Raw genomic sequence first — 57671 nt, 5'->3', positions numbered from 1 at the left:
GTGAACGTGACCGTCGCGCTCGTGGCCCGCCGCGGCAGCGTGACCCGCCTGCTCCCGGGCGTGAGCGACACTGTGTCCGTCCGCTTGACGAGGACGAGCCGGCGCATCGTCGTCCCGCCGTCGGAACTGCGTCCCGACGAGGATCGCCTCGCGTTGCTCGGCGCACCGCCGTCCCCGGTCGTCGCAACGGTACGCCCGTCGAGCGCCACCTCGACAGCGTAGTCGCCCGTCGCCGGTATCTCTCCCCGGAGCGCGGCCCCGTCGAAGTCGTTCACCCGCGAACCGTTCAGCACGTTGGCCCGGTCGGTGAGCCCGCCGTCCGCGGCGACCAGTTGCGCGGCCGTGGCGGCGGCCACTCTGCGCTCGTCCGGCGTCCGGTCGGCCCCTGCGATGGCTGTATCGGCCAGTCCGAGCGCCAGCGCCGTCACCAGCGTCAGCAGGACGAGCGCGACGCCGACGGCGGGCAGCGTCGTCTGTGCTCGCTGGCCCGCTGTCGGTGCCATTTTGGTCACCCCGCTCGGTGCTCCCTCTATGTGGTCGCTCGACTCGCTCGACCTGCTGTTCGTCGGGGGGTTCGTCGCGGCGGTCTGTCTGGGTATCGCCGGATTGGTGACCGTCGCGGCACCGCCCGGCGTCCCCGGATTCGTCGGCGCGCTCGCCGGCGTCTTCCTGCTGTTCGGGCTGGTCTTTCTCCTGCTCGGCGTCGTCGGCGCGCTCCTCGTGGCTCTCTTCGATGAGTGACTCATCCGCGTTCCTCCAGTCTGACCGTCAGATTCCCGCGCGTGCCGGTCACGCTGACCACCGTCTCGGCGCCGCTCTCCCACGTCCCCGTGACGTGTTTGAACGACGGCTACGACACTGCACTTACGCTAATCCACTGGAAGCGACCATTTCTCCCGACCAGTACGGTACTGTAGTCCTCAACGGTCAGTTGGTACCGGTCTCTTGGACCCCACTCCCAATCAGTGTGTTTCGTGGAATCGAAGCCGTCGTTGGTTCGCCCAGTGTAGATTTGCCACATCTCTCCACGTCGACCATAGCGTGGCTTGATACCGAGCTCTAGACAGAGACAGAGGACATCCCCAGCAAGTTCTGAACTCGTCGTATAGTACACGCCGTAGTCGTTCCCATCGCCCCAGAAGAGAACTTCCAGTAAGAGCCTTTTCTGAGCGAGATTAAGCGTCCAGACGAATGCTGGGAGTCGCATCTCTCGGCACGTCCTCCCACATAGTTTCTCTATGAGGTCTGCATACACTGGTGCCCCAACTGAAAACGACTTATCACTGACACTCACTGTGATTCCGAGGCAGTCGAATAACTCGCGGATTGTCTGTCTGTGCTCTGGCGTTTGCTGTGCAATCTGGACGATGACAGATTTCTCCGTCTCTGTGAGACTGCCCTCAGTGACAAACCAACCAATCAATTCGACGAAATCGTTCCCATCGAATTTGTACGGCCGGCGTCGCTGATTGGAGCCACCTCGAATCGTGACCTCGTCTGCAAGCGCTTCGATGTCTCCTTGATACTGTTTGAACATCTCTGGTTTGAACTGGAATCCCGTGTAGCCGTTCTGGTGAAATGGCTCACATCTCTCCGGGAGCTGACTTCTGAAGCTCAAACCGTGCTCCTCGGTGGTTACACAGATTTCGTAGTCCTCTAGGATATCGGTGATATCGACCTGTCTGAGGGGCGTTCCATGCAGGCTGTTCCAGTCGTTGATGAACTGATAGAAGCGTTTCTCACGCAAGTCACCGGCACGCTGGAATCGGATTTCACCAAGCCCCTTTGTTGTGTAGGGCACCAGTTGGTCAGGATGTAAGAACAGGTCTGCCCGTCGCGTTTGAATCGTTCTGAACCTGCCTTCGAAATCCAGCCGCTGGATATCCGTGACTGGCTTCGTTTTGATAAGTCCAGTTGTGGGATTGAGAGTGTAGAGCATCTGCCCAATATTGAGGCTGTCAATTCGGCGTGGCCCCCGGGTTGTAATCACCTCAGTATCACCAGTAAAGCCGCCATCTGCCAAACGGTGAATATCGCCGAATGTTCCAGCACTTTCAGTAGCTGTTGGTACGTCCATCAGGGTGTCTGGTCCCGTCTTGGTATATAAGTGGGCGTGGCGATATCCCCCGAAATCCAACCTTGGAAAAACGCACCGCTAGAAGAGTATGATATGAGAAACAGGGAGCCTAGGACGGGGTCGAAACAGGCGTGGCTTGCGCAGGTGCTACCTGTCGTGGTGAGGACGCTGTCTGTGGGTTTCTACGGCTCGTTTAGGAATTCTTCGCTCTCACCCACTCACGAACCTCACTGAAACCTGATCACTCCCAAGGATAGGAAAACCCATAGACGGCGCTATCCTTGGATACTCCCTGAGAACGAATACTATGGAATCTGTCTAGTTATTCAGCGATGGGAAAGCCAACCTGCGTGACGAAGACGTGGCTATTCCACGGGCTCTATCGCTCTCTGGGCGCTTTGCGCTTCTTCGCGTCGACGCCACGTGCACATCCCCACGGGAACGGCCCCGTCCTAGTCGCCATTTCTTGTCTCTTCACACTCCTTAGCGGGGCGATTTTCCAAGGTTGGCCATATTCCGCACGCATGAGTAATTGCCCATCGCTATGAGGTCGTGAAAAGTGTTCTTTTCATGCTTGGTGACTGTCTGTCTGGTTGTTCCCCCCAATCAACCGATAGAGAGAGTAAATTGATACGAGGTCCATGGTTGACGCATTTCTTTTGCAACAAGAGATTGATAAGGCCAGACATAATGACGTGTACTTATGTCTGAACAAAGTTCTTCTGAGACAGAATTAGGTCTTGTTTCTCAGGAACGCTGTGGACGATGTGCCGATATCCGGTCTCGCATAAAGGGAACGAGTATTAGATATCTTTCTCACACCCTCGGGAACGCCCAGCCGTATATTGTAGCAGTGCCCGAGGGTTACGAACCCAATTGTTTCCCACCGAAAATCGACCGTGAACCCGAAGCCAAGGGCCATGCCGAGGTAAACAAATTCCTTGACGAATTCTTGGGCTGATCTGCTCAGTTGTCTCTATCTGCCTCTATGGGCTCTTTATTCAGCGGAGAACTCACAGCACGTCTCAGAGTCGATTCAATGCAGGCGACGATGACTCCGAAGATCGCATCATCCAGATTAATTAACCAGTGTCTCAGCAGGACCCTTCACCCAGCCTCCTCGATCATATCTCGCACCTGCTCGACCGTGAACATCCCCGTACATCCCGCGGTATCGATTCGGAACTGACTCGCCGGCGTACTATCGGCATACGTCTTCTCTACACGCGGTTCTCCCTCCAAGGGGTCATTCAATGCGCCCAGCACACGATGGGCCTCAGAATGCGACATCGTGACCCAGATCGCCTCATCGGGGTCACACACAGCCATCTTATCGAAGTCCTCAGGCACTGCTCTGCGAAGATCGTGATTCACTCGTTCGGCTTCGAGCGTAATGCGAATATGACCATCCTCGTCCAGCCCAACCACGTCGATTCGATGGCGGTTGTACTCACTCATTTCCTCGGCTAACTCCTCGCTATCGCCGCCCATTGCACTCGCTGCAGAGACGACCGTACTTTCTTGCTCATCGAGCTCGAAATACGGGACGACGTCGACGACTGGTGACTCGTCATCTTCGACATAGTGCGTCTGGAGATACTGACGACCAACCTCCACAGCCAGAACATGCTGAGACGTCTCATCTAAATCGCCCTTGCCGTGGCCATAATCGACGCCCTTGCGATAGTGCTCGCCAATCAAGCTTCGCCCCGACGGCGTCACCGAATACAGGCGATGGGGCCGATCCGTATCGTGTTTGAGTATCTTTGCTTCGACCAGATCCGTCACAGCTTCGCTGTCGATATCGAGGTACTCCTGGAGTCGAATCATGCTGTCGTACAGCAAATCATACTCCAGTGGATCATAGCGCAGTTGCTGGGCATTGTAGACGGCCTGGACGAACATGAGCTGTCTATCGGAAAAGTCGGTCACCTCTCGTTCATCCGGCGTGAGCTTCAGGTTCACCTCACAGATGGGGACGTCATCCCGGTCCACTTCTTCTAGGATGGCACAGCACTCGATAGCCCGGGACATTCCCGACCCATCTGGGTCATAGCGACTCTCACACTCGGTACAGAAGAGCGCATGAACCTCGCCGTCGTAGCGGACCGTCTCAGGCAGTCGATTCGTATAGGGCAAGGCGCTGTCGACGCGTTCTGGGCCCGTCTCTTCGTCATCCGAATCCTCGACTGTACTGGGTTCGACCAAGCTCAGTCCCACAGTGCTCTGTATGCGCTCTGTGAGTGCCGTGGTGGCATCCTCGAACCCACTGCGACGTGGCCCCTCTCTTGCTGCGGGATGGCCTCTCGGAGGCGTGAGCGAGCGCACCAGAAACGGCTGGGGTTCGTCTTCATCGAAGGCCGCAGGCAGGGAGACCAACCACTCCCCACGACGGAGTGCACGGAGTCGATTCCCCACGTCACTGGGGGACATTTCGTCGGTGGCCAGTCGCTTCGCCAGCCGTTCGTCGACGGCGACGTTACCCGTCACGATAGTCGAGACGTTGTTCAGTACCTCCTGATAGGCTCGCTCGCTTCGCTCACGCAGCTGGGATGGAAATTGCATCGCGAGTGTGACCGAACACTCGAAACTCCGTGATTGAGAGAGGAGTTCCGAAAGCAAGGACGAATCTGCGATACTCGCAGCCTCTTCGAGATAGCAATTGACCAGCGGGAGGTCAGCTTTCTCCTGGTCGTCTTCACTGTCAGTCTGTTCTTTTGCGCGGCGTTTCAGTGCCGACCAGAGATTCGAGATAATCAACAGCGTGAGTGCTCGCTGGGACTCACTTCGCAGCCCGCCCGTATCGAAGATAATCACGACGTCCTCGTCCAGATACTCGAAGAGGTCGAAATGTGGGTCATCACTCTCTTCGCCCCGCTCAGGGACGTGATTGAAAATTCGCGCAAGTCGGGGATTGACCGGAATCTTCTCGATACGGTTTGCCACCCCCTGCATAATCTCATCGAAGGTCCGGGCTCGATTGGCCACGACGCCGGCGAGCATCCGCTCTAAGTCCCCATCCGAGACCGGAGGCGCACTGTTGCGGTCGTGCATCTCTTGGAGTGCGCCATGGAACTCTCGGTGGCTAAAGGCCTCCTCACCACTGACGGGGTCGAACATCGCTTTGACGATGTAGCGAATAATGTCCGGCGAGCGAACGGCCTGCTCGAAGCGGTCACGGCCCATGAGCGCCACGAGAATCTCGATATAGTGTTCGACGCGGTCTTCGACTGCAGCTGTCCGGGAAATCCCTGCGTCGAGTTCATCACGGATATCAAAAAACGAGAATGCCGGGAGGATGTCGGCACAATCGAAGTACAGGACGTTCTCCAAGCTCCCGTAGCGCTCGTAGTGCGCTTGCATGTACTCGACGGGCATTCCATCGCCTTTCGGATCAATCAGGATGTCAGCGCCGTCTGTGGCCTCGTGGTTATCCAGTAGTGCGTTGATGAGGCTCGTCGATTTCCCAGAGCCAGTCTTGCCGAACCACGCAAGATGCAGTGACTGCAGATCTGGCGGGAGTGAGATCGGGTCTGGTTCCGGCGTGCTATCCTGTGTGAGTGGATGGCCAATCGGGAGGCCCTGGGTTCGGTACTGTGTGAGTTGATGTACGGGCGGGTGGGCCATGGGCTGGCGCTCTCCCGGTGTGGCATTCAGCAGGCGACGTCCCGAGGCCGTGAGTGCAGCCCCATCGAGGAGACAGAAACTCCCCACTTCGCTTGCATCGGTGATGAGCACTGGCGAGGGTGGATTCGCCCAGGGAAACTTTCTGATGAGCCCCCCGTTTCGAGTGTTCTCTCGGAAGTCCGTGGCCTCGATATTGTCGACGACGTCCAGGGCGGACTCGCCAGTCAGAACCTGTCCATCCAGCTCGTAGGTCGTCTGATTGAGGTGGGTGAACGCTGTTTCGAGGTCGTGGGCGATGTCGGTCGATGACACGCCCTTAGTTTCATTTGCAGCTTTGGGGCCCACGGCTGCTCGGCAGTTGACATCGAAGGAGTGTCTCGGGTCTCGCTCGGTGAGCTCTCTGAGACGTTGTTCGTCTGCGGCGGTGAGATGCTCGACATCGTCTTCGGGTGCGCCAAAGATGGCGTTGGTGAGCGTCCCTCCGAGTGTATCTGTCCCATCTTCGAGAGCGAGTTGGCGTGTTTCGAGCTCGGTAGACCAATCCGGTTTCGCCCGTATGAGCGTCTGAAAGACCACGGGATAGGGACTGTTCGCAATCGTCTCTGTGACGCTCGTCAGTGGGAGGTGTGTCTGTTCGCTCTCGTAGAAGTGATCGACAGGTGTGAGGCGGGTTTGCCAGTCACGACGATGAGACGTGTGGCGTTCGTATTCGATGGCTGTGGGACTTGTGTTGGTCTCTGTCTCCGGTGTGACACCGGAAAGCAGGTGGGCTCTGGACAGTTGGACGCGTTCGAACGCATAGGCGTTCGGAAAGAGTCCTCTGAGGGTGCCTTCGAGTCCGTCGAGTGTTTCAGACGGGACGGTCCGGACGTAATAGGAGAGTTCATCTTCGTTTCCGATGAGCAGCCACTCGATAGTGGGTGGCTCCTCGTTCTGAAACAGTCCACCGAGAAAGCCAGTGGAATCGGTGTGACTGTCGAGGCGGTGGAGGCGACGCGTATGCGTCTCGATATTGTCCGGGTCGAGTGGGTCAGTGGCTGGTTGGATTCGAATGTAGGTGTCCGTCGAGTCTGCAGGGACAGGAAGTGTCTCCTCAGTTGGCGGGGCGTGGGCCATTATTGCTGGATACTCTCCAGTTGCTGGACGCTGAGATAACGCTTCTCGAATGATGATTTCGCCTAGCAGTTGCTATCCATTCACAGTGTCACTGTGTCTGTTTCCAAGGTTAGTGTGAGGGGCTGTACTGCCAACCTTTGGCGGGTAGAGCCATCCTTGGAAATCGTTGTCTGGTGGTATATTCCGTAGGAAGATGCACTTACAGCAACCTCGAAAGCCCTCGGACCGCTCGCGGTCGCTGGCCAACATCTCCTCGCTTCGCTCGGAGAGGGGGCACCCAGACGACCAGGTAAACGCGACCGGTCCTCGCCCTTTCAATCCACCAGGAGATGGTGTTCAGAACCCAGTCGAGAGCCGGGTGTCTCTACTGCTCTTCAACTCGAACCGTTGTGCCACCCGTCACGTCCTGTAGTGGTTCCGTGTCTGCAATCTCAGCAACCACTGTGACCGGGGCAGCTGCACGTGGTTCGTTCTCGTGACTTGCCGGCGTTTCTCCCCAGAAGAGACAGAGTGCGTTCCCGTCTGGCCAGTAGGCAACTGTGCCGACTGGTACTGCTGTTTGTGTCTCCTCTGGTGGCACATCGACGTCCGTACCGAAGTACAGTTCATCGCCCCAGCGAGTTGCCTCGCCTCCGAGTGGTAAGGCCTCAGCGAGTGCATCCTGAGTTGCCTGATTGTTGTCACTCCACGATGCGGTGAGTTCGTGCCCATCGACGAGGACTCGAAGGTCGCTCATGGGGTTGAGTGGGAAGCCAGCAGTCAAAAATGGAGTGTCAATTAGAGGCGCTACTTTCAGATATCTTTGTCTGAAATAGCCCCCCGATGAAGGCTGCAAACTGGGTACTGAAGTATTGATCAGGATTAGCCGATAACCAGTACGCCGTACTGAACAAAGAGTGGGTAGTTATGACTAGATAATGAAGATAATATAGATAATCACGCTTTTGAGACGGCCTGTTTCACCTTTTCCCATTTAGTGTTATTAATTCCCTCAGGTCTACTGTATGGGAGTTCACATCTTGAAAAATGTTTCGCGTATGCTCTCCAATCACCTCTTGGGAGAATAGAACTACAGGTTGGGCAAGCATACATTCTATCACTGCTATCGTTTTGGTTATCGCTTACCTGATTCCCATTATGAATAGAACCATGACAGCTTTTGCAAACTGTTATTAGGTTGCTCAGTTTATCACTTCCGCCTACACTTTTTGGAACAACATGGTGAGCGTGAAGTTCAGCATCCCCTCTCCTCCTACCTTTTTGGCCGCAATTTTGACATTCGTAGTTATCGCGCTTATATACCTGTCTCCTTCGTCTATCCCAGTCATCCGGATAATCAGGCATAGAACCTTAGTGATACTGCAACTTAGTTAATCTAGTGATTATACTTTCACGACTTAGACGATGTAGCGCCACATGGTGAGCGGGTGGTCGCCCGTTCCCATAGGGGCATCAATGAATGTACGCTCTGTATTGACCAAACTTGAGGCAAAACATCTTCCCTGAAGCGGATTCAATGACAGCAAAAACTTCGCCTCAAAAGCCGTAATCGCTTAGCTCTCGTTGAGTAGCAACCGGACTGAATCAGACATCCCACTGACCCGGGCTGCGTGTTCGTACGATTCCTCTCGGATGCCATTCGTCACGTACGCAAAGCCGACGTCCGATTTGGAGTCACCCCAGACGAAGACACTCCCGAGGCCAGCGTGACCAAACATCTCTTCGGTGCTGACCGACCCGAACATGTCGTTTGCGAGTCCCCCGGTCCAGAAGCCGAGCCCATAGCGTGCAGGCCGCGAAAGTGTCCCATCAGAGTCGGTTTCTGCGTGGGTTGTGGTCGCCTTCTCGACCGTGTCGGACTCGAGCAACCGTGTCCCGTCCAGTTCCCCACCGTTCGCCATACAGGCGTAGAATCGCGCGAGGTTTCTTGCGGTCCCGATGCCATTCGCGGCTGGGATGACGGCTCGATGGATATCCTCTCGATTGAAGACAGCCGCGGAGTCCGAAGCTGGGATACCCAGCCCCTCGCCTGGATCACGACACCGGTCGAACACCTCAAAACCCGCAAGTGTCGCGACGTCATCTGGTTCATCCTCATCGAGTCCAATCGAGGACTGTTCTAAGCCGAGTGGCTCGAATACGTTCTCTGCGACATACTCATCGACGGGGTGGCCACTGATTCGGTGAATCAACTCGCCAACGATCCAGCCGTAATTGAAGGTATGATAGGCTGGCTGCTCGCCGGGTTCGAACACCGGGTCGATGCCTTCCATTGCTTCGACGACGCTGTCCCAGTCACTCCACTCCTCGACGGCTTCATCGAAGTCGCCGTATGGCACCCCAGCCGTGTGGCTGAGAATCTGTTGAATCGTGATATCGGCTTTCTGGCTGTCTTCCTCGGCGAACTCCGGCCAATGCTTGACAATCGGGTCGTCGTATGCAGCCTTCCCGGTCTCGATTAACTGTTGGAGTCCAACCCCAGCGTAGGGCTTCGTACACGAGAAGATGAGGTGGCGTGTCTCCGGTGTTGTTGGTTCGCCATCGGGGCCATCAATACCACCGGCGAAATCAACCACGAGTTCGCCGTCGACGTAGACTGCTAACTGTGCACCGTGATGTAAGCCAACGTCGAGTTGGCGGTCGAACTCGGCTCGAAGCCGTTCTCTGTCATGTTCAGAAAAGCTTGACATATTTGGTTGTGTTACGGTGTCCCAATAAAACTAGTCTCCAGTAGATTTTGGACCCGTCTTGGCCGTCTGTCGGTGCCTGTGGGCGGACACAGACAGCTCTCGTAGCGCGCTGTTGAGTCAGCTATGCCTGCTCAAAGATTTCGCCCTCATCAGCATCGAGTTCAGCTTCGAGTTCGCTGAGTAGCTCTTTGCCCTCTTCGTGGAGTTCCTTTGCCTGTTCCAGTGAAACATCGCCGTTTTCGAGCTGGTCGATAATCGATTCGAGTCGGTCCGTCTTCTCGCCGATGGAGTCGGTGGTACTCATAGTGAGAGGATGATGCCTAGCGCCAGTGCCAAGACGAGGAGTGCCAGCACGACGAGTGCGATTTTGAGTCGTCGGTTCTCCCGGCGTTGTTCTTTCGTCTCTTGTTCGTACGCTCGTTGCTGTTCGTACTGCGTTCGTGCGCTTTCGAGGCGATTCTCGAGTTCGGTGAGTCGCTCCGTACTCACTCGCTCGAATGCGTGATCGAGGTCTTGTCGGAGGGTATCAACCTGGCTGGTCACACGCTGGGTGTACGCTCGGTCTAGCCGTTCGGTGTTCGTTTCCAAGGATGTCCTCACTGTCTTCGTATAGGCTGTCTCGAGTCTGGTTTCGAGCTCACCACAGCGTGCTTCGAGTTCAGCTTTCTCGGGAACAATCTCACCAACGTGGGTGGGCGTCATCACCCGCATGTCTGCAACCTCATCGGCCAAGGACCGATCATTCTCGTGACCAACGCCAACGACCACTGGGGTGTCCGTATTGTGGATGACTCGACAGAGTGGCGTCTCGTTGAACACGCGAAGGTGCTTATCAGAACCACCACCCCGAGTGAGGACAATGACGTCGATTGTGGCATCATCATCGAGCCGGCTGATAGCCTCCATCATCGAGGCCATCGCATCCATCCCCTGGACAGCCGTGTTGTGAATCGTGATATCGACCGCCGGGTCCCGGTCTTGGATACTCGTCACCGCGTCTTCGCGAGCATCACTGTCGGCGCTCGTTGCAATCCCGATATGACGCGGTCGCTCTGGGAGTTCCTGTTTTGTCTCAGGATCGAGTAAGCCGTCTTCAGCAAGGATTTCTCGATTTTCCTCGTAGGTCTGCTGGTAGATTCCGTCGCCGACGCGGACGATATCCTCGACGATGACCGAGATATTGCCCCCGTCCTCGTAATAGGAGAGGTCGCCCTTCACCGCGACCTGGATGCCATCTTCGAGGTCAACGTCGATTGTTGAATGTCGAAATGAGAAAATGACGCAGTGAATCGTCGAGTCCTCATGAACGAGGTCGAAATGTGTGTGATTGCTTGAGGAGACTCCATGGTCTGAGACATCGCCGACGAGATACTCGAAATGGAGCTCGTCGGTGGCCTCGATGAGCGAGCCAATGTCCCCGTTGAGCGTATTGACGAACGTGACTGCCTCTGAGTCAAGACGCTCTTTGAGCGGGTCGAGGTCCGTCGTTTCTGGCTCGGTGCCCATTCACCTTGTCTGTGATTTGTGTATGAGTAAAGCGCTGGTGGTCGACTCAGTGGGACGTGTTCATCTCGATAGGGGTGTGTCGTGTGAATCGGTCTTTTGGAAGACTATACAGAGACACCCCACTGCTTCCAGTGAAGTGCCGGTATGGTTCTGGAGTTCACAGAGATAGACACACCCCACTGTTGCAAGTGAAGCCAGTCTGCTTCTGGTCTACCTAGACAGACACACCCCACTACTTCTTGTGAAGGTCGACTGGCGTCACTACTGTTCTGACCAACAGACACACCCCACCATTTCCAGTGAACAGCGTCTTCAGAGGCTTCCTCTTAGCTACAGCACGTTGTTTCTCTTCGCGTATTTTCGGATCTGCTCAATCGTTTCCGCAAGGGGGAGCGCATCACCCATCGCTTCTAACGCACTCCGGAAGGGGACGTTGAGTTCGTAACTGTGGTAATTTCCCCGTGAGCCGCTTCGATTTTCTGTCGCTTTGAGGATGCCGAACATTCGAAGGTCTGCGAGGTGGTTGTTCACTGAGCGCTGGACCAGGGGGGACGTCGTTGCGCTATCACACACGCGTTGGTACTCTTCGTACACATCGCGGCCTCGGCATGGAGTTTTTTGCTGGGCTTCCTTCGAGACGACTGCGAGGAGTACTAGTTTCCCGTGGACGGTGAGTTCGCGCATTCCCTCCTCGACGCGTTCAGCATTGAGTTTGTGTCGAGCGTCCTCGACGTGGTGTTCCTCGATCGCCTCGGCATCGGCGCTCTCTGCTGTCTCACCGGCCAACCGAAGTAAGTCAAGTGCCTGACGGGCACTCCCACTGTCTCTGGCAGCCAGCGCTGCACAGAGGTTCAAGACACCGTCTGCACAGGCGTCGTCAGTGAGTGCAATCTTCGCTCTGGAAGCGAGAATATTCGCTAACTCTGGAGCTTCGTATGGTGGGAACTGGAGTTCTCGTTCACAAAGCGTATCCTGGACGCGTGGGTCGAGCTGGTCACGGAACTGCAGGTCGTTGCTGATGCCGATGACACCAACGCTCGTCTGTTCGAGATACCCATTCGCCCGTGCCCGTGGTAGTTCATAGAGGAGTTCATCACGGTCCCCAATCGAATCGATTTCATCGAGGACAACGAGGACGGTTCCACCCAACGCTTCGAGTTCGCTGTAGAGTTTAGTGAAGACCGTCTGTTGGGGATAGCCAGTGGCGCTGAGTTCGTCTCCAGGATCTCTGAGTGCGTTCACCATCGCAATGGCGACCTGATACGAGGAGGTGAGCGTGTTGCAGTTGAGCGTGAGCACTGAGAGCGCAACGTCGTCGTAGGCCTCGACGTCTGCTTCGAGCATCCGAAGCAGGTACTCTGTGACAGCCGTCTTTCCCACACCGGTGTTTCCGTAGAGAAAGATGTTGTTCGGTTCCCAGCCGTCGACGATTGGCTGGAGGGCGTCCATGTAGTCAGCAATCTCTTCGTCTCGTTCTTCGAGTTCGTCGGGTTGGTACGATTCACTCAATGCGTCCTTGTTCGCGAAGATACTCCGGTTACGCTCGAACCCAGTCATGGGGTGTCTGGTCCCGTCTTTGCTTATAAATGGGTGCTTGGGAGTGTTGCTGGGTACACCCCACTGTTTCCGCTAAAGCGCTGATATGTTCTGGACGTATTGGAGGGGTGGTTTTTTTCTGTGGGGGTAGATATAGGTGTTCAGTGTCGGTGGAGGCGTGTAATCGGTTGTTCACGAGAAATAGTGGGGTGTGTCTGTGTGGGGATAGGAGATGTGTCTGGCGCTCAGTAATATTCTCAATGGATGACGGGTTCGGGCAGTCGTGCTGAATACAGCATGCGTATCACACACGGAATAGTTCTGAATGTGATTCGAGACAACTGTATTTTTACTATGGTCTGCCTCGGAGTACTAGTCCAAGACCGTCTCGGTATAATGGAGGGATTTCAAATTTATCTGCATTTCTTCCCCTTCCATCTTTAGGCTTTAAAACACCTAACTCATACAATTTAGTAATTGCTTCGTCGCCATAGGGAGATAGATCCTCAAATAACTCTGAGAGTTCATCACGAGTGAACTCTTTTTGTCTCATGCCCTCAAAGCTATTCACGTGTTCTTCTATTTCACCAAATTCTCCAAGATAGGTATTAACCCGCTGCTCAGAGACAGTATAATATGCATCTTTTACTGAGTTCCCTTCAATTAATTTCTTGTTCGGATTTGGATTTTCCTTGATTTGATTCTCTTTAGCCACATTACAGAAGGAAATGAGTTCCCTAGGGTAGTGTCCATCTAGACCATCTTTAATCCGATCTCTAATCCAGTCAAAAAGGTCTGCTTCTTTTGGGCCGCTATAAACCTGATCGGCGAAAACTGCATAAAATATCCTCTTTTGAGTTTCTATATCGTACTGATCGACAATATCGGCGTCTAAATCCTTGCTAATTGTGTCAGACACATATTCCTTCACTTCTGGCGATGAGAGCATTCGTTTATTTATCAATTTAATAAGAATCCCACTGTTCCACCCTAAATTAATTTGCTTTCCTAAGAACTTATCCATGTTGACAAAGCTTAGATCCTTCCAAATATCAGACCGAATTAACACTTTCAAATGAATGTTAGAAAAGGGGTCTCTCATAAATGACAATTGTGTTCTAAATAATGCCTCTAGCATCTCTTTGCGCTTCTCTGGATGTTGGCTTTGGAGTTCATCGATTTGATCGAATAACAACCAGACTTGCTTGTTTCTCTCCTCTAAAAATTCCTGTTCTTGTAACAACAGCTGGCGAATATCGATATCGCTCTCATGTTCAAAATTAATGGTCAGGTCCTTGATTGATATATTTCCGTTCGTCGGAGGTGAACCAATAAAGGCTTGCCACATTCTTTTTCCAAATGGGAGTACTCGGTGGTCGGGTTGTTCTCCCAACTTTTGAAGAACAGTCCCAAGTTCATCGGTAGCGGAGTATCCTTCAGACCCGATCTGAGAGGCTATTTTCAGGCTTATATATAACCTCCAAAATTTATCGTAATCAAACCCATCCTCTTCAACAAGATTTTTCAAATCTTCTCCCAATACGGTTTTGAAGCTCTCCCCACCCGTCGCTTTGATTATCGACAAGTTTTCTGGAAACTTATTAGGAAGTTTTTCTCGGGCGTAGTCTTCGTGTTCAGTGAACAATTTAAAAATAGCGCTCTTTCCTGAGCCTTTTGCCCCCTTTATTAATTGGGTATCACTATCTGGAACTCTTTCAAATTCGCGGGTTTTAACGAATAAATCCGTAAGATTATTTTCAGATTCGGCATCAACCTGTCCAAAATCTAATGACTTGAGCAGGCGTTCTTTCTCCATGATAATATCAAATATGAGTTGCCCCCAAATAAAAAACATTGGGAACAGTAATTAAGCATCAATTTAAAATGAGACGTGTTCACAAACACGAACCAATCTTATACGCTGACAAGCTTGTTCGCAGAATCACATACTGCTACATCCTCTCTATTCAGCAGTCCTTTTGTATCACATGCGGGACGATTCTTTTCCTATGACAGTGGTGTGCCAATCAGTCCAGCACAACTTGAAAGCCCTCAATCGTTCGACTCCCGCGACTCGCTGCGCTCCAGTAGGTGCTTGCATCGTCGGAGTTCGTCGAATGACCTCGCCCTTTCAGTCCACCAGGGAGGCGGTTGGGTTGGTCTAGTATGGCCCGTCCCGCTCGCCCGGCCGGACGCCCGCACCACGAACAGCGAACCGGTTCGCTGTTCGTTCCTCGCTCGCCCTTTCGGGACGGCAGCATCAAGTGCGGTTTCGGTCCTCATCCTTCGGACCGGAAACCGACTTGAAGCTGGACACTCGGGCGGGCTGGCCGGTCGCGCGAGACTAGTTGTACCTTCTCGTAGGTGCGCGCTGCCCGCGCCCTGTCGGGCGCGTGAAGGCGCGGACAGCGCGCGAGGATGTAGTCGATATGTGATGAGAGCCACGGCTGGAGAGTCGTGAAAGTTGGAAGACGCTGAGTGGGCGCCTTCGGAGATTCTGCAATGAGTATAGAGAACTCGATCCGATATGAAGTTTCGCACGATGAATACCCGGTCGAAGATGAGGCGGTCGTCGAGGAAGAGCCGGAGCTGCAGCGGTCGGTCCAACAGGAGATACAGTCGAAGGTCGATACGAATCATTTCGAGGCGGCTGGACGAGGACTGACCTTAGAAGCGGAAGAACGGATGGAAGCCCGGGAGGCAGAGATCGAGCGAACCAGTAGCCGGTGGGATAAGCGCCAAGACTCAGACCGAGAGGCACGGACGAGGGGGATTGTGGAGCGAGGAAACGAAGCGCGACGTCGACGATTTGCGAAGCGTGCAGCGAGCGTGGACCGATGGGAAGATTCAGATAGGGTGGACCCACGGGCAGAAATGACTCGGGAAGAACTGGCGAGCGTGAATCGGCAGGCCAAGCGGATACAAGAGCGAGTCCGGACGGGAACGACGACGGCGGCACTCTCGAAGAAGGTAGCCAGGCGGATTGCAGATGGGGCGGATATCGTGGATGCGTCGGTCTCAGTGACTGAGGAAGAATGGCTTGCGCCAGGGACGGTTGTGCCAATCGAGAAGATTGGGGAGGCAAATCGAAGCGAGGTGGACATTGCGGGTCGAGTGAAGGTCCTTTGGGAGTCGAGTTGTCCAGCGATCTCTCAGGTGGGGCTGATAGAGGATGAGACATCGGTTACGAAATTCGTCTCATGGACGGCCAGCGATCAACCCTTAGTCAAAGAAGGCGAGCGTGTGCGGTTCCGGTCGGTGGCCAAGAGTTGGTACGAGGGGCGTGTTTCGGTTGCATTGACGGGCTGGAGTAGTATCGAGTTCCCAGAACGAACAGAGCGGCTGTAGGAGGCATAGGCGGCTCTTTTTATTGGACGCCAGCTCCTCCCCAACCGTCGTCCTCACTACGTTCGGACGCCCCTCGCGCGTTCTCGACGCTACCGAGCGTCGATTCATCACGCGCCAACTGCACTGTAGTTATTCTAAGTCTCGCTGAACGAGTTGCACAGAGGAATGAGAATGGGCACTCAAACAATACTCCTGTGAGGCTGTGTAATGATTAGACTGGAAACAGCTATTCAAATACGAACGGTGGTTTTCGCGCAGCAGCTGAATGTATAAATCACCCCAACTTCTGAGCACGCCGTAGGAAGCACTACCTTTCTGTGACAGGTCTAGTTACTCCTCAGATTGAATTAGCTAGCCAGAAAAGCACGGGTATGAAGCTAGTTACATGGAACTGCAATCAGGCGTTTCGAAAGAAACAACATCAACTCCTCAAGCTTGAGCCAGATATAGCAGCTGTGCCTGAGTGCGAAAATCCTGCCGAGAAGGGAGACTGGTCTGAATTCACGGATTGGTGGTGGACTGGTGATAACCCAAACAAGGGAATCGGGGTATTCACTCGAAATGGGATAGAGGTCACTAACACCACGGAGATCGTTGAAGCAGACCATTTTCTCCACGTCGAAACTGGTATCATGGACGTTCTCGCGGTGTGGACGGTGAACAACAAGGAACATCCACGACAGCGTTACATCAGTCAGGCCTACACTGCCCTCGAGAACAATCCCGAACTGGTCAACGAGAACACGGTCGTCGCCGGCGACTTCAACTGGAACGTAATGTGGGACGAATCACCTAACAGTCCGCTCTGCGGTAACCTCGGTGATGTGCAAAGGAAGTTGAACCAATACGGGCTGTACAGCGCATACCACGCAGTTTCTGGTAACGAATTTGGTGAGGAGACGGAGGCAACATTCTATATGCACAAGAAGGAGGAACGACCCTACCATATTGACTACGCGTTCGTCCCGCGAGAACTGATGGACTCGGATGTTGATTTGATGGTCGGTGAGTATCACAACTGGATCGAAGCAAGCGATCACGTACCGCTGTTGGTGACGTTCTGAAACAGCTCACCCCCCGTAGGGTTCGTCTGAAAACTCGTTATAGGTTCCAGCCGACGACGTGATAGACGCTTCAACCCCATACTGTTTCAATTCCGGTGTGGGTTTCTCCCTCGTCGTGACGGGCCAGTGAGGGTAGTGCAAGGTGCGACTGTGTTTCAATCCCGGTGTGGGTTTCTCCCTCGTCGCGACGTGTCGCTCGGCGTGGAGTTCGTGACGGTGACGTGTTTCAATCCCGGTGTGGGTTTCTCCCTCGTCGCGACACGCGAAGCGCCAGAGGGTAGTCATCGGACTGCGAGTTTCAATCCCGGTGTGGGTTTCTCCCTCGTCGCGACGCATTGAAGTTCCCAACAGTGTTGATATTTCCGTTCCGTTTCAATCCCGGTGTGGGTTTCTCCCTCGTCGCGACGAACCCGCTTACAGGTGAATAATGAGCACGCGCACGTTTCAATCCCGGTGTGGGTTTCTCCCTCGTCGCGACCCGGCTTGCACGGTACGCACGAAGCTACCGGGAGGTTTCAATCCCGGTGTGGGTTTCTCCCTCGTCGCGACAGTTCTGCAGGACACCAGCGGTGAACGTGATGTACTGTTTCAATCCCGGTGTGGGTTTCTCCCTCGTCGCGACGCGCGACCTGCCGGACCACCTCAGCACCAGCAAACGTTTCAATCCCGGTGTGGGTTTCTCCCTCGTCGCGACCCTTCGAGGATTACATCTTTGAGTTTGAGTTCATCAAGTTTCAATCCCGGTGTGGGTTTCTCCCTCGTCGCGACGATACAAGCATAGGAAGCGCAGGCACTCTCCCTGTCTGTTTCAATCCCGGTGTGGGTTTCTCCCTCGTCGCGACCCAGCCGACGCCGTCGATATTTGAGGTGCGACTACTGTTTCAATCCCGGTGTGGGTTTCTCCCTCGTCGCGACCAACGAGCGCGACGACGGCGGCCTCGACGACGACCGGTTTCAATCCCGGTGTGGGTTTCTCCCTCGTCGCGACCCAGCCAGTCACGTACACGGATAAATCGGCGTACGCGTTTCAATCCCGGTGTGGGTTTCTCCCTCGTCGCGACAGCCCGGCGTTTCAGGTAGAACGTCTCTGGTTGTTTCAATCCCGGTGTGGGTTTCTCCCTCGTCGCGACATGATATTCTTCCCAGTCCCCGCGCATCTTGCCAAGTTTCAATCCCGGTGTGGGTTTCTCCCTCGTCGCGACATTTCGGAAGTCGCGCAAGAAGTTCTCAACACTAACAGTTTCAATCCCGGTGTGGGTTTCTCCCTCGTCGCGACATCCCGATGGAAGCGCAAGCGGCAGCTCAGAAAGTTTCAATCCCGGTGTGGGTTTCTCCCTCGTCGCGACAGGGGGTAATATACGCTGCACAGGACCTATAGTTTGTGCTCTATCTCTAATTTACTAGCGCAGTTTCGTGGACCCCTGCTGTACACAGCATTCAAAAAGGTCCACGAAGTCGATGTCAGATTACGTTTGACTGCTCTTCAGGTGGGTCGGAACCAAGATCAGTAATATGGTCAAGGCAGGAATCACATTGACGGTATATTCGAACCCGATCACCGTCACTCTCGTCGATCTGATCTTCCAGCTCATCTTCAAGCTCAACCCGCTCAGCCTTCGAAACATCCACCTCAAAGACACTATACTGTCGCCACGCACCGTACCGTTCGAGTGTCCGATAGACTTGTCGACGATTCGCGTCATCACTCACATCGTAGGTAACAACGAGCCTCATCGAAAAACCTCCAGCGCGTGGTACTCGTCAAGTTCACTGGTAATCGCCTTCCGGAGTAGAATCGATTGCTGATGGATTGCCTTCCGTCGGCTCACCTCGTACTCGAAGTATGGGTGGGTAAGCGTCTCTTCCATGTACGCATCGAACTTCGAGAGGTACGTCTGGAAGGCATCGTCGCGAAGGCGATTATTGTCTCGAAAGTCATCGTGGTTGAATGTTCCTCGATTCACTACACGCGTGACAAAGGCATCACAGAATAGTGGTCGGAACTCCTCTTGTAGGTCTAGCGCTAACGATGGACGTCCATGCCGGTCCGCATGTAGGACGCCGAGGAACGGATCAAGATTGTAGCTCCGAAGACCAGTGAGAACCTCGTTTTTCATCATCACATAACTCAACGACAGCAGTGAGTTGATGTGATCTTCCGGCGGGCGCTTGCTCCGCGTTTCGAATGTCCAGCCGTCAACGAGCGCTTCATCGAGTCTGCTGAAGTACCGCTCTGCAGCCTCTCCCTCGGTCCCACGAAGGTCGTCTTTCGAGGTAGCACGGTCGACACGCTCACCCAAGTCCCGAAGTAGGTCCGTTCCAGTGACGCCTTTCCGTGAGAGTAGTGTCCGTGCGTTTCGTATCTTCGCCCGAATCATCGCTTTGGCGATGGCCAACTCTGTTGTGTCATCCAACGCGTACTGCGCACGGCGAACTTCCGCAATCGTATTCCGTTCGGGAACGAAGCTCCCGCGATAGTTCCCGTTTTGGGTGAAGTAGTTGAGGACGATTCCATGTTCATTCGCCTTAGCAACAAACGGTGTAGAGAAATTCACACCACCGAAGACGTTGATTGTCTCCAGTTTTTCCGTTGGGAACGTGGCGAGTTCCCCGTCGTCTCCATCGACATCGTGGACGATAATTTGGCCACCATCCGTCCGTACCTGTGTACCCTGTGTGGTGACGTACACAACCGAATCGAGGAACATCCCGTCACTGGCTTTCATGATGGTTCCTCCGGGTGGGCCCCCTCCCATTCAGTTCCCTCAGCCATGTCAGGAGCGAGCATCGCCGTTTCCGCAGGCATACAGTAGTTACGAGCGGAACATGCCTCACATTTCGACCGGGTATCAACCAGCGGTGGGACATCGCCGAAGGACAACTGTTCAATCCGTTTGACGACGCGCCGTACCGCCGTCCGATGGTCCTCTGTGATACGGATCGGGTGTCGGGTATCGGTCGAGTAGAGATAGATGTATCCGACGTTGACCGGTTCTCCGATAGCATGTTCAAGCAGCATACAGTATCCGGCAATCTGCAATTCGTCACTGGGGTAGTACTCACCACTCTCAGCGCGCTTGCGCTCGACTGGAGTCGGTGTTCCGCCCTCCGTCTCAACGAGGTCGATTTTTCCGTGCAGTCCGAGCTCTTCCGAGCGAAAGTATTGCTCTTGTACCCAACCGCCACGCTTCGCTGCGGAATCGTGTTTCGAACGGCCGTCAACTAGTTCGTATGGCTCGCCAATTTCGTCATGGAACCGCTGGTAGTAGTAGCGCCGTGGACAGTAGACAAATTCGTTGAGCGCACTCACGTACACCAGTTCGTCTTTGAAGCTCGACTCAGCGGTCATCAGATATCCACTCCGAACCGTTCGAGGTCAACCGACTCCGCTTCGTCTTGGATGGCACAGTGAAGATACAGTGCGTCAGTTCCGAGCGCAATCGAGCAAAGTCCGTCGTCAGTCACCAACCCGTAGAGGAAGAAGAACGGACCGAGATCGTATTGATTTTTCACTGCCCTCGGGTCGTCATCGACAACGTACGTGAGGATATCGAGGTCGACCATTTCTTCGCGGAGTTGGTCAATGCTCCCGCCAATTCGTCGGGAGCCGTCGTCGACATTAACCTGTACCGAGAGATTGTCAATGGTACGGGGAGTTCGTGCTGTGCGCTCCGTCTCGGTTTTTAGCCAGCGGTAGATCTCCGATGTTGCTTCCAAAGCAACCTCTCGTCCGTAGCCATCCTCATTGGGCGGAATCGTTCCACGATACGTGCAGAAGCCGGTCACGTATGGTGCTGTATTCGAAATCGTCGTATGATGAGTCTCAGGAACCACACGCTGGAACTCCTCACGCGAGTGGAACTCAACGTCGCCGTGGCGGAGCAGGTAGAATAGATCGTACGCTCGAACAACCTCGCGACCCTCTCCGTTCGGGTCGCATACGAGTACCTGCAGTGAGTCGCCTCGGTACCACTTGAGCGTATCCTCAACTGCACTTTCGATTGGATCGATGTAGCGTTCGAGATCCTCGCGTGTGAAATCTGACTCCGACGCGAAGTGAGCAGTGATACGGTTCCATCCTTCATTCCTTACCTGCTCAGCCAGCTCCGGATTCGCGTCGCGCGTTCGTCTCTGTAGGTGATGGTACGCCTCCGCAGCGGAGTAGCGCCAGTCAAATGACTCCCTGTCGTGAGGATTGTGGTAGGCGTCGTCAAGAATCCGGGTTAAGGCCTCACGCGTGACTGAGTCAGAACCTGTACGATTTTCGAGCATCGTCGCAACTGTCGATGGAATGTAACAGCGCGCGGACTGACGGATAGTTTCCGTCCGAAGTCGACCCAGTCGCTGGAGGAAGCTAGCGCGATCGTGTGCCGAGAACACCAGCCGGTCGACTGTGAAGTCGATACCAACTTCGACCGCTGAGTTGCTCACTAGTACGTCGAACTGATCCAGTTTCGCTTCGAGATCGCCACGGTGGAAGCCGTCAATACGGACAACCTCCTGTTCGTCGAGGGTGTCCACGAGGCGCGTGTACACGTCCTCTACCTCACGGATACCGTCGAGGATGAAGACAGTCTTCCCGGGCCGGGATGCGAACTCACGCGTCTCATCCCAGTCCTTGTTCAGTAGTTCGTCGGCTGAGCCAAAGGTCGACGCCGAGCGGATATCGAGGTCGACAGGGGGCATCACTGCCCCCCAATCCGATGACCCCGTATCGGTGAACGGCCGCTGTTCGACCGTCGTTCGCTGTTCGGTCACGCGATAGTAGGGCGCTTGTATCCCGTTTTCGAACCGGTCTTCGAGCCAGTCCGTCGGCGTGGCACTCAGCAGCACAATCTGCGAGAGTGCACACCGATACGACGGAAGTGCGTACATCTCGTCGAGAAGGAACAGCAGCGTGTTCTGCTCTTTCCGTCCGGCACGGTGGAACTCGTCGACAACAATCGTCTGAAACTCGTTAAGCGCACGGGTCCGTGCTCCGGGATTGCCAGGACGCCCGTAGAGACTTCGCCGCATCATCACGAAGATATCCGGATTCGTGAGTAGTATTACCTGACTGTCGCCGTGGTAAATATCTTCTCTGAGCAGTTGTCGAAGCCGGGCTCCATTGCTCGTCGCCGTCGGGAACCGTTCAGCGTGTTCCCCGCGTAGGGTGTCCGCAGTGACGGTGACGAGCTTCGTGTCCGTGCCCAGCTCTTTTTCCGGAAAGTTATCCGCAATCTCCGTTCTGAGGTTCCGCTCTTGATCGTGAATGAGCGCGTTCGTCGGGTAGATAGCGAGTGCGTGCTCACCGCGTTCAAGAATGGGAGCGAGCCACGACATCGTCTTCCCGCCGCCTGTCGGACTGTCATTCACTGCGAGAAACGACTCCTCAGTGTGGAACAGCTCACGAAGCTCCTGCTGGTGTGCGTACGGCTTGAACGCGGTGCCGGCGACTGGGTAGTCAGAATCAGTGTGTCGGCAAAGTTCAACCCCGGCTAGCGAAAGTGGCTGCGTCACCGTTTCCTCCGAAGGAACTGGACGTCAGCTGGAAGTTTTACAGAGCTATCGCTCGTATCGCGCTTCTCGGGCTCGGATGTCGGGTTGGAGAGGACAACGTGTGGGCCGTCGTAGGCCCCCTGTGCGATCAGCGGCGTTGGCCGCATCTGTTTGGTAATCAAATTTCCGACAGGAGTCTGGTCACTGTCGTATGCACCAATGGCGTGACCGAGTTCATACTCACCAGTTCCATGGTCGACCGCAAGCGGTGCAGTGTCGACGCGCGCCTTTCCTCGTTTCTTCCCGAGTCGAACATAACCTGGCAGTTCAGCGCGCAGTTCGTCAGTGTCGATGCCACGTCCGAAGACGTAACAGCGCAGCTCGTTACCGTGTCCGAGCACTCGCCGCCGACCGTAGGAAGGGAGGTTCCGCCCCTCGTTTGGATCGTCCTGTGCGGAGTAGTTGATTGTGGCGTAGTCGCCGGTACTGGTGTTGTACGTCGAGGTAATTCGGTTTGTGACTCCTTCTGTGGGCGTCGCAGGGGTGACATAGACTTTGTCAGCAACATCCGCGGTATCATCTAGGTACGTCGGCTCAAACAGCCGATCGACGTAGCGTCCCGACGCAAGGCCGAAAGCGTAGTACAGCGCCGTATTGAGGAAGTACGGCTCCGTGTCCGCGAGCCGACCAACCTCACGGCTGGCAAACCAGATTTCTCCTTGAGTTCGGAGCGTTACCTCCAGTGCCGACTGCATCGAGCTACTCCTCCTTAGACTGGTCGCGGAATGCCCGCGATGCCTCCCGCTGGGTTTTCAGCACGTCAGCCAAGTCATCGCCGGTCGCGGCCGCTGTGAGGTCGTTGACGGTCTCGGCGGGAACACGCTCGATGTCGAGACCACCACGGTCGGCATCGATACGCTCCTCAAACGCCTGCCTGAGATGGTCTCCGACGAGTTCCGGATCGTGAGCGGACTCGGTAATCACGTCTTGAATCGTCTCCGGTGTAGTCGCCTCGTCATCACGAAGCCGCCGTATCACATCTCGCGTCAAGCCGAGATTCGCCGGCCCCTCCTCGCTTCCAGTATACACCCCGAGGATGTGATTCTTCACCCGCCCGAGACGGCTGGTCGCAGCACCGTACCGTTTGTTCTTCGCGGTGATGCCCAGCACAAAGGCGAGTTCTGCCGGCGTCGCGTCCCGAAGCGTGATGACTGCAGGGAAGAGTGTCCCGGGCTCGAAGAAGTCCGGTTCACGGATTGTCGCCTCCGCTTCCTTCGCGTAATCATCACCGGGCGCGTTCTGGAACTTTTCGTCGATTGCGACAGTAGCGTCTCGAAGTGTGTACGCGGTATCGTACATCACTCGAGAGGTAATCGAGAGTGCTTGGTCGGCGTCGTCACTTGCGGCACTGCCAAAGAGAATACACTCTACGCAGTCTTGACACATGCCGTTGACCTGCATCGTGCATTCGATGTCGAGCAGGTCGCGCTGGAGCGACTTACCAAAGCGCCGGTCACTCCCGGTCTGCTTGCGCATGAACATCAGACCCGGAGAGTACGTTTCTCTGTCATCACCAGAGCCGACGGCGACACTCGCAAGGTCAGCACTCTGCCCGTCGGTCGTGAAAATCGCGTGGCTCTCAAGTTCCCGAAGAACGAGGATACTGGTAAAGTTGTTTTGCGGGGCGATAGTCATTTCATCAGGCGCAACGGTTCCATCTTCAAGGTCGGGATAGGTGTCGTAATCGAACATTGGTTACTGTTGTATGGATTCTTCGTCGGTCGTTTCGTCGCTATCGTCCTCACTCGATTGGTATTTCAACCGGAGTGTCGCTGCGTAGAAGCCGTCAGCGAAATTGTTTGCGCGCCGTTTCAGTAGCGATGGCTTTCCGTCGCAGCGGTCGACGAGCAAGCGCTGTGCGAACGCCTCGGCATAGCGTTCGATTCGCTCGTTGGGATGGCCGCCGTGGTTGCTGTCTTCGCCAGAAACACGGTACACCTGGTCGCTTCGGTCAGGGAGTTTTTGGAGTCTGCCGGCGACAAGCAGGGCTGCCTCGTCGGCGTTTATGCGAAACTCGTTCGATTCTTTCACTGCTTTCACCGATTCGCGGAACACGCGCTCTATCGCGTACGCTTTGTCGTTCCCGGAAGCGGGCCGGATTGCGTCGTAGGCGAGTTCCGCGAGGTAGGTGATGTCGTCTTTGGGTGTCGTTGCTGTTGTCATTATTCGGTTGTCGTCGAATGACGTGATGTTGTTGTTCGTGACTGCTGCGATGCGTGTCGGTCGAGAAAGTCGGCTTCCTCGAGCAGGTAGCTGGGCGCACTGCCGTCATCGGTATCTCTCGCAGCCTTTTTTAGGAGGTGTGATCCCGGCAATGGCTTGTTCCGTGTCACCCGGAGATACTTCGGGAACCGAGCGTCGTCCATCGCCAGTTCGTAGCCGAGTTGAACGAGTGCCGCCGCAGCCCCGAGCCGTTCTCGAAGCACCGACAGCGGGATTTCCTGTCCGTAGAAATCCGCAACTCTTGTGAATCCAGCGTCGAGCCTTGCCATCTCCCTGAAGTCCCGGCCGCGCAGATCGGGCATCGGGGACTGTGAGATGTACACACGCATCCCCATCGCAGCGGCGATTGACAGCCCGAGGAAGACACCGAAGAACTGGAACTCGGTTTCGTTGTCCTGAGGCTTATAGAATGAGAGTGTCCGTGTGCCGAACTGAGACTCGGAATCGAACTCCTGGCCCAACTGTTCGAGCATCGATCGGCCACCCTCCTCGTGCCACGCTGCTTCGCTGAGGATGTCCGCGAACGACGCGCCCAACGCCTCGTCTGGATTGCCGTCCGCAGTCGCGTCGAACACAGCTGACGCGAGTCGTCCGACTCGGGTCATCGCCTCGCCGGTGAAGCGCGTGAATATCTCGCCGTCGTACAGCGACCACATCGTCGGTGTGTAGAAATAGTCCGGAACGAGGTGGATGAACAGACGACCAGCCTCCCGTCGTGTGGAGCCGGTCTCCCGAAGCGAAAACTCCACTTGACACGGGATGCACGCAAGGAGTTCCTCTGGCTTGCCAGCGTTGGCCGGGATTCGATTGGAATACCCGGCCTGAAAAGTCGTAAGTGACTTCGGGGCCTTCATATCTCCCTTCCGGCCGCTCGTCGTCCCGCGGTTGCAGAACGTGCATGTCTTCCCACGCCGGGTAGCGTGGTGCTCGTCGAAGGGGTCGGTGAGAAGGTCCGTTCTCTTGGGAGACTCGGCTACGTGTCCATCGATGGTGAGCACGTCAGCGATGTACGCCGTGAGTTCCATCTCGAACTCACCGGCGTGTTCCGCCATGACTGTCTCGCGCCAGTCGGGCGCTCGATTTTCGAGACTTTCCAGCAGGAACTCCGCAAGATGCTCAGCTGCAGGCGACCACCCCTCCCGCTGGATCATCTCTGCAATGTGTTGCCCGATTGCATAGCCGTAGTCCCATTTCCCGCCAGCGGTCAAACTAACCTCATCGTCATCGCGGAGCGCTCGAAGCCCACTTGTGACTTCATGGTCAACCCCGAAGAGCCGACAGGTGGCTGTCAGTGCGTCATCGTCAAGCACACCCTCGTCGACGAGCGGGTCAACGAACGCACGCTTGACCGTGTACACCAACCGAGCGTATCCGGGAGCGACACGCGTTGTCGAGTCGATATCTATGGAAAGCCGTTCGTTCAGTAACTCCATCGTCTCTCGCATACTGTCCGTCGGATCGGAGTCGGGGTCGGCATCCTGTGTGGCTTTGACCGTAACTGCCAGAAGAATATTTGGCGCCCCCGCGTAGAAGAAATCCTGATCATTGATCGCATAGAAGCCCTGCGATCGGACGCCAAGATTCTGGGCGAGTCGCTGTCTGTCGTCGTATGCGGGATGTGACTCACCGATTTCCTCGGTGAGGCGGGTATAGAGTGCGTCAAGCATATCCTCATCTATCGATGGCTGAGGCGGTTCCTGATCCGTGACGTACACACAGCCGTCTTGGTAGATGAGGAGAAGTTCGTATCCCGCGCGGTCGTTTAGCTCTCGGGCGGCGATTCCGTTCAACAGATTCGTGAAAATTCCCTTGACATCGTCGAGAACGTGGTACCGGAGATCGAGATCGACGCCAGGATACGCTTCGTCGAGTGCGCGTTCATTCCGCTCGCTCGCCGCTGATTCCGGAGTTTCACAAGAGGCGAACGCGTCGGCGAGTCGGACGAACGGACGAAGTCGGTCGTACGTCCGCGTCGACTGTTCGGGATTTGACTTCCAACTATTCTCGTGGTCGACAGTACACGCGTGGAAGTCCTCAACCCGAAGCGACGGAGCGAACTCGTTGACGCCGACCGTTTCGACCAGACCTGCTACTTCGGCGCTATCAATATCGTATTCGGTCTTGGCCGTCGTCTCTTCGTCTCGATATTTGTGGAGGTCGTGAATCACGAACAGCGCGATAGCTTGCCGAAGTTCGCTATCATCGAGTTGGTAAGCCCCGAACGCGGGCACGATCTCGTTGAGGCGTGCTAACGCGAAGACACCGTTGCGGACGTGGTTTACCATCGACTGGTCGGTCTGGCCGTAGTGTGTCCCCTTCGCCACCTCGAATCCCCACCCTTCGTCGAGTAACTTCGGATCAACTTCAGTGAGGAACTCCGAGAGGACAGCACTCAGATCGCTGTGTCCAGAGCCGAAGACGCTGTCAGTCTGTATTGAATCCGTCATAATTATTTCGCCACCTCTGCGTGTCGTGAAATCGCGAAATCCACATCATCTTCTCTCCAGAGAGCGGCTCGTAATCGACGAAAACTCGACCCTCTGGAATAGAGTTTTGGTCCGACAAGAACCGGTGCTGTTCTCCGACTGTGTCGATGAGGATGCTCGCCTCCACTCCCATCCAAGTGGTGTCGGAATGAACTACTGTAACCGGGTTCATCAGCATGCGTCATATTTTTGTCTATAGTGTGAAAAGTGATTCTGGCATATACATACCGGTACCTTTGCCGTAGTTTTTCTACGTATTTGTGATTAGGCTCATAATAAACATATGAGCCCCGCTGGAATTCCTCTTCTGCGGCCAACCCCTGAAACTCATCAGAGATTGAAACAAGGTTCTGGTCGTATGTGATAGCGCTCATTTTTTCACTGCTACCTCCACAGTCCCGCACCCACGAGCGACTGAACTGCCCACACCAGAGTACTCACTGAACTGGGCCAGTGCCGTCGTAGCAGTGCGAACAGCCTCACTCGCATCCTTGAATTTGTACGTACAGGTGCCGGTGAATCCCTGTGCGAGAATCGGTGAACCGTTCTCGCCCCGGTTTACCAGTATGCTGTGGGTATCGTATGTCCGCGCGTCTGGTTTTTCGATGAGATTCGATTCGAAGGCCTCACGCGTCATCCCGAGCTCGCAGTGCTCAACAGCGTCCTCGGGAAGCGTCTTATTCCAGCGTCGGAGCAGCGACCGGAACACGGAGCCCCGATGTGGGAACATCGTCGTAATCTCATCGGCCTCTTCGATGCAGGTCGGAGTACGGAACCGCATCTCGATGTCAAACGTCTCCGGTCGGTCGTCGACAGCTGCGGCCGCTTCCTCCAACAGTTCTTCGTGCGTGACATTACTACTCGCGAAGTCACGAACACGTAATTCACCTTCCGAGAGTGAGAGGGTATCGCCACTGAACACGAACGCGTCCGCGAGCGCTTCGAAGACACGCTGGTCTGCGGGGTCGGTCACACCTAGCGCGAGACGATACGTCTCCGAGGGGTCGACCCGTTTGTGAAACTTGCGTTCACAACCACGGAACGAACCCAACAACCCGCTGTTGTGGAGGCTCCCCAACTGTGAGTCGTGTACCTGCTTGCTCACATCCGAGGCGACATCATCGAGCGCACTTAGCAGGGCACCGTACACTTGATAGCCGTCTGCACTCGGCAACGCGAACGAGTCGGTCGGCTCAACTGTCAACTCGACCTGTCGCATTCTCAGTCCCAGTCGCCGTATGTTGGTTGATATGTGGTCACGTACACCCCTGCACTGTGCTGGAACTTTAAATTTATTCACTCTATGATATGTATGCAAAGTTATGCAGTCCAGCGAGGTTATCTGCAGAAAACTGCGACGGAACCATTTATGTGCAGGCTCCCGTCCACGGGATATGCGCACCTACGTCTCAACGATTGGCTACTACGACACACGGGTAGTGCGGCCTGTACTGAACCACGGGTTGAACGCAGGGGACAGGGTCGTGTTACTTAGGCCCTACAATGACGATGATGACGGCGATAGCGCAGTCGCAGATGTAAAACAGATTTTCTCCGAGTTGGGGCCAAACATTGAGGTCGTTGTCGAAGAGATTACGTACGATGAGTTCCCCACCGCTGTGATGGAGTGTGCCAATATCCTCGCCGCGGCCAAAGGGGAAACAGTAGCGAACTTCGGAGGTGGCCCTCGAGAAATTTTTCTGGCGTTCACTGTCGCCGCACTGGTCACCAACGACCAGCTCGATACCGTCTTGCAGTTCACGGATATCGACGAAGATGTGCAAGAACTTCGCTTACCGGAGCTAATGGCGTCACTTCCCTCGAAGACGGACCAGACACTCCGGACGATTGCCCGGTTGGATGGCGAGACGACACTTCCGGTGATTGCCGAACGAAGCGGTCAATCCCGAAGTACTGTTGGTCGTCACCTCGACGATCTCGAGATGGCAGATGCGGTCGAAACCGACAAGCAAGGCAAGACCAGACACGTCGAGTTGACACTCGGGGGCCGTCTGCAGTTATTCCGACGCCGATGAGTCGTGGACCTTTTTGAATGCTGTGTATGGCTAGGGTCCACGAATAGCCCAGTCGCTCTCACAGAATATGCGTAATCTATAGGGCCTCTGGCGCAAATATCACCCCCTGTCGAGACGACGAAGAAACCCAGAACGGGATTGAAACGATTCAATCCCTCGCTCAAAACTGCCAGTGTTGGCAGTCGAGACGACGAAGAAACCCAGAACGGGATTGAAACGCGTCAATAACAGACTGTAAATTGGTTCCATCCCCGAGTCGAGACGACGAAGAAACCCAGAACGGGATTGAAACACGGTCGCTGCTCCCGGCACGGTGGGTGCAACAGCGGTCGAGACGACGAAGAAACCCAGAACGGGATTGAAACCTGGAGCCCGTCGACGGCGTGGCCGCGGTCAACCCGTCGAGACGACGAAGAAACCCAGAACGGGATTGAAACTACTCGTGAGCTGCCAGTCGATTGATGGTGCTGGCGTCGAGACGACGAAGAAACCCAGAACGGGATTGAAACGGCCCACTCCGTGTCCTGACTCATCGCCTGCCGGTAGGTCGAGACGACGAAGAAACCCAGAACGGGATTGAAACAATGACAGTACGTGCAGATTGTACTGATTGCCCCGTCGAGACGACGAAGAAACCCAGAACGGGATTGAAACATGACCTGGAAGACGCCAGCAAGCTCATGCAGGGTCGAGACGACGAAGAAACCCAGAACGGGATTGAAACACACCCACGTCTATATGCCAGATTGGGTCTGGTATGCGTCGAGACGACGAAGAAACCCAGAACGGGATTGAAACAGCGGGCCCCACACTGTCGCGCGGTTCGTCGTGTCTGGTCGAGACGACGAAGAAACCCAGAACGGGATTGAAACATTCCGGAAGGCATGGACACGAAGGTCCGAATCGTGCGTCGAGACGACGAAGAAACCCAGAACGGGATTGAAACCTATCCCCGGCCTCGAAAACGTGGACTTCTCGACGAGTCGAGACGACGAAGAAACCCAGAACGGGATTGAAACCCGTTGCGCTGCAGGTCTTCGAGCGTGAGCTCGCGTCGAGACGACGAAGAAACCCAGAACGGGATTGAAACAGAGAGACGGCCGCCGACGCCGTGGATGCTCTCGAGTCGAGACGACGAAGAAACCCAGAACGGGATTGAAACAGGCTGTGATTGAACTGGTCATTTGCGCGCCACCGTCGAGACGACGAAGAAACCCAGAACGGGATTGAAACTTTCGGGTCGGGCTCCAGTTCTTCCAGCGTCGTGTCGAGACGACGAAGAAACCCAGAACGGGATTGAAACTTTCGGGTCGGGCTCCAGTTCTTCCAGCGTCGTGTCGAGACGACGAAGAAACCCAGAACGGGATTGAAACCGTCTTGAGCCGCATCTATTGCGATCCGACACCCACACGTCATGACAAAAAGAAAACTAGGAGGAGTAAGACAGGTTGTCTTGAACTGGTCGTGATTATCGACACATGTTCAACCGAACAGGTCAACGGTCAGTACAGAGCAGAGACTTAGTACAAGAGTCCCGGCGTCTGACGGACTCTTATTGATGATGTGTTCGAACGTTCCCGATATGCAAGACATCGTCGGGGCAAATTGTGGGTGTGGATCTGAGACGACCGACAGCACTTCTGTTGACGGACCCGAAGAGAGCTGTAGCATCTGTGGAAAAGAATTAGTGGAGCTGACGTTCTATGGTAGCGCTACGATTTCAGTTTGCCACAATTGTAACTGAAATAGGGCCGCGCCGCTACGTTCACAAACTTATTGAGCACGTTCTTCAGGACACACAGGCCGGAATAATCGTCCTTGGGAACCATTGTGTGACGCCATGCATCAAGCCTGTGAAGAATGGATGGGTCCCGTAGTTCACCAATCGGCGATCCGTCAGCAGAAGTACGGGCACTCAGACAGAGTCATTAAGTCGAATCCAGTCAGATTGTCAAGTATGGAATCCCGTCTCGTTCGAACTGTCCGCGAACGAGTGACAGTTCGACATGTCCTCCTGATGGTCGTGTTTCTCGCCATAGTCTATGGATTCACTCGTTCCGTCGAGACGACTGTTGGAATCGCAGTTGGTTTTGCGCTGATAGAGACGATGCAGATCCTGCGCGAGGCATCAAGTATCGACGACCGCTGGGTCGGCATCGGCAACGGCGTGTTCATTACTGTGGTCAGTCTCGTGTGGCTGGTGTACGAACTCACTGTCGCAGCCAATACTGGTGGGCCAGCGTGGTTCCCTGGCCTGACTGCCCTCATTGGTGTCTGGTTCCTCTTCGATGCGCGGCGGGACTTCACTGAAGGACGTCACCCTCACCCGAACGACGACATGACCGCCAGCGAGATGATGCTGGTGATGAACCACGTCCATCTCGTCGCTGAGGAACTGAAACAGGGACCGAAGACTGTGGCGGAACTCGTCGACGCCTGTGATCTGACCGAATCACGTGTCCGTGAAGCGCTCAATGTCGCCACTGACGACGGCATGATTTACCGAGTCGATGGTAGTCCGAGCGACGACATCGAACGGTACGCACTTGACGAATCAAAGGTTGGCGGGGTCGCGTTCATTCGCTCGAATGGTAAACGTATTCTTCGACGGTTGGCACGGCCGTTCCGGCGCTGATAATCCAATACTCCGAAAGGACGGTCTGAAAACAGCCACGGCTCCCTGACTCCGTTCGCAGTTGCTGTGTAGGCTTCGAGAATGTTATAGAGCGGTTCACACACTCCTATCTCGGCCTATCAGAATCGCTCAGTACAGGGGTCTTATTCCTCACTATGATACAGATTAAAAAGCCAATAGGCGATGGCACTTGCAATTATGACACCCAAGATGCCAGCTAGCCAGTTTCCATCAGTAACCAACTCACGTATACCTCCAGTAGCGCCCCTAAAGGCTATTAACACGAGTAGAACAAGTGCTAACCGACGAAGAGAAAAGCCGAGTTCCGTTCCCGAGTTCGGCTGGTCTGTATCCACGTTAGGATTTTTCATCGCGAACTCAATGGTTCTTTCCCCGTTCAATTCCCAGGCTCACTGAGCAGCATATTTGCTCAACAGACGGTGAAACAAGGAGAAATTTCCAGTACCGTTTTGTTCGATGAGGATTATGGTCGTGCTTCTCGCCGCAATCAGGACCATACCTTGTGCTTCTCGCGGTTATCACAGTTCACACCAAACTCATTTGATCTTGAGGGACGACGCAGTCGCTGTGCAGGTCGCGAAAAATGAGACCACTGGAACCTGGCATCTCATTGGAACCCTGGGCTGTGGTGCCGATCCAGACGGCGATGCCATCGGGGACACCTGGGCAATGATTCGCGATTGTGTCGATAGAGACTCTGGCGATAGATGTTCGAACTGTAACTGGCCAAGCGATCGCTAAGCGCTAGGTCGCCAGTTTAGTAGAACGACCAATCGTCGAACGGCTCGAGTTCTCCACCAGTCTCCTCCCCGTCTGTCGCCTCGATATAGGCTGCCATCTCAGTCAGCTCCTCCGAGAGGTGGTTGTGCATATTTGCAATCCGTTCGCGTTCCGTCTCGGCGATTGGGTCACTGTTTGCTTCGACCTGTTCCAGTAGTTTCCGCGTCGAATGCAGAATACTCTGGACGAGCACGAGTGCCTGCGATGGCGGGTGGATGAACTGACACAGCTTGACATCCCCGGAATACACGTCATAGTCGAGGCGTGGGAGCTGCGTCTCCTCGGAGTAGCGAAAACCCCGTCGAAGTCCTGGCCGTGGATTCCGGAATTCGTTCATGCGCTCGGAGAGGACGAGTTCGAGATCATCGGCTAGTCGATCGAAGTCAGAGCCAATTGCCTGTAGCGTCTCTATAGGCGGGCTTTCGTCCTCGTATTGATCTTTCAGGTCAGTGTAGAAGGTCTCAACGTCGAGGACAGCCAAAGCCACCACTCGAAAGATTCCGTTTTCTGTCTGGGCAAAGGCCCGCAGCTTCTCCCGAACTGTCTCAGACTCACCGAGCACATGTGCTTCTCGCACATCATTGAGGACACCCCGGATTTCGACCTCACTGTCGAGGAAATCCTCCACCCACGCTCGCGGCGGTTCTACCGTCGACTCATCAGAAGTGGCCATGAGTACACCGTTGGTATGATATCACAAGTCGGTTGTCCCAGCGTGGGTTTCGATCACACAACAGAAGTCTCGAATGGCTTGGAATAGGCCGTCACAGGCCGTCGCCGACGGCCGTTCATGTCGTAGTACCGTTAGTCCTCCAACTCCCGCAATAGCTCCGATGCGATATCGGTGGTTACGTAGTAGGTGTGTTTCTTGTGGGTCTCGTCTTTGGGCTTTAGCTTCCGCTCGCTTCCCTTGATTGTACTCCCATCATACACCGTGACCAAGTCTACACGCTGGAGTGCCCGATAGAGATGGCGGACATACTCGAAGTCCATTGTCAGTTCGTTAGCCGTCATTCGAGGATAATCTGGTCCACCCCTATCGATCCGCCTGGCGATCGTCTGCCCATCAGGGAGGTGTCGGAGTACATTCAGTTTCCCCTCTCGCTCGGAGAGGAATCGCAGCAGGTGATCGCCCTCGCGGGAGAGTCGATAGTAGGTGTGGTGTTGGCGGACTTCGTCGGCCTGTTTGGCCTTGACGTTGCGCTGTTTGACGGTCCCTGACTCGACGCGTTCGATAATCCCAACAGTCTCCATGGTCGCACAGAGTTCCTCGACCTCCTCTCGGGTAGCATCTAGATGCCCAGCCATCGATCTGGGATAATTCCCCTCGACAGCATTGAGGTGATAGCAAATGAGGTATGCAACTGGATTGCGGGGCATCGGTGCGAGTTGCCCGACGACCGATTCCTGACGTTCGAGCTCTGCTTCGAGTTCTTTGGCTTCTTCATACCGTGTCTGTGCATTGCTCGCGGCATCTTCATCGAGATCCAGCGTCACGTCGATTGATTCTCCCTGTGGTGTCTCGAGTGTCAGCGTTAGTTCTCGCTCGTCCCAGTGCGACCCTGCCTCCGACCGGGCCTGCTCCAGTGCGGTATCCACACGCTGGATACGCGTCATAATGGTATTGGCCTCCGTGCGGAGCTGGTCAATTTCAGCCTGAGACACCATCTCGTCACAGGTGACTCACGCGACCTGCTTGAATCCACGGGCGGCAACTGAGTACGCGCGAACTCGTTATGCGTGTGCTCCACATAGACTCATACCGTGCCTGATTCACGCCGGTTGCTTATCGTCTGCTGTGTCGGCCTGTTCTTCTTAGCGGGTTGTTCAACGGCCCTCCCGGGCAATACCGCTGAGGATGGGACGTCGACTCCCACGTCGAATTTTGCCACTGCCAATGGGACACTGGAGGTTCATTACATCAACGTTGGCCAGTCCGTGAGCACACTCGTTGTTGGGCCGACGGGCGAGACCATGCTCATTGATACCGGTCATTTCACCGATGATGGAGAGTACGTCCTCCAGTATCTCCGGAATCAGGATATCGACCACATCGACTACATGGTCGTCTCACACAACGACGCCGACCATATCGGTGGGAACGCTGCCATCATCGATTACTACGAGACAGAAGCCGATGGTATCGGTGCAATCTATGACCCCGGAATTGCGGCCAGTACACAGACCTATAACGACTATCTCGATGCGGTCGAAGAACACGATGTCACACTCTACAGCACTCGCGAGGGTGATTCAATTCCCTTCGAAGATGTCGATGTCGACGTATTCGGTCCTCCGGAACCATACATCGAGAACGAGGGACGCAACGAGAACAGTCTTGTTCTCAAGCTCACCCACGGCAATGCTAGCTTCTTGTTGACTGGTGATGCTGAGGACGACCAAGAGGCATACCTTGTCGAAGAATACGGTTCACAACTCGACTCGACCGTGCTGAAGGCAGGCCATCACGGCTCCTCGAGTTCGACGAGCGAGGCCCTCATTGACGCATCCCAGCCAGAGGCCGTCGTCATCTCCAGTGCATACGACTCGCAGTATGGCCATCCCACCGAGGAGGTTCTCCAGCGACTTGCAGACCGCTCGCTCTCGACCTATTGGACGGCCACACACGGCAATATCGTCCTCGTCAGTAACGGGAGTGCAGTCTCTATCCAGACCCAAGCAGCTGCACCGACAGAGCCACTCGATATTCGCAGTGGTGAGCCCATTGCACCGGGCACCAGTGGGGACGTTGTCGAACGAGCGATTATCGCTGCCACGTCGGGGACCACAGAGACACCTACTGTCGCGACCGATGGTGGGACCCAAGTCGGTGGTGAGCTGGCCGTCGAGAGAATCCATGCCGATGCGGCGAGTGATGACCGAGACAATCTCAACGACGAGTACGTCGTCTTCGAGAATACGGGGACGGAACCACTGGATCTCTCGGGATGGACTGTTGAAGACGAAGTCGGGACAACGTACACGTTCCCCGATGGATTCACACTCGATGACGGTTCGAGTGTCACACTCTACACTGGGAGTGGCACTGACACCGAGACCGAGTTGTACTGGGGTAGTGGCTCCCCAATCTGGAACAATGGCGGTGACACCATCATCGTGCACAACAGTGAGGGCGAGTCCGTGTTAACGGAGACATACGAATGACTGGGATAGCGGACCTACCAAATGGCACCTATACAGCCGTCGTCGATTCGATTGAGGATGGTCTGGCTACCGTGTTCTTTGAGGAAGACGGCGAAGAGGTTGGGCATGACGTGTGTGATACCGCTGAGTTGCCCGAGGAGGGCACTCATGCTGATGCAATGCTGCTGGTCACCATCGTAAATGGCTCGGCACTACGGTGGACACACGACCCTGAGAGAGCGATGGAGCGAAAGGATGCTGCCCAGGAACGCTTCGATCAACTTTCTGAGCGACCCCCGTCGGATGAGGAGTCTTGAGATTCTTTGTCTTTGATTGGACCGAGCGATAGAAGTACCAATCAATAGAAGCGGGTGAGGATTTGCACTGACATCACAGCTATCTACAAGATTTACTCTTAATCCCGGTTTGCTCACCAGTCGTATCCACGATGGATTTCTCGGCCTTCCTCGTTCAACACCGGACCAATGACCTCTGTAGCCTCACCGAGTATTGCAGCCGAAGGGACTGCCGGGCTGGAACTAGTGAACTCGCCTATTTCATCGCTCCCGACACTGTAGACGACCCGACCGAACCCTGCTGTTGCCATCCCTCCAGCACACATCGGGCAAGGTTCGGTACTTGTATACATCACCATTTCCGCACGCTCTTCGGGGGTGTACTTATTGCAGGCCTCGTAAGCCAGATGCAACTCTGGATGTCGACGGATATCGTCGGCTGTGTTGATACGGTTCGAGTCACGCATGATGATGCTGTCATCGCGAATGAGCACGCTCCCGAAGGGTTCGTCACCCCGAGCTGCGGCTGCTCGTGCTAGTTCGAACGTCTCTCGCATGTGTGCCTCGTGGTCAAAACTGTCGAAAGCCGAGTTCATACTCCACTGAACGGCTAGAGCGCTGTTACCTTTGATGCACTAATATGATACCCCACTCAGGACTCCTATTTCGATGTTGGCCACGATTTCGACTCAACAAAGACGCTCAATAAACGTATTGATGTGGTGAATTTCGTCATCGTTGATCGCGTGCCCTCCCTCTTCGTAGAGCGTATATTCGACCTCGCCACCAATTCGCTCAAACATCTCTGCAGAATACGTCACGCGCTCGACGGGGACGTACGGGTCGTTCTCACTACAACCGAGAAACACGGGTGTCCCCTCTATAGATCCTTCAAATTTTCTTTGGGTTCCTGCTCCGAGCAGACTTCCTGAGAGTACAATCAACCCACCGTAGGGTTGGGGATGTTGAGCAACGAACTCACTTCCAAGACATCCTCCCTGGGAAAACCCAAATAGGAGCGTTCGTTCGGATGGTATTCCTGCATCTGCGGCTATCTTCAGCGCTTCTGAAACTTGGTCTAGCCCAGAGGAGAGCCACGGCTCGTTTGCTTCGAGTGGGCCATACCCCGAACGGGGATACCACGAACTGTGGGCTGCCTGGGGGGCGAGATACATTACCCCATGATGGAGAAACTCGTCGATGAGCGTGAGCATATAGTTCGCTGACGAACCACGCCCGTGTAACAACACCACAGCGGATTCGGCTGCCTGTGGTGGTGCGCCTGCCATCTCGATGGGCTGTCCCTCGTGTGGCCCGCCTCCGGACTCATCTGACTCTGTCTTTTCGTCCATCAGTTCGTCCCTGGAGACGAGAGGTCGAGTGGCTGTAGCTGACTTTCGATCATCTCACGGTCTTCTTCGAGCCATGGCGGGAGGAACAGTGACTCCCCGAGCGTTGCAAGATCTTCTGCAGCTGTGAGACCGGGTGTTTCGGTTGCGAGCTCGATAAGGATACCACCGGGTTCTCGGACATACAACGAGTGAAAGAAGTGTCTGTCTTTCACCCGTGAGACCTCATATCCTCGTTCACGAAAGAGGTCATGCCACTCGTAGAGTTCTGCTTCACTGTGAACACGCACCGCAACGTGATGTATTGACCCCGCACCTTCGCGGCCAAAGTCAGCATCTCTATCGAGAAAATCGATAACCGTTGCACGCGAACCCGGTGCTTGATACCGAACACGGTCACCTTCCTGGGCGATGAGTTCGAAGCCGAGTGTATCCAGGACACTTGCAGTCACATAGACGTTCGTCGAGAGAAGCGTCACCCCGTGGATGCCACGAACCGCGTGTTCAGTGGGAACAGGTCCGTCTGGCCACGGCTCTACATCTGACTCGCCTGTGATGAGTTCGAGTTGTGTACCGTCGGGGTCAGCAAAGCGCAACACTGTCTCTTCGAATCGCTCGGAGGGTCCCTCAACCTCGATATCATGCTCTTTGAGGCGTTCTTGCCAGTAGGAAATTGAATCTGAAGGAATCACCAGCGATACAGTGCTAATCTGGGGTTTGCCATCACGTCGGTCGTCTTCGGCAGGATACGGAAAGAACGTCAGAGCAGTGCCGGGTAACCCGGTTTCATCACCGTAAAATAGGTGACGCGTGAATTTCTCGTTGAAGTTCACCGTTTGCTTGACGAGGCGGAGGCCGAGGATATCCCTGTAGAAACGGACGTTCTCCTCAGCGCTCCGAACGATGCCCGTGATATGATGGATTCCGGGCGTATCCGTGACCATTACATTGTATTCTCGGTCTTGGAGCGTTAAGTCTGCCGTGGTGAGAGAGAATTTCCCGTCGTTCTCTTTTTCACACTGTTCGACGGTAAGGTATCTACAATAATTCTATCTCGCCCTCACGGGTGAGGGCGATTTCGCCCTTATTCCACCAATGAGCACAACTGAACTCCAACAACTCATCGAAACAGAACAGACTCTCGAACGTCTCCTTGTCACAAGCGCTACTGACGGTGTCCCTGAACTCGCTCTGATATCCCTCCTTCGAGACTACGCAGACCTCATCGAAGAGACGGGATACGTCCCGCGGACGTGGCGACAGTAGCGCTACGAACCCAGATTAAGCCGGTCGTCGCCCATCTGCTTTCCCCTGGAAACGATCTGGACGCCATACGCGCTCCGGGTTTGGTTACACGAGGTCAGTGCCTCCTCCAGTGACTCGTGTTGGGAGAGTGTCTCGGCCAAGGTGACCGCGTCGCCGACAGCCTTTGCAGTTCCCGCTGCCGTGTGTGGGCGAGCAACAAACGCACTATCGCCGAGCAAACAGACTCGATCAACGACCATCTCGGGGACCCTGAGGTCATAGATTGCCTGGACAAACATCTCCGGTGTCTCAGTCACCACTGTCTGGAAGACCGATGGCAATGTCTCCACAGCCCGTTCGAGTTGGTCGGTGCGGATAGGGTCACGGAGTTTGCCCGGTGGGACGGTAAAGCGTCGTTCTGTGCCCATTGTGTCGGTGAAGATGGCACTCCGGTCGACGCTATCGAGTCTATCGTACCACACCCAGTTGAGGCGACGCTCGCCCGGTGTTGTACTGCCTTCTGGACCCGGAATGAAATAGGCGAGAATGAGCTGGTCTGTTCCTTGATAGAAAACAAATCTGTCATCGAATTCGTCGCGGACGCTACTCGAAAGTTCGGACTCTGGGATGACACCACGCCAGGCAACGTAGTCAGCGAACGCTGGTGTTACGTCGGGAAACAGTTGCTTGCGAGTAGAAGATTGTCCGCCTTCGGCCGAAACAAGCACGTCTGCAGTCCTTTCGCTTCCATCCTCGAACGTGGCTGTTGCCGTTTCGGATGTGACCTCAACCACTTCTTCGCCCATATGATAGTCCTCTTCTGGGAAGGCGTTGCGAAGTGCTCGATAGAGGGCATCCCAGGAAGTGAACACCATTGCTTCGGGCCTTGAGTGTTCGATCTCGCCTGACTGAGCGAGATACTGACGTTCACTCGAACTCGTCGTAATCGACTCGGGTGAGACGTCCGTATGCTGGGTGAGAAACTGGCGAATGTTCTGCTGGGCAACGATGCCGCCCCCACGGCTCTTTAGCTCCCCTGTGGTACGCTCATAGATCGTCGGTGTGTGGCCCAAATCAGCGAGTGCAATTCCGGTAGCTAATCCACCCATCGATCCACCGGAAATGAGAACCTCAAGTTCAGTCGGTGACTGTTCAGCGCGTTCGTGTGACACACGTCTCTTTGGTGGGTGAGCGTTGAAAGGCCACGGGCTCACCAGTTGCCAGTGGCTGTAAACTCATCAACCAAAGGGAGTGGACGGAGCGTGTGACATGATCCATCCACGTGTTAGTAGGTTCGACATCGGCTATAACCTGCCGCGAATATCGAGCGCTGACACGGCCACGTAGCGCCCTCACGACTCTGAACTCAGCTGACCGGTGACGCTTCCCGCTCGTATTTTATCGCCCCCTGAGGGGTGCGGGGCGCTCTTCTGAGCGTCCTCAAAACAGATATGCAATCAACAAATCCAGCAACATCCTTCGACGACAAAGCAACTCGGAAAGACGAGATGCACCAGACTATCGAAGCGTGGTGTGAGGAACTCACTGACCTCGTCGCCGAAGCCGACGCCAGTGAGCACTTTCAGGAATGGTTGGACGTCCAGAGTCGTTTCCACGAGTATTCGTATCGAAATACGCTGCTCATCCAGCGTCAGTATCCTGAGGCAACGAAGGTTGCAGGCTACAAGACGTGGCAAACCGAGTTCAACAGGCAGGTCAAAGGGGGCGAGCAGGCTATCTGGATCTGGGCACCAATCATCGCCAACCAGTGTCCCGAGTGTGGCAATTCTCCGAGCTATCACGAGAGCGCTGATTGTTCCTACAGCGAAACGCCATCCTCGGAGTGGTCCAGAGGGCCTGTTGCCTTCCGACCTGTCTCGGTCTTCAATGTCTCCCAGACTGAGGGCGAACCACTCCCCGAACTAGAAACGGATGCAACTGGCGCAGTGGATGGGTGTTTTCAGGCACTCTGTGACACCAGTGAGGAACTGAACGTCCTGCTCGAAATCGTCTCACCAGCGGCGTGGGACCACGGCGGCGCAAAGGGCATTTGCGTGACAGACGTGTCTAAGTCGGAGTCAATCCCCATAGAGATCAAAGACATCGATAATAGAACTGCGATGGCTGGGACGTTGATTCACGAGTACGCCCACGCCTTGCTGCATAGTGGTCCCAAATCTGTGTCGACACCCGAACGAGCAAAACGAGAAGTCGAAGCAGAAGCAGTAGCCTACGTTGTCGGTCGATATCTTGGGTTGAATATGCGTGGTTCGGCGTTCTACCTTGCTGCGTGGCAAGACGACGAGCCAGACGAAATCACTGAACGACTTGGTCGGATCACGCGAACGGCACAGACGATAATTGGGGCTGTGAGTGCCAATCAATGAGTGTGGTGCTCTCTATTAACCAACAAGATTGCCCCAGCTGTTGGTTAAAATAACGCTGTTATAGCTCAGAATATCATTTAAGAAATCTGTCATCAGCTGCGTGCTGCATACAGAGCGTGAGTTCAGCAGTTGGCCATCGTTCACAGGATTCGGATGAATCAGCCTGTCAGTGTGAGTGCGAACTAATCAGTGTGGCAACTCGGATCATCAATTGGACACTCAGCGTTGTGTGCGTAAAATGATGTTCTCTGGTCACGTACTTTAGCTATGACACCTACACAGCCGTCTCTGTTTTCTGTATTGAAGCTATTCCACTCTCCATCTTGATGACGGGCCATTACTGTTAAGGGCTCATCTGGCCAGACACAATCGATGATAATCCAATCAGGGTCTACCGTCAGCTCACGAGTCTCCGTATGAACTACTTCACCGGTCTCAGAGCGTTCTATCCGTAACTCCACTGGGACTCCAGTAGATTCTGTATTAACGAAACTGAGTTCCTGCATCGTCGCATGCCCCTTACTGCCAGTAGAGGAACAGCCCGCTAGTAGGCTGATTCCCCCACCCACAGTAACACAAAGGAACTGCCGCCGCTTCATGACTAAACTCTCCGGTGGTACCGGTAAGTGCTTTTTCTGTATCGAACGATTCGCTCACCGCGATTTGAATAACTCCCTGTGCAAGATATCCGCCTTGTATTCAGCACACCTGTAGAAAGCTATCAAATATGGCTACTATAGACCTCCTCTCTGACCTCAACTGACCGGTGACGCCGTCCGCCCGTATTTTATGGCCCCCTGACGGGTGCGGGGCCTGAGAGATAGTCGGCCTCGCGTGAATTCGAATGCATACGAGAGACATCTACGACAGTGGATTCGACGAAGAATCCGGCCGAACATGCAACCAGACGTCCTGTCCCGAATGCGACGGGCGACTCGAAACTGGCGGCGGCGAGACGAGCTGCCTGACGTGTGGACTCATCGTCGATAGCTATTATCTTGATCACGCAGCTGAACCGAGGACGTTCGCCGATGACGACACCTCGAAAGAGCGCACCGGGGCACCACTGACCGAGGCCCGTCATGACCGCGGGCTCTCAACTGAAATCGGCTGGGGGAAAGACGCAAATGGGAACGCACTCTCGGGACGAAAGCGCAGACAGCTTGGACGCCTTCGACGCGAGCACACCAGAGGCCGGTGGCGCTCGAAAGCAGAGCGGAATCTTGCACACGGACTGGGTTCGATTACCAGACTCACTGGAGCATTGGATCTCCCGTATGCGATTCGAGAGCAGACCTGTGCGTTGTTCAAAGAGGCTCAAAAAGAGGACTTACTCAAAGGACGGTCTATCGAAGCCATTGCCGCGGGGTGTGTTTACGGCGTCTGTCGGGTCAACGGTATCACGCGCACTATTGAGGAAGTCACGGAACACGCCCGCATTGAGGAGTCCAGCATACTCAACGCCTATCGCACAATCAACGAGGTTCTTTCCTTACCTGCCCCACCTCGGTCGCCCCAGGAGTTCGTCCGAAAGCTCGCAAGCGATTTCGAGTTACCACCTGAGGTAATCCATCAGGCAGAGGAACTGGCCACATGCGCCCATGAACAGGGGGTGAGCGTGGGGAAACATCCGGGTGGCTTTGCAGCGACGTGTCTCCGGGTCGTTGCGGCCGACTTTGGACACAGGGTGATTCAACGAGAACTCGCCAATGCAGCTGGGGTGAGTGCCGTCACGGTTCGGAGTCATCGAGCGGCCGTCGAGACACTCCTGGAGGAGTCTCGATGATCCGTGACGTCTGGCCGTTTTGCCGTCTGTTCGGTCAGTCGACCATCTTGTACGAATGTCGTCACTGTGGAACAAACACCGAGTCGAATACACGTTCCTGCCCGCAGTGTGGCCACGACGGGATTGCGACCTACGACCTCTCTTAGCAACATCCTGACTCGCCTCTACGCAAGTTTTTCTCGCGCCCTAATCGGTCGGGCGCTCGTCCATCCCCACGCTGAGCATACCTAGGACTGGTGATGATGGCGACCAGTGGGCCGTCTATAGCCCGTACTGTTCTCGGACGGCGTCATCGAGACCACGCTCTTCTAAGACATCAAATGGCGCAAGCATATCCAGCTGGACAACACCAGGGAGTCGCCCAATCTGAACGCCCCCAGTAAAGGTACAGCGCGCTCGGACCTCGCCTTCACTCATATCGAGCAGTTTCGTTGTCCGGTCGAAGGCGTTCTGTGTGGCATCGTTAATCGTCGCACCGGACCCGACCACCTGAATCGGACCCATCTCTGTCTTTGCGTCGACGCCGTGTTCCTCACCGAGAGCACGACCGGCTTCGCGTTCTTCTTCACTGTAGGGCTGGCTGATGTGCGGGAGATCTTCCTCGTTAGGAAGCAGGATAGGTCCGTCGAGTTCGAGTCCTTCGATTACCTCGACATCCATCGTGACGGTTCCGCTCACGTCGGTGGTGTGCAACGAGAGCTCCCCGTCGCCCTGATTCGCGTGGAGGTCGCCGACATAGATGCCACCGCCATCGACGACAACTGGACAGATTAGCGTCGCGCCTGGGCGGACTTCTGGGATGTCCATGTGACCGTCAGTTCGCTGTTCGAGGTCAGCTTCGGTCTCAACGCCGTAGTCGTGCTCAGCCCCGATGAGGCTCTGTCCGAAGTCTCCCGCGTTGTGCGAATCTGGCATCGTAACCGGCGGTGTTGTGCCAATGTTCCCGATGAACGGCCGCAGTCGGCCGAGTGTGCCGGGCATCCCGTCGGGTTCGTACAGCAATATCGGATGCTGGCGAGCGTTCTCAGGAATATCCATCACTTCCTCTGCGTTCGTCGCTAGCTCGTGGGCACCCTCCTTATTGAGCGTAATCCCGACGGCGTTCTCGTGGTCGAAGGCCACGGTGTAGCCGTATTCAAAGCCGAAGGAGGAAGCGTTTGCACCACACTCAGCACACTTAATTGCATCTTCACCGGTGCCCTCGACGACTGAATCGGGCCAGGTTGTACCGCACTCGGGACACCGATGGTCAACGAACGGGTCGTCGTTGAAGGCCTTTTCGCGTTCGGCCATCGACCCCGTACTGGTTGCCATGCTCGTCACCTCGATGTCGCGGATGTGGATTGCCACCGCGTCGCCGACGCTTGCACCCTCAACACGGATCGGGCGCGTCACCTCGTGGCCACCGCGGAAAGAGGGCGTTACCATCGGTCCCCAACAGCCCGGTGGAGTGTATGTCGTGACTCGCCCACCGTCAGCGACCGTGCCAGCCCACTCCTGGTCGGGACCGACCAGTCCGAGTGTGTACTGATCCACGTACAGCTCCTCTTGTACACCTTGTTGTGCCATACCGTGCCATGATAAGGACTATATCAACATAACGATACCGTCGATGGATCACACAATCGAGTGACTGAACGCTTACGTCTCGCCTCACCGCGAGTTTTTTCTCGCGCCCTAACGGGTGCGGGCGCTCGTCTGTGGGTGCCCGAAAACCAATGCATCCATTAGCACAACTCGATTTCAGCAAGCGAGTGGCAAAGCGGGCTCAGTACGAAGCCCTCGACATCTCCATCTGTGGAACCGATATTCTCGTTCGAAACGAGAGCCACGCGACCCCCGAGGACCACGAGTACACCGTCTCCATCGACGATGGGATTCCAGTTTCGTGTACTTGCCCGGCAGATGCCCGATTTGAGGGGGCGTGCAAACACCGGGTGGCTGTAGCGATTCGACGGCCACTGCTTGATACGCTTGAGAGTATGAAACGAGGCGACCCACCTATTGCTGCTGATGGCGGTCTCTCGCCGTCACAGGCCGATGGAGGCCATACCTCAGACACCAGTGACGTATCGACCGATTCATCGGCCGACCTTCTTGAGCTGGATAGCGAGGAATGTCCAGAGTGCCTTACTGACTTCCCATGCTGGGAGTGCTATCGGACTGGGATAGCCGATTTCGATTGAGAATCTCTGGTAGTTGGTAAGTAACCAGTACGCAAATTTAGTTAATCTACAGTCTTCTGGTAACGTTAGCAAAACATACGCAAAACTTATTATTCGACCCCCAACTGAATTTGGTAGACGTAAGGGGTCATCCGCGCTTCGTGTGCGGGTTTAACAGTAACTTTCGATTCTTGCGTCGCTGACAGATATGTCTACAAACGCTCCGTCGGCTTCCGGGCCGACAGACGGACGACGTAGTCGCATCGCTCGATTCGCATCGACGGTTGGTCGCCTCGGACTCTCTGTAGGCCTCCTCTCGGTCATCGCGGTTGAGCCAGCCCTGGCCCAGTCTATCGGTGAGGACTTTTGCAACACGGATATGGCGACAACGATTCAGAACCTCTTCACTGTCATCCAGTTTGGCGGCCCGCTCATCGGTGGGACGCTTGCACTGGGTGCAGCAGTTGCCACGCCGGCTGTCCGACGAGCTGACGTGAAAAAGGAACTCAAGGAAATCCGGAACCAGGGTGTCATTTGGGGCATTATCGTTGCGCCGCTCGCAACGGCAATCGTCCAGTTCCTCCTGAACACGGTTGTCTCCGGAGGCAGCAGTTGCGCGTTCTAAAACCACTGGGAAGACCTGTGCTGCTGGCCGTTGCAGTCCTCTCACTGGCGGTCGGGTCGACCGCTCCGAGTGAAGCACACCCACCGAACGAAACAGACCACGGGGTCAACGAGAGTACGTTCTGGACGCTCTGGGCTGGTGACAACGACAGTCGCGATTTGAGCGAGACAAACACGATGGAGTCGCTCAAATTGCTCACCGACGGAACTGATGTCCCACTAGACCGGCCACCACGCGCCGTCGAAACGTGGAACACAGGCGAGCACAGTGAGGTACCACAGACAGGGACAGACGCCGCAACCCATCCACAGGATACGACGCTCTCGGACGGCGCATATCTCCAGGACGTTGGTATCTCGATGGTAGCGCTTCAACCATCGACGCGTGCCCATCTTTCAGAACGAGTACAACCATTGTACATCGCTCCAGAGGGGGAGGCCCACGGCGTAATCGATTATCGTATCGACGTCCCGGAGACACGTTCGTCTGGATCTCGGACGATTCAGTGGGACCTCCGATCACACGAAGTTGCATCTGTTAGATTGCGCCTCGACGGAGAGGTCCTCGATGAGACACGTAGAGATACAACCCCAACGCTTCGTTATACTGACCTCGAAGTGGGTAGTGACTCAGAGCGACAACTCACACTCGAAGCGACGGTGTCGACGACCCTTCGGCGGACGGTAATCACTGAGGAGGACACCTGTACAGACACACAGACAAACGGCACGGCCCAAAACACCACGGAAGACTGTCGCACCGTCCGAAGCAGTTCCAGTACGTTACACGACGACTCGGTTACTGTGCGCGATACCAGACAGGTCAGAATCTATGCGTTCGTCGTCTCCGGATTCAAAACGGAATATCCTGATGGCGACCTCGGCCTAGTGACGTACAAGAGTCACCCGTGGTATGGTGTTTCCCTTCCAAACGGTGAAGTCCGCGGTGTCTGGCGCTTTTACAGTGCTCGGAATCCAGCGTGGGACACCCTCACCACGTATCGTTCTGATGGGAGTACCACAGCTCACTCTCCTGTCCATCCGCTTCAGGTCCACGCCTATCCAATTGCGACGGGGCCGACACCGTGGCCGCGTGCAACCACATCGTTACTCGATGTGTATGGGGAAACACAGCAAGCACCCTCACTCCCTGCGCAAGTCGAATTAGACGCTATCGAGGGTCGATACACCGGGAGTTTCGGTATCGCTACGCGAGCCGAGACGACGAATCATAATCTGAGCCAGATGGAGATCATTGGACTCGTCCGGGGTACCAACAGGTCACTTGACCCTGAAAAATTCTCATCGGTTCCGCTCTCTGAGAGTAATCTCACGCTGGAAATCGCTGACCGGACTGATGAGCGACTCAGTGTCCGTGCTCGTCTCAGCGCAAACGACACTGGGGAACCAATCGAGACAGCTTCGCGAGAAGGCTATCTGGTCGTCGCTGGTGAGACCGTCGAGACGAACGAAAGCGGTATCGCTTCTGTCACTTTCTCGCGGTCCGAGGACGCTGTCTCGGCCCGGTATGTGCCCGGCTACTGGTGGCGGAATGTCCCGGGCTACACGGGTGATACAGCGGTGATTCACACCGGTGGAACGGTGCTTCAGTACGTCGATGCGCTGTTCCGTGGTTTCGTCCCTGTGGCGGCACTCCTGCTTGGCGGATATATCATTAGTCGACTGACCAGCTGGCACTTCTGGCCACCCTGGAGGGGACTCTAATGTCCCATCGCTATAATCGGCGTGCGTTTCTTGTCGGTCTCACGGGGAGTTCACTCGGTTTAGCCGGCTGTGCCTCGCGTGGTGAGGCTGGCGGACTCACGGGCCCGACCTTTGACTCGCTGGTCTCAGATGTCTCCATTGGCTCACGGGATGTGGTCGTTGAACTAGCCAGCAGCGACGTTACTGAAGTCGTGCTAATCGCCCCGGACGGGACGGTATTCGACAGTCAGCAAGTCCAAACCGGAACCAGTATTGTCCGGTTCCAAATTATTGAGTTCGATTCGGGGTCGAATATCACATCGCATTATCTCCCGGGAACGTATGATCTCGTGGTTGTGGCCGACGATTCAGAGTTCAGACAGGAATTGTCACTTGTCCCAGATGTCCAGATTACCGGAGTTCGACAATATCGAGAGGGAAATTCGTCCTTCGATTTAGCACGTATAGTTTTTACAGCCAAAAACGCTGGAACCGGGCCTACATGGGTCTACGACGCTACCTTCGAAGATGCTCCGAATTACACTGCTAACAACGACCTGATAAACGAACCTTCTATTCCGTATGTGGAGTTACCAACGTCAGAAGGCGACTATATCATGTCTTCGGGTGAAGAACAGAGCTATCTCATCACTTCAAACCCGCTAGCATTTCCGGAGACAGAGTCAAATTATGAACGGCAGTTCCAGCCGTTTGTTATGCAGATCGGTATTGCAGATAGTTCTAGCATTGAGACTACTCTAATCCCGACATATGGAGGGAATCAGGTAGCACTGAGTCAGGTTGACCGAGTCGTCTACTCACGAGTTGGACTCGAAATAGAACGCCCAGAGAGGAACGTATAGTGCCATCACTTACTGATGTGATTGTTAACTCTGCAGAGGAAATCATCCGGTTTCTCGTTAATCCAATTTCCAGATTTATCCGTAGACATGGTGATGAGCTTCTTGAACTCATAGTCCAAACTCCAAATCCAGATTCCGTTTTTGCCCGGCCATCTAACGGCGGGTGGCCAGCAATCTACGAGTTCCACTGGGAGACGATGGTCCCCCTCTCGTTGCTACTCTGGGGGCTCATGATTGGTCTCATAATCTTGCTCGAATCGACGAGCTACCTCTTTAGCAACTACCATCGAACGAAACTCAAGAAACGGGCCTTCTCTGGGCTCCTGGGTATCCTCTCGTGGTGGTGGATTGCTAGCCTATCGTTGCGGTTCATCGACGGCCTGAGCGGCTTTCTCGTCCCCTCGCTATCGAACATCTCGCTGTTCGACACGCTTTCGTTCGGTGCTCTGGGCGTCCTGGGGCTTGCACTCACACTCACAGTTGACCTCACGCTGTTCTTGATTCTGGCACTGGTCTACATGATTCGCCAAGTCGTCCTGTATCTCTTCGTGTTGATGATGCCCTTGCTCATCGTCTTCTGGGTCCCCGGCGTTGGCCCCTTCTCGCTTGCCTCCCAGTTCATGAAGCGACTGGCTAGGTTCTACGTCCCGTTCTTATTCATGACCGTCCCAGTGGCGCTCCTACTGCGCTTAGGTCAGCTCTTGGGCTCGTCGGTGACACTCTCGATTGGCGGCGCTGGACAGTGGCTCCTTGCCATCCTTACACCGCTCGTTGCAGTCATTTCACCGTTCATCCTGTTCTGGCAAGCTGGCGCGTTGTTCTTCATGGCCGATAGCGCGTCCAGACACGCCTCTCGTGACACCGGCAAAGCACGCGTAGAAACTGCCCGCAGTGCTGGTGCAACGACGAAGACGGGCACGCAGAATCTCAATCGTGGTCTGCAAGGCAAACCTGCTGTCAAATCGGACGGGCAGGCCGTCCTCGGCTCTGGAGACTCTAGAGCACACGCTGCAGGAACCCGTCTAAACAGCACGGCCACCTCACTAAAATCTCGGTTCTCCACAGAGACCACTCGCTCCGAGACGACGAAACAAACCACTGACTCCTCATCATCGGACTCTCGAAACAATCAGTTTGAGTCGCTCCGTGACAGGAACCGCTCTTCTGAGAAATCTCCGCGTAGCGACGACACCTCGGAGTATCCCGATGACGACCGACCGTGGTACATCAACTAGACCAATGAGCAATCAACCTGCAAAACGAATTCCGAAATCGCTTGGCACAGACGCGAAACTAATCGGCTCGTACACCCTGACAGACGCTGCAGTTGCCCTCTTCCCGGGCGTCATCGTTATCCTCTTTACACAAACGATACTCCCTGCCTCACTCAGTGTGGGTGGGTATCGAATGCAGACACTGACGCTGCCCCTCGCTGCTCTCGCAATCGCCGTCGGTGTCCTGTTCGTATATCTCACACCCTCGTACACGACGAGTCTCGACTGGATTATGTTGATGGCGCGATTCAAATCTACGGACACCGAGAAGGGCCACAAGGGCGCGAAAGCACACACGCAAATCGAAGAAGTCCACCTCGACAGAGACGTACTCGAACGCACGGACGGTGCCTTCCTCGCGTTTGTACAGGTGCTTCCCCCACCGATGGCCCTTGCAACCGACGAGGAGTGGGAGCTGAAGGCGAGTTCGTTTCAGGACTTTCTGAATACGACTGTCACCTTCCCAATTCAGATTTTCTCGACGACACAGGCATTCCCCGTCGAGACGTATCTGGACCATTATCGAGAACGGCGAAGCGACCCTGATGTCAAAGACAATCCTCGGCTACAGGCGCTCATCGACAACTACATTGAGTGGTACGAACGTGACCTCGATGCCAGACAGATGACAATTCGAGACCACTACATCGTGGTCTCGCTCACTCCTGACGAAGTTCGATTCGAGCGTGAGAGTGTCCTGAACAAACTCGCTGGAGTCCCAGTGCTTGGGACCTTCGTCCAAGCGTGGAACGCCCCACCGATAGAAGACCAGCGAGAGGCTATGTTCGAGACTCTCGAAGAACGGGTTCGTCGCGTCGAGGCTGGTATCAGAGAGATAGAGGGCTGCCAAGCGAGCCGCGTCGACGCCGGCGAGGCGACGACGCTCATCGGTGAGTTCTGGGCCGGCCAGGAACTCGAATACGGTGATATTTCTCAGGCGCTTCGGACGGGCCCCCTCGTTGGAGGTGCCCAATGAATTTCGATTTCCTGCCGTTCATTGGAACGGATTCCTCGGGAGATGCCGAGCCAGTAGATAACGACTCTGGGACGGACGACGGATTCACGATGTCTGTCGACTACGAATCGAGCGACGGACCACTCTCTGAGACACCTGCCAGTCATCAGTCGCTGCTTGGGCCGGATTCAATCGAAGAAGGCTCAACGGCAATCAGAACGGGGGATAGATGGGCACGCACGCTCTGGACGGCTGAGTTTCCGGACGCACCTATTGATGGTATCTTCGAGATGCTCTACTCGACGGCCGAAACCCGTGAGACCGATATCTCGATGCACATCGATCCGCGCGATACCGAATCCACCTTGAATTCGCTCGAAAATCGCATCGAAGACCTCGAGGCTGACGTCGAATACTTAGCAGAGAAACGCCGTGCTGGGGCCCGAGGCATCCAGAAAGACCTCACTGACCATCAGGAGCTCTATGACGTCCTTCGCAATACGTCGATGAAAGCCTTCGACATCTCGATGTATCTCACGGTTCGAGGCGAGACTGAGGAGACACTCGATATCGATAGTGTCGCTAATACCGCTCGCCGGAGCCCGGCGAATCTGACGCCAGTCACCCCACGATTCGCACAGATGGATGTACTCACATCGAATAGTCCGGTCGGTGTCGACCAGCTCAACTCCCAACTGGATACCACGACGCCGATGCTTAGTGCTGCAGTCGGGGCCATGTTCCCCTTTGTTGCGGGTGCACTCGCCGAACCCGGTATCGAATACGGTACCTACGCGCTCAATGAAAGCCCGCTTATCCTTGATCGATTCACCCGGGAGACTGGCTACTGTACTATGGTCATCGGGAAACTCGGTGCGGGGAAATCCTTCTCGACGAAACTCCAACTCGTCCGTCGGGCGATGTACGACGAGGATTCGATGATAGTGATGCTTGATCCACTGGAGGGCTTTGACGGTGTGAACGAAGCCCTCGGTGGCGAACGTGTGACTGTCGGTGGCTCACGTGGGTTTAACCCACTGGAATTGCAGCCAACGCCGACAGATATCTTGGAATCCGTTCCGGATATCGATCCGTGGTCCGAGCAAATCTCGTGGGTGCTCACGTTCTTTGAGACGTTCTTCGAGAACGTTGCGAGCAGTCCACTCAAAGACCGCAAACAGACGCTTCGACGTGCTGTTCAGGAGGCATACGAGCGCCAGGGCATCACGAAAGATCCGGCGACCCACGCAAACCCCTCGCCGACGATTCGCGATGTTATCGCGGTCCTCGAAGACATCCTTGATGACCCGGGTGAATTTGGTTATGTCACCAGTGGCGAGCAAGACCGTGTGAAGAATGACGTCCAGTCCTTGCTCATTGACCTGCGCCCTTCGTTCCGTGAGGGCGGTGACTTAGCGAACCTCGCCGAACCCACGCAGTTCGATTTCACGAACGATGTAATCTACCTCGATTTACACCAAGAGGAGGGAACCCGCGGTCAGACAGAGACGAGTCTCATGATGCAGGTGTTATTCAACGCAGTCTATGAGCGTGCGAAACAGACCAAGAAACGCGTCGTGTTCGTCATTGATGAAGCGCACTATCTCATGGGCGATTCGACCTCGCTTGGCTTTCTGGAGACGGCAGTTCGACACAGCCGACACTACGACCTCTCGTTGCAGTTCATTACCCAGACTGGTGGCGAGTTTGCACTCACTCCTGAAGCCCGGACGATTGCGAACCTCTGTTCGATGAAGCTAATTCATCGTGTGGACGAGGCAGCAGAGCAGCTGGCCGAGTGGTTTGGACTTAGTGAGCGAGAAGTGAATTGGGTTCGTTCGGCGAAGGCTGGGAACGACGACGATGGCTACTCAGAAGCGCTGTTGGGTGTTGACGAGGAGGGATGGTTCCCACTTCGGGTTCGGGCGAGTGAATACGAGGTAGGTGTCCTTGATGGCACTCTTAGCCAAGCAACCTATACAGAGGTCCCAGATCACCTAAGTGGCGATAGCACACACATGCCATCCTCTATCGGGATAGCCGATAGTGGATTATCAGATAGCATGTAGGGAGCTAATTCGGGCAGGCACACGAGTGATGACAGCGCGTTAGGCAACGCAACGGCGACAACGGGTAAGTACTTGATTAGCTGGTTGATAGCCTACCGTTATTTTAGCTTGGAACGCCGTTTCAGTCCTTCGGCGGTATCCATTGCGGCGTTCGCTCACTAAGGTGTTAAGAATATCAACTTGATCCAGCAGATGACCGACGGTGTTCCCATATGCTATTTTCTCAGTCTTCGGTCGGGCTCCCCCGGCCGCCCCTCAGTTGCGTGTTCTGCCATACAACAAACAATTAAATACGCAGAGTATAAAATTAAACCAACAATGAGTTTCCGGTCAGTGAGCGAGGCCCGAGAGAAGGCCGGGTCGGCGGCGATGGACCCCCTCGAAGACGACGGGGACCAGCGCCGGTCGGCCGGCCGAGATTCCGGCGAGGGTCAGCAGTTCGGGGTCGAACCGTACCGAGACGGACACGAGACGGTGTTGCAACGGTTAGCACAACAGCACGGTACCGACCAGGTGCGCCAGTGGGCTGCCGAAGGCATGCCAATCGAGACGATGGGCAAGACGAGGGACATGGCGGACTTTCGCGAACGGCAGGCCGAGCGGCCGCCCGAAGTGCCAAAAGATATCGAACGGCAGAACGCCAAGTCCGTCCAGCGCAGTCACAATGCCTACCGGAACGACTCGAAGGCAGGCGATACGCAAGTGCCTGAGTCGGTCCGAAGCGTGATTTCCTCCTCGGGCCAGCAGTTGGACGCGAGCATCCAGCGCGCGATGGAAGACCGGATGGGCGACAGCCTCGGCGACGTGCGCGTCCACACCGGGCCGTCCGCAGCGAAAGCCTGTGACGACATCAACGCCCGCGCCTTCACCGTCGGCAACCACATCGCGTTCAACCGCGGCGAGTACGACCCCTCCTCAAAAGAGGGCCAGCACGTCCTGGCCCACGAGTTAGCGCACGTGCGACAACAGACCGGTGGAGCCGTGTCGATGCTGCCCCAAGAGGGCGAACTGGCTATCGACCCGGACGAACGCCTCGAACGGGAAGCCGAGCAAACGGCTGAGCGGGTGATGCGCGGGGGGATGTTGGGTATCCAGCGGATGCGGAAATCGGATATCCACATTCAGCGGACACCAGCGGAGGTCAGCGTCGAGAACAACTATTCGGGGGTCCGACAACTCAAAGAAGAAGTCGACAACCTTCGACAGGAACTCAGTTCACTCAAGGATGAGGTCCACTCGGGTTGGTCGGAGAAGGCGACTGCTATGATGGGCACGGGCGTAACTGCGGCAACAATTGCTGCCGGTCGTGCGATGGCCCAACCCGCCTTGCAAGACCAGCTCGCAAACACGGCTACCAATCCCGAGGTCGCAGTACCTGCTATCGCTGCCGGCACAGTTAGCTTTGGTGTCGCTGCTGGGAAAGAAACGATTAATGATGCCTACTCCCGAGTGAAAGACCGACTGCTTGGTGCTGATGATGACGAGCAGGGGCAACGTGAGGGAGACAAAGGAGTAGAAGAAAGTGACTGGTTCTCTGGATTGAGGTCCTAATTATGAACGCACAAATCGTTGGTGAAGATGAAAAAGGAGTCGGGCTCCTTGTCGAAGACAATCGTGGAGATGAGCATGAGATTGGTTTGGACTCAGAGGGAAATATCTTCCATCACAAGGAGGACGTTATCCCCGATACCCCATCAGACAGAAGCAATATTGAAGATGAAACATTCTCGCAAGCCCGTCGATACGCCCGGTATCACGTCTACCGCGAGAAAGGGTATGACACGGTCCCACCATCGGAGAATCCAGACAGACTTGCGGCGGTACTGATCGCACTACTGGATCTCACGGACAAGCAGTTCTGGGAGTACTTCCAGACGCTGCACGAACAATCGGTGAGTCACGACCGGACCGACGCATTGCCGCCGTTAGATCTCCCGGACGAGGTCTACGAGGAGGAGTTCCTGATCTACAAGCAAAACGTCTATCTCGAGGACGACCTCGACACGATTCAGTCACAACTTGACCGACCGGCGACGGAAGTTATTGGCGAGATTGAACGGGAAGAGCTTGCAACGGCGACCGGCCAGGGGATGCTCTCGAAAGCTACGTCACTCGTCGGCGGAACCAGTGAGACGTCTGACGTAACGTGGACAGAACTCACTATCGAAGGCGTATCGGGAATCGATACGATGTACTACGAAGACACGAACGAAGAACGGACAATCGAAAGTCAGGACCAGTTCGACCGCAAGCCCGATGCCCGAATCGAGATCCTCCCGTCGACGTACGAGTGCGACGATTTCCGCTACGTCGTCGGTCACAACCTCGTCTGTCAGATTCGGGATTGCTACATTGGTATGGGGCTTGAGCCACCCGAACCGTACAAAGTGCTGGGCCACGGCCGGTACAAGTACACCGGCAAATACCGTCACTTCGACTTCTACGAACCGTACTTCGACCACGAAGCCCGTATCTCCGGCTACGTTTCCCCGGTGTAAGCTGAAGGCACCATGGTTACCACGGCCTGCGACGACATCAACGCCCGTGCGTTCACCGTGGGTAATCAGATCGCGTTCAACCGGGGCGAGTACGACCCAGAATCTGCGGAAGGACAGCACGTGTTGGCCCACGAACTCGCGCACGTGCGCCAGCAGACCGGCGGTGCGGTGTCGATGCTGCCACAGGATGGCGAACTGGCTATCGACCCGGACGAACGCCTCGAACGGGAAGCCGAGCAAACGGCTGAGCGGGTGATGCGCGGGGGAACGCTGGGTATCCAGCGGATGCGGCGGGGTGAGGTGCACGTCCAGCGGATGCCGGAGGCGGAGCAACTGGAACAGGCCCGCGAAGAGTTCGACCAGATGGACCTGCAGGGCAGCGACGGGCAAATCTCGTCGATAGCGAAGCGAGTCGCCGAGTATCTCGGGTTCCACGGCGGAGCGTTCAGCAAGCAGGACATGGCGGCCAAGGCGACGACTGGCGCCGTGGGTGCTATACCGATCGCGGGTCCGTTCATCCAGAACGTCACCGACGAAGCGTACGACCAGCAACGGCAGGTCACTCAGGTCCGCTCCGCGCTCCACGATATCGGACCTGCAGAACTACCAACCGACTGGGTGAGTCATATCTCCGACCGTGCGGTCAAGAAAGTCGAGGCTCAGACTGGTGTGGGCGAGTCTCAGGGTGTCGGTGCAAGCAGGAGGGATTGAAGATGGATGGGATCATCACGGGCGAAAACGACGAGCGCGTTGGTTTAAGTGTCATCGATAACAACGACGCTGAGCACGTCATCGAGATGGAGTTCGACGGTAAAATCAACTACCACGAGCAGGACGGCTACCCGGACGACCCGGCCGAACGTACCAACGCAGAGAACGAACACGTCAACCAGGCCCGGCGATACGCGAAGTACTACGTCTACCGGGAGAAAGGCTACGAAACGCTCGACCCGCACCGCAACCCCGACCGAATCCTTGGGGTGGCTCTCGTGGCCGCCGGCCTCAGTACCGACAGCGTAGAGTCGTATTTCGGCGACCTCTACAGACAGGTTCGAAGTCACTCGACGGACTCGCCCCGTCCCGTCACGCTCCCGGACGGCGTCTCCCAGGCAAACGTCACCTACCAGCAGGATGTCTACCTCGGGCTGGACGACAGACAGGTCGAGATGCTGGAAGAATTGCTCGACGTTGCCGAGGTGCGGGAGTATCTGGGTGATCTAGCGAGAGGCGGTGTGAACGACCGGTCGCTGCTGGGTCTACTCGCGGACGCTCACGACATCGCCGGGAAATCCGGGAGCGACCTCCCGGCGACTGCTGAGGACTTCTGGATCGAGGCGGTTTCGGGCGTCCACGTCCACTGGGACGACGCGGCGGGCCAGTACCACACGGCGTGGACCGACCGACCGGGCATCGACCGCGAACCCGACGCCCGAATCGAGATGCTCCCGTTCGAGCCCGAGAACATCGACGCGTTCCAGCAGTCGCTCGTTCGCGGGCTGTTCTGTCAGGTTCGGGACTGTTACCTCGGTATGGGTGTGACACCGCCGTCGGAGTTCCGAATTCAGGGCATGGGCAGCTACGACCACGCGACGTGGTACGACTACTACGACCTCTATCAGCCCTACCACGATCCGGACGCGGACATCGACTGGGACCGTGACACTGTCAGGGCAGAGGCGTAATGGGGTCCTCGCACACGAGTTAGCGCACGTCCGTCAACAAGCCGGCGGCGCGGTGTCGATGCTGCCCTGAGATATCGATGTTCAGCGGTGCAACCGGTGGTGGCCACGAGTGCGTGACGAGACCGGGCGTGCTGGAGATAGTCGCCGCCCGTCAGCACGGCAGAGTGAACCCTTCTATCGGTCCGGGCGTGCGCCCAGTTGCGTCCAGTCGACGATGGCGTGGTCGTCGTGGTAGTTCTGGAGTGTGTCGAGATGCTCGTATCGGTCGGTGCAGGCGCTGATGCCCCGACCGGTGACCCGGAGGTGGCTCGGTGGCCGCAGGCCCATTCCCACGTAACAGTCACGGGCCTGACATCGCAGGTGGTCGACGAGCGTCCGCTGAAAGGCGGCCACGGAGATGACCGGTCGATGGGCGGCCGTCAGCTGGAGGCGCGCGCTGATGGGGGTGTCCGCGTCGGAACCGATGTCGTCACCGTATTCGACACGGGTCGGGCCGTCCGTCTCCCAGTGGACCCGTAGCGGCGAGGCGAGCCGCAGGAACCGCTCGCCGCGCCCGGCCCCATCGCCGTCGGTCGCCGTGGTCGGAAGGAGTCGACCGAGTCGCTCGAGCAGGTCCGAATCCCCGCGGTCCGGACAGACGTCGAGCACGTGGCGGACAGTCGCCAGTCCGTCTATCTCGTGTAGGACGTCGCTCAACTGGGCCACCGCCTCGGCGGGGGCGGTGAGGCAGATGTCCTGTTCGACGGACTGGCACTCCGCGGCCGCTGTGGTCTGGGGCGGCGACACCGGCGGGCTGTCGTCGGCCTGCGACGCGGTGAGTTGCTCGTAGTAGGTTCCGAGGCGCTCTGTGAGCGTCTCCTGTGACATCGCGGCCAGCACGAGTGCAGTGACGACCAGCGGGTCAGGGTCGGTGATGCCGTCGGTGTACGGCTCCACGGCCTCGACGT

Annotated in this window: 46 protein-coding genes, 2 pseudogenes and 2 CRISPR repeat arrays (2 of these 50 cut by a window edge); of the genes and pseudogenes, 21 read left to right on the top strand and 27 right to left on the bottom strand. The window is 55.6% G+C overall.

The window, feature by feature from the left end; translation table 11 throughout:
• Window positions 1-503: the 5' portion of a DUF7263 family protein gene (locus tag NDI56_RS14310; protein WP_310920283.1), read on the bottom strand. It extends 223 nt beyond the left edge of the window; the window shows 503 of its 726 coding nt (coding positions 1-503); its start codon is at window positions 501-503; its stop codon lies off the left edge, out of view.
• 28 nt (window positions 504-531) lie between these two features.
• Between NDI56_RS14310 and NDI56_RS14305 the strand changes: the two genes are divergently transcribed.
• The gene (locus NDI56_RS14305) at window positions 532-741 is read left to right on the top strand and encodes a hypothetical protein (protein ID WP_310920282.1); all 210 of its coding nucleotides are present in this window, start codon (window positions 532-534) and stop codon (window positions 739-741) included.
• Window positions 742-850: 109 nt separating this feature from the next.
• Here NDI56_RS14305 and NDI56_RS14300 read toward each other — a convergent pair whose 3' ends face one another.
• The 9 genes from NDI56_RS14300 to NDI56_RS14265 all read right to left on the bottom strand — a co-directional run bounded on the left by NDI56_RS14300 (window position 851) and on the right by NDI56_RS14265 (window position 14368).
• A complete protein-coding gene (locus NDI56_RS14300) occupies window positions 851-2077 on the bottom strand; it encodes a Hint domain-containing protein (protein WP_310920281.1) in 1227 nt (408 codons plus the stop codon).
• Between the two features lie 1107 nt (window positions 2078-3184).
• Window positions 3185-6820, bottom strand: a complete 3636-nt coding sequence (locus tag NDI56_RS14295; RefSeq protein ID WP_310920280.1) for a type IV secretory system conjugative DNA transfer family protein — start codon at window positions 6818-6820, stop codon at window positions 3185-3187.
• A 364-nt stretch (window positions 6821-7184) separates the two neighbouring features.
• On the bottom strand, window positions 7185-7556 hold the full coding sequence (locus NDI56_RS14290; RefSeq protein ID WP_310920278.1) for a cyclophilin-like fold protein: 372 nt from the start codon (window positions 7554-7556) through the stop codon (window positions 7185-7187).
• Window positions 7557-7756: 200 nt separating this feature from the next.
• Window positions 7757-8164: an HNH endonuclease gene (locus NDI56_RS21765; protein WP_417936021.1), complete on the bottom strand. Its 408-nt coding sequence runs from the start codon at window positions 8162-8164 to the stop codon at window positions 7757-7759.
• A 209-nt stretch (window positions 8165-8373) separates the two neighbouring features.
• Window positions 8374-9510: a serine hydrolase domain-containing protein gene (locus tag NDI56_RS14285; protein ID WP_310920277.1), complete on the bottom strand. Its 1137-nt coding sequence runs from the start codon at window positions 9508-9510 to the stop codon at window positions 8374-8376.
• Window positions 9511-9631: 121 nt separating this feature from the next.
• Window positions 9632-9814, bottom strand: coding sequence for an exodeoxyribonuclease VII small subunit (gene xseB, locus NDI56_RS14280; RefSeq protein ID WP_310920275.1), 183 nt, complete (start codon window positions 9812-9814; stop codon window positions 9632-9634).
• Window positions 9811-11016: an exodeoxyribonuclease VII large subunit gene (gene xseA, locus NDI56_RS14275; RefSeq protein ID WP_310920274.1), complete on the bottom strand. Its 1206-nt coding sequence runs from the start codon at window positions 11014-11016 to the stop codon at window positions 9811-9813. The genes xseB and xseA overlap by 4 nt, the downstream gene beginning before the upstream one ends.
• 330 nt (window positions 11017-11346) lie before the next feature.
• Complete coding sequence (locus NDI56_RS14270; protein WP_310920273.1) at window positions 11347-12573, bottom strand: orc1/cdc6 family replication initiation protein; 1227 nt, start codon at window positions 12571-12573, stop codon at window positions 11347-11349.
• 331 nt (window positions 12574-12904) lie between these two features.
• Window positions 12905-14368, bottom strand: a complete 1464-nt coding sequence (locus NDI56_RS14265) for a P-loop ATPase, Sll1717 family (protein WP_310920272.1) — start codon at window positions 14366-14368, stop codon at window positions 12905-12907.
• Window positions 14369-15054: 686 nt separating this feature from the next.
• Here NDI56_RS14265 and NDI56_RS14260 point away from each other — a divergent pair.
• Together NDI56_RS14260 and NDI56_RS14255 are read left to right on the top strand one after the other, a co-directional pair.
• A complete protein-coding gene (locus tag NDI56_RS14260) occupies window positions 15055-15900 on the top strand; it encodes a DNA-binding protein (protein WP_310920271.1) in 846 nt (281 codons plus the stop codon).
• A 371-nt stretch (window positions 15901-16271) separates the two neighbouring features.
• Entirely contained in the window at window positions 16272-16964 is a 693-nt protein-coding gene (locus NDI56_RS14255) for an endonuclease/exonuclease/phosphatase family protein (protein WP_310920270.1), read from the top strand.
• Between the two features lie 83 nt (window positions 16965-17047).
• Window positions 17048-18310: a CRISPR direct-repeat array (repeat unit 37 nt; unit sequence GTTTCAATCCCGGTGTGGGTTTCTCCCTCGTCGCGAC).
• 115 nt (window positions 18311-18425) lie between these two features.
• Here NDI56_RS14255 and cas2 read toward each other — a convergent pair.
• The 9 genes from cas2 to cas6 form a co-directional block, all read right to left on the bottom strand.
• Window positions 18426-18698, bottom strand: coding sequence for a CRISPR-associated endonuclease Cas2 (gene cas2, locus NDI56_RS14250; RefSeq protein ID WP_310920268.1), 273 nt, complete (start codon window positions 18696-18698; stop codon window positions 18426-18428).
• Entirely contained in the window at window positions 18695-19690 is a 996-nt protein-coding gene (gene cas1 / locus NDI56_RS14245) for a CRISPR-associated endonuclease Cas1 (RefSeq protein ID WP_310920267.1), read from the bottom strand. The genes cas2 and cas1 overlap by 4 nt, the downstream gene beginning before the upstream one ends.
• A complete protein-coding gene (cas4, locus tag NDI56_RS14240; RefSeq protein ID WP_310920265.1) occupies window positions 19687-20313 on the bottom strand; it encodes a CRISPR-associated protein Cas4 in 627 nt (208 codons plus the stop codon). The genes cas1 and cas4 overlap by 4 nt, the downstream gene beginning before the upstream one ends.
• Window positions 20313-22463, bottom strand: a complete 2151-nt coding sequence (gene cas3, locus NDI56_RS14235; protein ID WP_310920263.1) for a type I-D CRISPR-associated helicase Cas3' — start codon at window positions 22461-22463, stop codon at window positions 20313-20315. Before cas3 ends, cas4 begins: the two co-directional genes overlap by 1 nt.
• On the bottom strand, window positions 22460-23197 hold the full coding sequence (cas5d, locus tag NDI56_RS14230) for a type I-D CRISPR-associated protein Cas5/Csc1 (protein WP_310920261.1): 738 nt from the start codon (window positions 23195-23197) through the stop codon (window positions 22460-22462). Before cas5d ends, cas3 begins: the two co-directional genes overlap by 4 nt.
• Window positions 23198-23201: 4 nt before the next feature.
• Window positions 23202-24194, bottom strand: a complete 993-nt coding sequence (gene cas7d, locus NDI56_RS14225; RefSeq protein ID WP_310920259.1) for a type I-D CRISPR-associated protein Cas7/Csc2 — start codon at window positions 24192-24194, stop codon at window positions 23202-23204.
• A 3-nt stretch (window positions 24195-24197) separates the two neighbouring features.
• Entirely contained in the window at window positions 24198-24665 is a 468-nt protein-coding gene (cas10d, locus tag NDI56_RS14220) for a type I-D CRISPR-associated protein Cas10d/Csc3 (protein WP_310920257.1), read from the bottom strand.
• On the bottom strand, window positions 24665-27172 hold the full coding sequence (gene cas10d, locus NDI56_RS14215) for a type I-D CRISPR-associated protein Cas10d/Csc3 (RefSeq protein WP_310920256.1): 2508 nt from the start codon (window positions 27170-27172) through the stop codon (window positions 24665-24667). Before cas10d (NDI56_RS14215) ends, cas10d (NDI56_RS14220) begins: the two co-directional genes overlap by 1 nt.
• 409 nt (window positions 27173-27581) lie before the next feature.
• Window positions 27582-28430: a CRISPR system precrRNA processing endoribonuclease RAMP protein Cas6 gene (gene cas6 / locus NDI56_RS14210; RefSeq protein WP_310920255.1), complete on the bottom strand. Its 849-nt coding sequence runs from the start codon at window positions 28428-28430 to the stop codon at window positions 27582-27584.
• A 175-nt stretch (window positions 28431-28605) separates the two neighbouring features.
• On the opposite strand from cas6, the gene csa3 reads away from it, so the two are divergent.
• On the top strand, window positions 28606-29247 hold the full coding sequence (gene csa3 / locus NDI56_RS14205) for a CRISPR-associated CARF protein Csa3 (protein WP_310920254.1): 642 nt from the start codon (window positions 28606-28608) through the stop codon (window positions 29245-29247).
• A gap of 108 nt (window positions 29248-29355) precedes the next feature.
• Window positions 29356-30620: a CRISPR direct-repeat array (repeat unit 37 nt; unit sequence GTCGAGACGACGAAGAAACCCAGAACGGGATTGAAAC).
• Window positions 30621-31204: 584 nt separating this feature from the next.
• Window positions 31205-31882 (top strand): hypothetical protein, encoded by a 678-nt coding sequence (locus NDI56_RS14200; RefSeq protein WP_310920253.1) that lies wholly within the window; start codon window positions 31205-31207, stop codon window positions 31880-31882.
• A gap of 778 nt (window positions 31883-32660) precedes the next feature.
• On the opposite strand, the gene NDI56_RS14195 is transcribed toward NDI56_RS14200, so the two are convergent.
• On the bottom strand, window positions 32661-33356 hold the full coding sequence (locus NDI56_RS14195; RefSeq protein WP_310920251.1) for a hypothetical protein: 696 nt from the start codon (window positions 33354-33356) through the stop codon (window positions 32661-32663).
• Window positions 33357-33487: 131 nt separating this feature from the next.
• On the bottom strand, window positions 33488-34282 hold the full coding sequence (locus NDI56_RS14190) for a DUF2250 domain-containing protein (RefSeq protein WP_310920249.1): 795 nt from the start codon (window positions 34280-34282) through the stop codon (window positions 33488-33490).
• Window positions 34283-34447: 165 nt separating this feature from the next.
• Between NDI56_RS14190 and NDI56_RS14185 the strand changes: the two genes are divergently transcribed.
• Both NDI56_RS14185 and NDI56_RS21870 read left to right on the top strand, forming a co-directional pair.
• Window positions 34448-35848 (top strand): lamin tail domain-containing protein, encoded by a 1401-nt coding sequence (locus tag NDI56_RS14185; protein WP_310920248.1) that lies wholly within the window; start codon window positions 34448-34450, stop codon window positions 35846-35848.
• Window positions 35845-36144, top strand: a complete 300-nt coding sequence (locus tag NDI56_RS21870) for a DUF3006 family protein (RefSeq protein WP_470303414.1) — start codon at window positions 35845-35847, stop codon at window positions 36142-36144. The genes NDI56_RS14185 and NDI56_RS21870 overlap by 4 nt, the downstream gene beginning before the upstream one ends.
• 113 nt (window positions 36145-36257) lie before the next feature.
• On the opposite strand, the gene NDI56_RS14175 is transcribed toward NDI56_RS21870, so the two are convergent.
• From NDI56_RS14175 to NDI56_RS14160, 4 genes are all read right to left on the bottom strand, one after another.
• The gene (locus NDI56_RS14175; RefSeq protein ID WP_310920244.1) at window positions 36258-36719 is read right to left on the bottom strand and encodes a nucleoside deaminase; all 462 of its coding nucleotides are present in this window, start codon (window positions 36717-36719) and stop codon (window positions 36258-36260) included.
• Between the two features lie 93 nt (window positions 36720-36812).
• Window positions 36813-37475 carry an alpha/beta hydrolase gene (locus tag NDI56_RS14170; protein ID WP_310920243.1) on the bottom strand — a complete coding sequence of 221 codons (663 nt, stop codon included), beginning with the start codon at window positions 37473-37475 and terminating at the stop codon, window positions 36813-36815.
• Window positions 37475-38416, bottom strand: a complete 942-nt coding sequence (locus NDI56_RS14165) for a VOC family protein (RefSeq protein WP_310920242.1) — start codon at window positions 38414-38416, stop codon at window positions 37475-37477. Before NDI56_RS14165 ends, NDI56_RS14170 begins: the two co-directional genes overlap by 1 nt.
• A gap of 324 nt (window positions 38417-38740) precedes the next feature.
• Complete coding sequence (locus tag NDI56_RS14160; RefSeq protein ID WP_310920241.1) at window positions 38741-39889, bottom strand: FAD binding domain-containing protein; 1149 nt, start codon at window positions 39887-39889, stop codon at window positions 38741-38743.
• A gap of 279 nt (window positions 39890-40168) precedes the next feature.
• On the opposite strand from NDI56_RS14160, the gene NDI56_RS14155 reads away from it, so the two are divergent.
• A complete protein-coding gene (locus tag NDI56_RS14155; protein WP_310920240.1) occupies window positions 40169-41104 on the top strand; it encodes an ImmA/IrrE family metallo-endopeptidase in 936 nt (311 codons plus the stop codon).
• A gap of 844 nt (window positions 41105-41948) precedes the next feature.
• The gene (locus NDI56_RS14150; protein ID WP_310920239.1) at window positions 41949-42890 is read left to right on the top strand and encodes a transcription initiation factor IIB; all 942 of its coding nucleotides are present in this window, start codon (window positions 41949-41951) and stop codon (window positions 42888-42890) included.
• Between the two features lie 261 nt (window positions 42891-43151).
• On the opposite strand, the gene NDI56_RS14145 is transcribed toward NDI56_RS14150, so the two are convergent.
• A complete protein-coding gene (locus NDI56_RS14145; protein ID WP_310920236.1) occupies window positions 43152-44459 on the bottom strand; it encodes an acetamidase/formamidase family protein in 1308 nt (435 codons plus the stop codon).
• Window positions 44460-44608: 149 nt separating this feature from the next.
• Here NDI56_RS14145 and NDI56_RS14140 point away from each other — a divergent pair, with 149 nt between their 5' ends.
• The 12 genes and pseudogenes from NDI56_RS14140 to NDI56_RS21755 form a co-directional block, all read left to right on the top strand.
• A complete protein-coding gene (locus NDI56_RS14140; protein ID WP_310920235.1) occupies window positions 44609-45076 on the top strand; it encodes an SWIM zinc finger family protein in 468 nt (155 codons plus the stop codon).
• Between the two features lie 358 nt (window positions 45077-45434).
• Complete coding sequence (locus NDI56_RS14135; RefSeq protein ID WP_310920234.1) at window positions 45435-45680, top strand: hypothetical protein; 246 nt, start codon at window positions 45435-45437, stop codon at window positions 45678-45680.
• Between the two features lie 17 nt (window positions 45681-45697).
• Window positions 45698-47404 carry a DUF8186 domain-containing protein gene (locus NDI56_RS14130; protein WP_310920232.1) on the top strand — a complete coding sequence of 569 codons (1707 nt, stop codon included), beginning with the start codon at window positions 45698-45700 and terminating at the stop codon, window positions 47402-47404.
• Window positions 47404-48246 carry a hypothetical protein gene (locus tag NDI56_RS14125; RefSeq protein WP_310920231.1) on the top strand — a complete coding sequence of 281 codons (843 nt, stop codon included), beginning with the start codon at window positions 47404-47406 and terminating at the stop codon, window positions 48244-48246. Before NDI56_RS14130 ends, NDI56_RS14125 begins: the two co-directional genes overlap by 1 nt.
• Window positions 48246-49481 (top strand): TrbL/VirB6 family protein, encoded by a 1236-nt coding sequence (locus tag NDI56_RS14120; protein ID WP_310920230.1) that lies wholly within the window; start codon window positions 48246-48248, stop codon window positions 49479-49481. The genes NDI56_RS14125 and NDI56_RS14120 overlap by 1 nt, the downstream gene beginning before the upstream one ends.
• Window positions 49453-50496 (top strand): TraC-like domain-containing protein, encoded by a 1044-nt coding sequence (locus NDI56_RS14115; RefSeq protein WP_310920229.1) that lies wholly within the window; start codon window positions 49453-49455, stop codon window positions 50494-50496. Before NDI56_RS14120 ends, NDI56_RS14115 begins: the two co-directional genes overlap by 29 nt.
• Window positions 50493-52544 (top strand): VirB4 family type IV secretion system protein, encoded by a 2052-nt coding sequence (locus NDI56_RS14110; protein WP_310920228.1) that lies wholly within the window; start codon window positions 50493-50495, stop codon window positions 52542-52544. The genes NDI56_RS14115 and NDI56_RS14110 overlap by 4 nt, the downstream gene beginning before the upstream one ends.
• 318 nt (window positions 52545-52862) lie before the next feature.
• On the top strand, window positions 52863-54095 hold the full coding sequence (locus NDI56_RS14105) for an eCIS core domain-containing protein (protein ID WP_310920227.1): 1233 nt from the start codon (window positions 52863-52865) through the stop codon (window positions 54093-54095).
• 2 nt (window positions 54096-54097) lie between these two features.
• Window positions 54098-55042 carry a DUF7958 family protein gene (locus NDI56_RS14100; protein WP_310920226.1) on the top strand — a complete coding sequence of 315 codons (945 nt, stop codon included), beginning with the start codon at window positions 54098-54100 and terminating at the stop codon, window positions 55040-55042.
• 24 nt (window positions 55043-55066) lie between these two features.
• Window positions 55067-55363: pseudogene (locus NDI56_RS21760) on the top strand (eCIS core domain-containing protein); the annotation flags it as partial.
• Between the two features lie 392 nt (window positions 55364-55755).
• Window positions 55756-56724: a DUF7958 family protein gene (locus tag NDI56_RS14090; RefSeq protein ID WP_310920223.1), complete on the top strand. Its 969-nt coding sequence runs from the start codon at window positions 55756-55758 to the stop codon at window positions 56722-56724.
• 4 nt (window positions 56725-56728) lie between these two features.
• Window positions 56729-56791 (top strand): annotated as a pseudogene (locus NDI56_RS21755) (eCIS core domain-containing protein); the annotation flags it as partial.
• Window positions 56792-56898: 107 nt separating this feature from the next.
• On the opposite strand, the gene NDI56_RS14085 reads toward NDI56_RS21755, so the two are convergent.
• Window positions 56899-57671, bottom strand: the 3' portion of a protein-coding gene (locus NDI56_RS14085) for a DUF7958 family protein (RefSeq protein ID WP_310920222.1). 271 nt of this gene lie beyond the right edge of the window; 773 of the gene's 1044 nt are visible here — the last part of the coding sequence; the start codon falls outside the window, past its right edge; it ends in the stop codon at window positions 56899-56901.

Origin of the sequence: Halomicroarcula saliterrae (assembly GCF_031624395.1) — an archaeon.
Taxonomy (GTDB): domain Archaea; phylum Halobacteriota; class Halobacteria; order Halobacteriales; family Haloarculaceae; genus Haloarcula; species Haloarcula saliterrae.
This window is presented reverse-complemented; position numbering and strand designations above follow the sequence as displayed.

Bases quoted from the DNA above. Each gene is read 5' to 3' on its own strand.
- cas1 (WP_310920267.1), bottom strand. From the start codon at position 19,690: ATGAAAGCCAGTGACGGGATGTTCCTCGATTCGGTTGTGTACGTCACC.
- NDI56_RS14255 (WP_310920270.1), top strand. From the start codon at position 16,272: ATGAAGCTAGTTACATGGAACTGCAATCAGGCGTTTCGAAAGAAACAA.
- NDI56_RS14295 (WP_310920280.1), bottom strand. From the start codon at position 6,820: ATGGCCCACGCCCCGCCAACTGAGGAGACACTTCCTGTCCCTGCAGAC.
- NDI56_RS14150 (WP_310920239.1), top strand. From the start codon at position 41,949: ATGCATACGAGAGACATCTACGACAGTGGATTCGACGAAGAATCCGGC.
- cas4 (WP_310920265.1), bottom strand. From the start codon at position 20,313: ATGACCGCTGAGTCGAGCTTCAAAGACGAACTGGTGTACGTGAGTGCG.
- cas5d (WP_310920261.1), bottom strand. From the start codon at position 23,197: ATGCAGTCGGCACTGGAGGTAACGCTCCGAACTCAAGGAGAAATCTGG.
- NDI56_RS14285 (WP_310920277.1), bottom strand. From the start codon at position 9,510: ATGTCAAGCTTTTCTGAACATGACAGAGAACGGCTTCGAGCCGAGTTC.
- NDI56_RS14195 (WP_310920251.1), bottom strand. From the start codon at position 33,356: ATGGCCACTTCTGATGAGTCGACGGTAGAACCGCCGCGAGCGTGGGTG.
- cas7d (WP_310920259.1), bottom strand. From the start codon at position 24,194: ATGTTCGATTACGACACCTATCCCGACCTTGAAGATGGAACCGTTGCG.
- NDI56_RS14115 (WP_310920229.1), top strand. From the start codon at position 49,453: ATGACGACCGACCGTGGTACATCAACTAGACCAATGAGCAATCAACCT.
- NDI56_RS14140 (WP_310920235.1), top strand. From the start codon at position 44,609: ATGCATCCATTAGCACAACTCGATTTCAGCAAGCGAGTGGCAAAGCGG.
- cas10d (WP_310920257.1), bottom strand. From the start codon at position 24,665: ATGACAACAGCAACGACACCCAAAGACGACATCACCTACCTCGCGGAA.
- NDI56_RS14290 (WP_310920278.1), bottom strand. From the start codon at position 7,556: ATGAGCGACCTTCGAGTCCTCGTCGATGGGCACGAACTCACCGCATCG.
- cas2 (WP_310920268.1), bottom strand. From the start codon at position 18,698: ATGAGGCTCGTTGTTACCTACGATGTGAGTGATGACGCGAATCGTCGA.
- NDI56_RS14105 (WP_310920227.1), top strand. From the start codon at position 52,863: ATGAGTTTCCGGTCAGTGAGCGAGGCCCGAGAGAAGGCCGGGTCGGCG.
- cas6 (WP_310920255.1), bottom strand. From the start codon at position 28,430: ATGCGACAGGTCGAGTTGACAGTTGAGCCGACCGACTCGTTCGCGTTG.
- NDI56_RS14170 (WP_310920243.1), bottom strand. From the start codon at position 37,475: ATGGACGAAAAGACAGAGTCAGATGAGTCCGGAGGCGGGCCACACGAG.
- NDI56_RS14270 (WP_310920273.1), bottom strand. From the start codon at position 12,573: ATGACTGGGTTCGAGCGTAACCGGAGTATCTTCGCGAACAAGGACGCA.
- csa3 (WP_310920254.1), top strand. From the start codon at position 28,606: ATGCGCACCTACGTCTCAACGATTGGCTACTACGACACACGGGTAGTG.
- NDI56_RS14100 (WP_310920226.1), top strand. From the start codon at position 54,098: ATGAACGCACAAATCGTTGGTGAAGATGAAAAAGGAGTCGGGCTCCTT.
- NDI56_RS14260 (WP_310920271.1), top strand. From the start codon at position 15,055: ATGAGTATAGAGAACTCGATCCGATATGAAGTTTCGCACGATGAATAC.
- NDI56_RS14175 (WP_310920244.1), bottom strand. From the start codon at position 36,719: ATGAACTCGGCTTTCGACAGTTTTGACCACGAGGCACACATGCGAGAG.
- NDI56_RS14155 (WP_310920240.1), top strand. From the start codon at position 40,169: ATGCAATCAACAAATCCAGCAACATCCTTCGACGACAAAGCAACTCGG.
- xseB (WP_310920275.1), bottom strand. From the start codon at position 9,814: ATGAGTACCACCGACTCCATCGGCGAGAAGACGGACCGACTCGAATCG.
- NDI56_RS21765 (WP_417936021.1), bottom strand. From the start codon at position 8,164: ATGCCTGATTATCCGGATGACTGGGATAGACGAAGGAGACAGGTATAT.
- xseA (WP_310920274.1), bottom strand. From the start codon at position 11,016: ATGGGCACCGAGCCAGAAACGACGGACCTCGACCCGCTCAAAGAGCGT.
- NDI56_RS14135 (WP_310920234.1), top strand. From the start codon at position 45,435: ATGGCGACAACGATTCAGAACCTCTTCACTGTCATCCAGTTTGGCGGC.
- NDI56_RS14300 (WP_310920281.1), bottom strand. From the start codon at position 2,077: ATGGACGTACCAACAGCTACTGAAAGTGCTGGAACATTCGGCGATATT.
- NDI56_RS14305 (WP_310920282.1), top strand. From the start codon at position 532: ATGTGGTCGCTCGACTCGCTCGACCTGCTGTTCGTCGGGGGGTTCGTC.
- NDI56_RS14145 (WP_310920236.1), bottom strand. From the start codon at position 44,459: ATGGCACAACAAGGTGTACAAGAGGAGCTGTACGTGGATCAGTACACA.
- NDI56_RS14165 (WP_310920242.1), bottom strand. From the start codon at position 38,416: ATGGTCACGGATACGCCCGGAATCCATCATATCACGGGCATCGTTCGG.
- cas10d (WP_310920256.1), bottom strand. From the start codon at position 27,172: ATGACGGATTCAATACAGACTGACAGCGTCTTCGGCTCTGGACACAGC.
- NDI56_RS14125 (WP_310920231.1), top strand. From the start codon at position 47,404: ATGTCCCATCGCTATAATCGGCGTGCGTTTCTTGTCGGTCTCACGGGG.
- NDI56_RS14200 (WP_310920253.1), top strand. From the start codon at position 31,205: ATGGAATCCCGTCTCGTTCGAACTGTCCGCGAACGAGTGACAGTTCGA.
- NDI56_RS14090 (WP_310920223.1), top strand. From the start codon at position 55,756: ATGGATGGGATCATCACGGGCGAAAACGACGAGCGCGTTGGTTTAAGT.
- NDI56_RS14110 (WP_310920228.1), top strand. From the start codon at position 50,493: ATGAATTTCGATTTCCTGCCGTTCATTGGAACGGATTCCTCGGGAGAT.
- NDI56_RS21870 (WP_470303414.1), top strand. From the start codon at position 35,845: ATGACTGGGATAGCGGACCTACCAAATGGCACCTATACAGCCGTCGTC.
- NDI56_RS14265 (WP_310920272.1), bottom strand. From the start codon at position 14,368: ATGGAGAAAGAACGCCTGCTCAAGTCATTAGATTTTGGACAGGTTGAT.